This is a genomic window from Nocardia goodfellowii (genome assembly GCF_017875645.1).
GTDB lineage: Bacteria > Actinomycetota > Actinomycetes > Mycobacteriales > Mycobacteriaceae > Nocardia > Nocardia goodfellowii.
Genome location: NZ_JAGGMR010000001.1, coordinates 5,926,306 through 5,982,774 on the forward strand (window position 1 = coordinate 5,926,306; position 56,469 = coordinate 5,982,774).

Here is a 56,469-nt window from a genome sequence, read left to right on the forward strand (position 1 = left end):
GCACACCTTGACCTCGGCACTGCTGGGCGGGCAGAGCACCTCGACCATGGCCCGGGAGTGCGGCATCGAAATCGCCGAGCAGTATCACGTTGTGGCACTGGAACTTCCGCCGCATCCGGAGGAACTGGATTCCGCGCTGGACGCGAATGTGGTCGCGCGCCGGAAGTTGCGGCGGGTGCAGGCGGAGCTGGCGAACCGCTGCGACGGTAAGGTGTTGTCGCTTTTGAGCGTGGACGGCGGGACGCTGCTACTGCCCGCCCCCAAGTTTTCCGACGCGGATCTGGATCGCTTGATCGACCGATTGTCCGCGGCGGCCCAGGTGCCGGTCCGGGCCGTAGCGATGACGGCGGCGCCCCCGCAGATCCCCCAGGTCGCTGAGCAGGTTCACGAACTCGTCGACATCGTGCATCGGCTCGGCGGCGAGAGCAAGGTGTATCGGCCGCACGAATTGGCCTTCGAGTATCAGTTGACCCGCCCGGGCCCGGCCCGCGACCATCTCAGCGCCGTGCTCGACTCGCTGGAAGCCCACCCGGACCTGCTGTTGACCCTCGAAGTGCACATGGCCACGAATATGCAGCGCAACCGATCGGCGCGGAAGCTGCATGTGCATACGAACACCGTCGACTACCGGTTGAAACGGATCGGCCAGATCACCGGATTCGATCCCACCGACCTCACCGGCCTCTGCCATTTACGGGCCGCTCTCCTGATTCGAGCACACCGCGGCCGTAGCGCCGCACGCATCGCGAACCCTGATGCGGCGCAGGTCAGGGCCCACCCGGCGGAGTCCGAACCAGTGCCGTCACGACTTACCTGGTGAGCGCTACCACCGGCTCGGGTGGGCCGCGAAACTCGCATGGCGCGAAATCTCCGCTACTCTCGGTTAGGTAACCCTAATACGGAGGTATCCTTTGGCCCGCCCGCGCATCACCCTCGCCGTCCAGAGCACAGTCCGCCTGACCGATCATTTGATCAGAGTGAATCTGGGCGGCCCGAACTTCGCCTCGTTCCAGCCCAACGGCTTCACCGACACCTACGTCAAGCTGGTCTTCCCCCAGCCCGACGGCGAAGTCGTGCGCACCTACACCGTCCGGTCGATCGATCAGGCAGCGCAGGAAATCGCGATCGACTTCGTCTACCACGGTGACGAAGGCGTCGCGGGGCCATGGGCCGCCGCGGCCCAGCCCGGCGATGCCATCGAACTGATGGGGCCGGGCGGCGCCTACGCTCCGCGCGCCGACGCCGACTGGCATCTACTCGCCGGGGACGAGTCGGCGCTTCCCGCCATCGCCGCGGCGTGTTCGGCCCTGCCCGCCGACGCGGTCGGCCGCGTTTTCGTCGAAGTCGGCGGCCCCGCAGACGAACTGGTGATCGAGAAGCCGGAAAACGTCGAGCTCACCTGGGTCCATCGCGGCGACGCCGCGCCCGGCGAAAAGCTGTCTGCCGCCGTCCGCGCCGAGCCCTGGCTCGACGGGCAGGTCCACGTCTTCATCCACGGCGAAGCCAAGGCGGTCATGCACGAACTGCGTCCCTATATCCGGAAGGAACGCGGAGTTCCGGCCGAGTGGGCGTCCTCGATTTCGGGCTACTGGCGCCGCGGCCGCACCGAAGAGGGGTTCCGCCAGTGGAAATCCGAGCTCGCCGAACAAGAGAAGACTCGATCGGCGGTCTAGCCGACGCCGGATTCGCGGCCGCGCGGGATGGGTTGCGGCGCGCGGATACCGGGTGAGTTATCTCATGAACGCGCGATAGCGCGCGCCCTCGGCATCCGGCGGTCGAATGGTGTGGCCACCTGGGCGTTCGACCGCCGCGCCGGCGGAAGCCCGGTATTGCGCATTGCCTATTGTCGCCGGTGAACGCGCTGATCTGCGCGTTTACCTACTCGTTACCTGAGCTAACGTCTAACTCCAGCAGCTGTGCCCATCCATGAGCATCCGGGACTTTCGGGTCCCGCGGTGCACAGAGAAAGGCTGGAGTAGATGCGAATCGGCCCATCGCTGCGGACCGCGGCGCTGATCTTGGCGGCCGCGGTCGGCGTGGGACTCGTGGCAGCCACCCCGGCGGCCGCCACCGCCGACCTGGACCGCTACCTGGACTTGCCGCTGGTCAACCGCGACGCCGCGAGCGGCCCGGGCGGGGTGCACCCCGACCTGCCCTACGAGGCCGCCCGACTGCGCGAGTTGCTGGACAGCGCCCGGCGGCAGGGCGTCGAGCCCGCTCGCTACGCGGCGCTGTTGTCGCAGTACTGGCTGGTCGACGCGACCGGCAAAGCCGGTATAGACCTGCGGACCTGGAATCCCCGAGCGGGCGTGACCGCCAATCGGGACAACCTGATCAAGTCCTATCAGTACTACGAGAATCTTCAGCTCGACCATCGCGAATTGCGTTGGGCCGGAATGGGCGGCCAGGTCGGCGCCGATTTCGGCGGCGGCCTCGTCGATTTCGAATTGCTGGGCACCGGCTACGACCTGCCGGGTATCTCCGAGGCCGCGCGCACCGTGCTGGGGGCGGTACAGAACGCCGCCGGCCCATCGGCGGTGGCGATGCTGCCTGCCGGGCTCCGGGCACTGGCCGAGGCCGGACCGAACATCACGCCGGAGGATCTGCGCCACATCAACGGGATGATCCTGGTGATGCAGAAGAACATCTTCTCCGATCTCATGCCCATGCATGACGCCTATGTGTCGGAAGGACTTTCAGCGCTCGAGGAGTTCCAGGCCGCCGGGCTGTTCGGTCCGGACATCATGGCCGCGTGGCGCGATGTCGCTTCCGGTGACGAGGACCGGATCGCCGCCGGAAACCGCGCGCTGCTGCGCCGGGAACAGCAGTGGGCCGTGAGCGCGCAGTGGGACGAGGTGCGCGGTTACCAGGGCAGTGTGGGCGAGGCCATCACCTATCTCAGCGGCGCGGCCGGGTCGCCGTCGGTGGCCGGCGTCGTGCCGCCACGAGAATTCCATCCGGTCCAGCTGCCGGTCACCCTTGCCGACGGCCGCCCGGGCCGGCTCACCCTGCCGCTGCCGGACTGGAATTGGTCGGTGTTCGACGCGCGCTGGGACTACATCACCACCGAACTACTGCCCAAGTACCAGTTCCAGGTCCAATCCAATTGGCCCGCACTGGAAGCCGCCATGCGGGTGCCGTATCCGAGGCAGCTCGAGTCGCATCGGCCGCTGCTGAATATCCCGCAGCTGCTGACCTCCGCGGCGCGGCAGCTGACGGTCACACCGACGGGTCAGGAGAGCTGAGATGAGACGAATCACCCACCGGCTCGGGGTGATCGCCGCGGCATTGGCGCTGACCACCGCGACCGCGAGCGTCGCCACGGCCGACGAGGTGCCACCGTCCACACCGGGTCCGGAACGTATCTTCAACGGCTTCACCCTCGCCGCCCTGAACAGCGCGACCCAGCCCTCGGCGCAGGAGTCGTTCGAGGCCCTGCTGGCCGATGACCCGTTCTATGCCGAACCGCCGCTCACGGGATCCGAAAAGCCCGGCGACATACTGAAATCCAAGAAGGTCAAGGTGATCTTCAGTGGAGTCAGCCCCGGCAACGTCGAGGGTTACAAGCTCATGTACGTCACCACCGGCAACGACGGGAAGCCGTTCGTCAGCACCGGAGTCCTGCTCATGCCCGTTGACGGGCAACCGAATTCGCGGCGACATGTGATCGGCTACCAGGAGGCCAACGACAGCGTCGGCTGGAATTGCCACCCGAGCACCCAGTGGACCGGGGGCGCACCCCTGGACGGCGCGGCCTGGTCGGCGCTGGGACCGCTGGCGATGATGTTCGACAAGGGCTACGCCGTCATGATCTCCGATGTCGGCAACGACGCGGACAAGAAGCCGCACGGCGTGTTCGCGGGCAAGTTCGGCGCGCACGCCCTACTCGACGGCGTACGCGCGGCGCTGCGCCTGGGCGACGCCGGGCTGAATCCCGAGGCGCAGGTGGCGCTGTTCGGAATCGCCGGCGGCGGGGTGGGCGCCGGGTTCGCGACCGAGCTGGCCGCCGAGTACGCGCCGGAGCTCGATATCAAATCGACCGTGCTGGAGGGCATGGTGGTCAAGCCGCGTGAATTCATGCGCGTTGCCGACGGTTCCATCGGTTCCGGTTTCGCGCTGGCGACGCTGCTCGGGTTGGAACCTTGGTATCCCGAGATGGAGGTGAACGCCAAGCTCACCCCGGCCGGGCGCGGCCTGGCCGACTTCTTCCGCACCCAGTGCCAGGTGCCCGCCTACTTCGGTACGCCTTTCCTGCCGCTGCGTTCGCTGTTCGCTTCGGGCGTGAGTCCGGCCGATGAGCCGGCCTTCCAGCATGCCTTCGACGACAACGTGCTCGGGCGCTCGGGCACGCCGAAGGGCAAGGTCATCATCGCCTCCTGTGCCAAGGATGATTCGTTCATGTCGCTGGTCCCGGCGCGGGACGCGCGTGAACTGGCCGATACCTATCGTGCGCAGGGTGCCGATGTCAGCTACCAGCCGACCGACTGCGGGATGGAACGGTTCATCAGCGATCTCTACGGCTGGGGCACCGACCTTTTCGGCATGCAGACCATCGATCAGCTCGACAGCTACTTCAGCTGACACTCGAAAGGCACTCTCGCACATGGCGATTCTGTACGGCCTGGAATATCTGCTGACCTTCGGACCGCTCGCGGTCTTGAAGCTGCTGGGACAGGCATTCGGCTTTTAGACAGTCTTTCTCGATGGGGTCGGCGGCCGCAGCGGGTCGGCGGGTCGCCGCATCCGGCTCATTTCAGGGTTGCGGCGGCGGATTCCAGCTCGGCGATGCTGCCCGACATGATGGTCCGCACGTGTTCGGTGATATGCGCTGTGGGCCAATCCCACCAGGCCACCGCGAGCAACCGGGCGATGTCCTGGTCGCTGAAGCGGGTCCGGATGAGACGGGCGGGGTTGCCGCCGACGATGCCGTAGTCGGGCACGTCGGCGGTGACCACGGAGCCGGTGCTGATGATCGCGCCGTGGCCGATCCGCACGCCGGGCATGACCGTCGCGCCGTTGCCGAACCACACGTCGTTGCCGACGACGGTGTCGCCTCGGACCGGCAAACCGGTGAGCAGGTCGAAGTGGTTCGACCAGGAACCGCCCATGGTCGGAAACGGGAAGGTCGACGGGCCGTCCATGCGGTGATTGGCGCCGTTCATGATGAAGCGCACTCCCGTGCCCAGGGCACAGAACTTCCCGATGATCAGTTTTTCCGGCCCGTAGTGGTACAGCACATTGCGGGTTTCGAACGCGGTCGGGTCGTCCGGGTCGTCGTAGTAGGAGTACTCCCCCACCGCTATCAGCGGCGAGGTGATCAGCGGTTTCAGCAGCACCACGCGGGGCTGGCCGGGCATCGGGTGCAGGACGGTCGGGTCGGCGGGGATCGGATGGGGACCAGCGGTCACGGCGAAACTCCTTGGGAGCGGGGATGGTTCGACAGAGGGTCAGACGGATGCCGCGGTGCGCAGGTCCAGCCGGGCACCGCGCCACCGGCAGCGCAGCCGGCGGTCGTGGCTGACGATCACGAGAGCGCCCCGGTATCCGGCCAGTGCGGTTTCCAGTTCCTCGACCAGTCCCGGCGACAGATGGTTGGTGGGCTCGTCGAGCAACAGCACGTCGACGGACTCGGTGACCAACCGTGCCAGCGCGAGACGCTGCCGCTGGCCGGTGGACAGATTCTCGACGCGCGTCGCGAGCTGTTCCGGTGGAAACAGGCCCAGCGACAACAACTTTTCGGCGTGTTGCTCGCTTGTTCCGGCACGACCACGCGCGAAGGCGGCCAGCACCGTTTGCCTGGGTTCGGCGGGTGGCGGTTCCTGGGCGAGATAGCCGATCGTGCCGTGCCGGAGCACGACGCCGGTGTCCGGCACGACCCGGCCCGCCAGCACTCGCAACAGCGTCGTCTTGCCCGCGCCGTTCGGACCGGTGATCAGCAACCGCTCGCCCGCGGCGATCGTCACGCTGGTCCGGTCGAGGCGGCCCGAGACACCGATGTCGCTCGCCTCGAGCACGGTGCCGTGCGCGCTCCCGGTTCGCAAGGTGGGCGCGAACCGCAGCGGTGGCGGTGGCGGCGGCACCGGGTTCGCGAGGAGGCGGCGCAACCTCTCCTCGGCGTTGCGGACCCGGCCGGCCAGGGACTGCTGCACCCGCCCGCCGGCCCGGTCGTAGGCCATCTTGTTGTTGTCCTTCATCGCCCGGCCGGGCGCGACCTCGCAAGCCGTGGTGGCCGCGACTTCCCGGAGCCGAGCCGTGTCGGCCAGCCACTGCGTGTGCGCCTGCTCCCAGCGCCGCCGCGCCGCCGCCTTTTCGGTCAGGAATCCCGCATATCCGTTGCCGTAGCGGATGACCCGCCGCCGGTCCGCGTCGACCTCGAGCAGGCTGGTCGCGACCCGCTCGAGGAAAACCCGATCGTGCGAGACCGTCACCGTGGTGCCACGGCGGGTACGCAGGTGGTCTTCCAGCCAGGTCAGGGCGTCGTCGTCGAGGTGGTTGGTCGGCTCGTCCAGCAGCAGCACCTCGGTGCCCGCCGCGAGCACCGCGGCCAGCCGCAGCCGGACCTGCTCGCCGCCGGACAGCTCGCCCACCGCGCGGTCGCGGTCCACCAGAGCCAAGCCCAGACCGTGCAGGGCCCGTTCCACCCGCGCGTCGGCGTCGTAGCCGCCACGGAGTTCGAAAAGGCTTGCCAATTCGCCATATTCGGCCAGTACGGAGTCATCGCCCGCGGCCATCGCGGCCTCGAAACCGCGCATCCGGCCTTCGATCGCCCGGAGGTCGGTCAAGGCTCGGTCGATGATCTGCTGCACGGTGAGTCCCGGTGGGAGCGGATCCTCTTGCGCCAGGTATCCGATGCCGCCGTCGGCTCGGACGATGATCTCGCCGCTGTCCGGGGTGACGCGCCCGGCGAACAGGCGCAGCAACGTGGTCTTGCCGGAACCGTTCTCCCCGATGATCCCGGTGCGCTCGCCCGCGGCGAGCGAGCACGTCACCTCATCGAGAACCGGTGTGCCGCCGAAGGATTTGCTGACCGCGAGCGCGGTGATCTGGGTGGGCATGTGCACTCTCCGAAGTATTCGAGGACGACGCGGCCGGCCAAGACCGCAGGGCCGGGTGAACACTTTCGAAGAACATCGGCAACCTCACTTAATACGACGGCAGTCGCACTAAGGTATCGTCGAAGGCCCGTCCCGTCAAGCAATCGGATTACCGACGATGAGTTCCCAGCCCGCTCCCGCGGCCCGCCGCCCCGGTGGCCGAACCGCCCGCATCCGAGCCCAAGTACTGGAAGCGGCCAGCGCGGAGTTGACCGAACGCGGCTACGACGCGCTCAACATCGACGCCGTCGCCGCCCGCGCGGGCGTGCATCGCGCCACGGTCTACCGCCGCTGGCGCGACGTCGGCGGGCTGCTCGCCGACGTCTTCGACGCGGCCGCCCAGCAGTCGTGGCAGCCCCGCGAAACCGGCACGCTGCGTGGCGATCTGGCGGCACTCAATCACGAGATCCAGGACTCACTGAGCGAGGAGTCGTCGATCGCGGTGGCGCTGATCGCGGTCTCGTTCCGCTCCGAGGAAGCCGCGCGAGCCCTGCGGCGATTGTGGGAAGACCGATACGCCCAGTCCGAGATCATCGTGCAGCGTGCGATTCAGCGCGCGGAACTCGCGCCGAACGTCGACGCCCGCGCTCTGCTCATCGCCGCCACCGCCCCGCTCTATCACCAGTTGGTACTGCTCCGCACCCCGCCGGACCCGCGCCTGCCGGACCGCGCGGCCGTCAGCGCCGCGCTCGCGGCGGAGGCGGGAGCCTTCGAGTCCTCGGCGACCTCCCTCTCCGTTACCGAAATGTAGCCTGGCGTTGGAGAGATCAAGATGACTGCGTGGCAAGGAGTTCGCGACTGTGGAGGAAGTACTGCGACCCCTGATAGTTCTCGGCGGGACGGTCGGAGCGACCGTGCTGGCCGGGCTGTTGATCGATCGCATTCTCCGATATAGCTCGGAAAGACGTCCGGGTACCCGCCTGCCGAGTCTGCTGCGCCGGATCCAGCTGCCGCTCCAGGTGCTGCTGGGTTCGGCCGCGCTGCACGGCACTTTCCCCTTGGCGGAGTTGGACTTCGAGCAGGAGCAGGTGATCCGGAACCTGTTCGCCGCGGTGGCGATCATGTCCGCGGCGTGGCTCGCGGTCCGGGTGGCCGACGCGCTGGCCGAGAACACGCTGCACCGCTACGCCGTGCGGACGGCGGACACCTCACGGGTACGCCAGCTGAATACGCAACTCGCGCTGGTCCGCCGCATCGTGACCGCGATCCTGGCGCTGAGTACGGCGGCGGTGGCGATGCTGCTGTTGTTCCCCGATCTGCGCACGCTGGGCACCTCGCTGCTGGCGTCGGCGGGTGTCATCGGCGTCATCGCCGGTGTGGCGGCCCAGTCGACGCTGGGCAACCTCATCGCGGGTCTGCAGATCGCGTTCGGCGATTCGGTGAAGATCGGCGACACCGTGGTGGTCGAGGGGGAATGGGGGACGGTGGAGGAGATCACGCTCGCCTTCCTCACCGTGCGGATCTGGGATGACCGCCGGCTGACGATGCCGGTCTCCTACTTCAACAGCAAACCGTACGAGAACTGGTCCAGAGGTGGGCCGCAGATCACCGGCACGGTGTTCCTGCATCTCGATCACAGCGCGCCGGTGGCGGAACTGCGCGAGCACCTGCACGACTACCTGCGCGAACGCCCGGATTGGGACGGCCGCAGCTGGAATCTCCTGGTGACCGACAGCACGCCGACCAACATCATCGTGCGCGCCTCCATGTCGGCCCGCAATGCCGACGACGTGTGGACACTGCGGTGCGCGGTCCGCGAGGAACTCGTCGGCTGGCTCGGCCGTGAGCATCCGTACGCGCTGCCGAAGATTCCCACCGGCCTCGCGCCGACCGCGGACAACCTGATTCCGGCGATGTCCGGTTCCGCCTATGGATTCCGCGACTCCTCGGAATGAGGCAGGGCCGGCACCGCGCCGTGAGCCACTACCCTCGATCCGTGTCCACCTCGAAGATCGTTCTCGTCACCGGCGCCGGCAGTGGTCTCGGTCGCGCCATCGCCCTCGCCCTGGCCGCCGCCGGTCACCAGGTCGTCGCCAGCGGGCGCACCGCCGCGACGCTCGACGACACCGTTGCCGCCACCACCGGGCCGGGCACGGTGACGGCGGTGCCGTCCGATGTCACCGACCCCGATGCCGTCACCGCGCTGTTCGAGCGGATCACCGAGCAGTGGGGCCGGTTGGACGTGCTCGTCAACAACGCGGGCATTTTCGGTCCGTCCGCACCGATCGATGAAGTGGCGGTGCGGGATTGGCGGCAGGTGATCGACACCAATCTCACCGGCTCGTTCCTGTGTGCGCAGGCCGCGTTCCGGTTGATGAAGAATCAGCGGCCCCGGGGCGGCCGGATCATCAACAACGGATCGATCTCCGCGCACACCCCGCGGCCGCACACGGTGGGCTATGCCGCCAGCAAGCACGCGATCACCGGTCTCACCAAAGCGCTCGCCCTCGAGGGCCGTTCCTACGACATCGCGGCAGGTCAGATCGATATCGGCAACGCGGCGACCGAACTCACCGCCGGAATCGCCGCGGGCGCGCTGCAAGCCGACGGCTCCGTCCGGCCGGAACCGACCATGGCCGCCGATGACGTCGCGCGCCTTGTGGTGCAAACCGTCGACCTGCCGCTGACCACGAATGTCCCGTTCCTGACCGTCATGGCCACGGGTATGCCGTATCTCGGTCGCGGCTGACCGGACCCTCGTTCATTCGATGAGCTGCCTGGCGAATCGATCTGCGCGCGGGAGGCTTTCGAGCCCGGGCCAGCGGGTGCGCATGCGTTCGCCCATGCTCGCCACCAGGCGGCTCAGCTCCGGTAGTTCGCCGCTTTCCGCGGTCATCCGCCCGACCACCCGGAGCCGGTGCAGCAGCCGCTGCCGGGCGGTGGCGGTGCCCCACTCCCAGTCGCGTCGCGCGAGTTCGGCGAGGTGGTCGATGGTTCGCCGCCGCGCCCGCTCGACGAGGGCGTCGCCACGCAGCAGCCAACCGGCGCACGCGTCGGTGAGATCACCGGTGACCTCGGTGCCGGTGGTGTCGCGCCACGTCGTGCGATAGGCGTTCTCCGCCGCTGTCAGCAGCGCCGGAGCCGGTGCGGTGGCACACCAGCAGGTCGGGAAACCGATGTGCAGGTAGGCCAGTTCCATCAGGCCGTTGCCCAGGGCAGCCTGTTCGAAGTCGATGAACCGCACACCCGTTGCGGTGTGCAGGTCGTTGCCGGGACACGGATCACCGTGCAGCAGCGCCCGATGCTCATTCCGGGCCAGGCGTTCGACCAAACCCTCGAGTTCGGCGCGCACGCCCGGCGGGATCGTCGCCTCGAGCGTGTGCGCGAGCTGGAGGAACGAGTCGACGTCCTGGGCGGCCGGTCCGGACCAGACCGGAAGATCGGCCGCCACGCCGTCGCTCGCGGCGGCATGGAGCCGGGCCAGCGCAGTCGCGTATTCGATCAACCAATCACCTTGCGGCTCTTGGTGTTCCACGTACTCCAGCACGAGCATCCGCGCTCGCGGATCGGTGCCGAGCAGCGCGGGCACCACCGGTGGATCGACCCGGGCCGCGGTCCGCAACGCGGCGACCTCGCGGGCATACCCGTCGGCGGCGTCCCGGCCGCCGACCAGCTGCTTGATCACCACCGGCGTCCCGGCCAGTTCAGCCCGCCAAACCCGCGACCGCGGACTGCTGTCCACGCCGCGGATGTCCTCGGGCACACCCAGTGCAGCGCTCAGCTCCGACCCGAACTGCAATGGCGGCTCCATGGCGCGATCCTGCCACGCGCGCGAAATCGCCGCAGTCGACACTGGTCAGGCCGATTGGTCCTTGTCCGAGGCCAGCCAGACCTGCATGTTCCGCGGGTCGATCGGAATCGAGACGTGCTCGTGCGTGATCAGCCATCGCCCGTTCGCCCGGCGCAGGCAGGTGGTCTCCCGCACCCAGATCGACGCCTGCAGGCCGCCTTTCCGAACGCCGGAATCCAGATGCAGCATGTTCGCGAACGCCAGGTCGCCACTGTTCAGCAGGGTGCGGTCGTGCGTTTCCAGGCTGATCGAACCTTCGTAACCGTCGAACCAGCGCAGAAAATTCCGGCGCACTTCCTCGGTGCCCGAAAACCGTAGCGGGGGAACGACATCGTAGTAGACGACCTCGGGATCGTAGTGCGCCATGAGCCGGTCGATATCCTTCGACTGCTGCGCCTCGGCGCGGTGCTCCAGGAATTCCCGGAGTTCGGCATCGTGGGTAGTCATGTGTCCTCCATTCGGCGTGGTTCGGTAGTCCGACGACGCCGGCCGCCGGAATGTGAGGTGAGCGCGGGCACATCACAATTCGGTCGGCTGTTTCGTCGTATCGGTATGTGCGATGACGGAGGATCGGCGACATCATGACGACCGAACACGTGGTGCCGGACGGTGCGCTCGATCCGGGCCTGGACGCGATCATGAGCGAGCGCCGCCAGCTGATCAACCTGGCGTATCGGCTGCTCGGTTCCCTCGCCGACGCCGAGGACGTGGTGCAGGAGACCTACGCCCGCTGGTACGCCATGTCCCGGGAACAGCAACGGACCATAGCCACCCCCGGCGGCTGGCTGACGAAAGTCGCCAGCCGGATCTGCCTCGATCTGCTCGGCTCGGCGCGCGTGCGACGGGAACGCTATGTGGGCGAATGGGTTCCAGAACCGCTGCCCGAACGCGACGAGTGGGACGCGCGACCCGGCGCCGACCCCGCCGACCGGGTCACCCTGGACGAGTCGGTCAATATGGCGTTTCTCGTCGTGCTCGAATCGATGACTCCGGCCGAGCGCGTAGCATTCATCCTGCACGACATCTTCCGCTACCCGTTCCCGGAAGTGGCCGATATCGTCGGCCGCAGCCCGGCCGCCTGCCGCCAGCTCGCCACCTCCGCCCGCCGCCGGGTCGGCGCGGCCCGGCCGCCCGCGCCGCCGACGGCCCAGCAGGCGCGTGTCGTCCGGGATTTCAAACAGGCTTGGGAAGCCAACGACATCAACGCGCTCATCGAACTCCTCGATCCCGACGCCACCGGAATCGCCGACGGCGGCGGACTGGCCAACGCCGCGCCGCACCCGATCGAAGGCGGCGAACAGATCGCTCGCTACCTCGTCGCCTTCGCCGGCAAGCTGACCGGTGCGACGATCTTGGAGCGCATGGTCAACGGCCAGCCCGGCTTGATCGTCCAGCTGGCCGGGATCACCACGTCGGTCGTCGCGTTCGACATCGCGGGCGACCGGATCACTAGTATCTGGGCCGTCCGCAACCCCGAGAAGCTCCGCCGATGGACGCTCGGGTAGCGCGGCGCGATCCTCGGGTTTCACCCTCAGCAGAAGTAGCTGCCCAGCGCCGGCCGCAGCTCCTACCATCCGAGCATGAAACCGATCACCGGCACCGCCGCAGGCGTCCCTTACACCGCGCTACCGCCCGAGGGAGTCGATGGTGCCGCTCCCCTCTTGGTGGCGTGGCACATGCTCGACGCCCCGCGTTCGGACGCGGCGTTCGCGGCCGCGCTGCCGCTGGCCGGAATGCCGGTTTGGCGGGTGTACCTGGGGATGCCGCTCTGTGGTGCGCGAATGGTGAACGGCAGCATGGACGCCGGACTCGAGCTCGTCCGGCGTGATTCGCTGCGCGCCTACACCGAATGGATGATCACCGAGGCGGCCGACGAATTCCCAGCCGCTTTGGCGGCGCTGCGGGAGCAGTTGCCGCTTGTCGACGCACCGATCAGCATCCTCGGCGGATCGCTGGGTGGCGGGGTGGCGTTGCTGACGCTCGCGCGCGGGGAGGTGCCGGTGCGGAGCGCGGCGCTGGTGAATCCGGCGGTCCGGGCACGGTCGGTGGTCGGCCTCATCGAGGAGTTCACCGGTAGTCCTTACGCGTGGGACGCGGACGCGCACGCGGTCGCCGATCGTCTGGACTTCGTCGCCCGCGCCGGGGAAATCGGTGACCGCACAGCGTTGTTGGTGGTCAGCGGGGAGCTGGACCATCCGCGATTCCGGGCCGACGCCGAAGAACTGGTCGCGGCACTGCGCGCGCGGGGCGCCGACGCCGCCGTCACGACGGTGCCCGGGCTCGGACACCCGCTTGCCGAGGAGCCCGGTATCGAGCCTGCCCCGCAGTTGCCGATCGCCAAGACCGTGGACGACATCCTCACCTCGTGGTTCACCAAGTAGGCCGGCTCAGCGCGGGCGGCTGCCCCGGGCGCTGAGCGCGCGAATCGGTGCGATCAACGACCGATAGACCGGGCGCACCACCCGGCCGGGGAGGTGGCGGTGCCGTTCTTCCTCCCAGACTCGCGCCCGGGGATGCGACGCGAGGGGTGACCAGCGGTCGGTGATCGGGGGTTCGGTGGTGTGAAACCCGATGCGGCACAGGTGCTTTGTGTTGATGAAGCCGTACTGGCTGGGACTCACCAGTCGCACCGGGGCCCCGTGGTCGCCGTCGAGTGGTTGCCCGTCGAGGCGGTCGGCGAGGAGAACGTCGTCGGCCAAGGCATCCGCCAGCACGACGATCGATTGGAAGCCGTCGAGACCTTCGAAGGTCACATGACTGACCGGCGCGGTCAGCAGCGGTTCCACCCGGGTGCGGTAGAAAGTCGCGAAAGGCGTTCCCTCCCAGAGCAGTCCGGTGGCCGACCAGCCAGCGACACAGTGGAAGTCGGCTCGCAGCTCACGGCGCGGCAGCGCCGCGAGGTCGGCCACGGACAAGGTGCCGGGCTCGGTCAGCGCGCCGCCGATGTCGATGACCGGGTCGGCGGGAACGGCCGGGGGCGGGTGATGCAGGTGGGTGCCGAAGCGCGGAAATCCTTCGACAGCGCGTTGCCCGGGGGGAAGTGTCATGCCGATCCTCCTGTTATACGGTACCGTATAAGAAGGGACCCTACGCCGCGCCCGGCGGGTCCGGAAGAGTTCGAGACACGGTGTGGTGCAAGCCATCTCGCGGGTATCGAGCAGTTCAGTCCGTGCCGCGGCCGGGGTGGACGTGCGCACGCGTCCCGTGCAGTCCGAACAGAATGAGCAACTCGACCGCGCCGCCGTCGGCGCTGCCCAGCCAGTGCGGCAACGAGGTGTCGAATTCGGCCGCCTCACCCGCCGACAGGGTCAGGTCGCGTTCACCCAATACCAGGCGCAGACGGCCGTTGAGCACATACAGCCATTCCATACCCTCGTGGGTCTGCGGCGTGGGTTCGAGCGGTTCCGGCCGCGCCGGAATGATCATCTTGAAGGCCTGGGTACCGCCGGGGCGGCGGGACAGCGGAATGAAGACCATCCCGTACCGGTGGATCGGCTTCAGGTGAATCCGAGGGTCACCGGTGCGCGGCGCGCCCACCAGGTCGTCCAGCGGGACGTTATAGGTGCGCGCCAGCGGCAGCAGCAATTCCAGGCTGGCCCGGCGCTGCCCGCTCTCCAGACGCGACAGGGTGCTCTCCGACACCCCGGTCGTCGCCGCGAGGTCGGCGAGGGTGATGCCGCGTTCGCGGCGCAGGGCGCGCAAACGCGGGCCCACCGAGTCGAGCACGTTCTCCGTATCGGCGTCCATGCGCCCATCTTGCCGGAACCGCAAGATTTTGTGCCCGATGCCAGGGTGCTCGGCAAGGCTGGAGGCATGACGACCTCCCGTCACCACGACACCCCGCCGCCCCGCACCGGATCCAGCGAAATCCAAGTCCTCCGTGGCTTTCTCGACTATTTGCGAACCTCGATCGCCGCGAAAATCGACGGCGCTCCGGACCCCCAGGCCCGCACCGCCGCGGTCCCCTCCGGCACGAACCTGCTAGGCCTGCTCACGCACCTGACCCACGTCGAGCGCGCAATGTTCCTCGGAGACACCGTCACCGACTGGCAGGCAACGTTCCACGCCGCCCCCACAGCCACCGTGCCCGAAGTCGTCGCCCGCTACCGCGAAACAGTCAGCCACGCCAACAAAGTCCTCGACCGATACACCGACCCCTCCGCCCCACTCCCCCACCCCACCCGCCACACCCCCACGCTCCGCTGGGCCCTCACCCACATGATCGAGGAAACCGGCCGCCACGCCGGCCACGCCGACATCCTCCGCGAACTGATCGACGGGACAACCGGCCGCTGACTACTCGCAGGCGCCTCTAAGCCGTATCACCCGACGTAACCGAAGGATCGGGTGTGGCGTGCGCGGTGGTCCGGCGCGGCTCCAGCAGGGCGGCAACGAGATAGCCACCGCCGCCGATCAGGGCAAGCGCCCAATAGAGGGTTGCGCCGTCCAGAAATAAAGCGGCCGAGGACATTACGGCCAGCCAGGCACCGAGGGCGTACTGCAGCGAGTCGCGGTAGGCGAGTCCGCCGCCGAGATAGATCATTCCGACGACGAGGCCCGCTCCGGTCGGCCACAGCAGGGTTTGCACCTCGGGCTCGTTCAGTGCCGTGCTCAGCGCTTCGATGACGAGGGACAGCGCGCCGAAACCGATCAGCCACGCGGCGGCGAGCAGCTTGCCGGTCAGGGCCTCGCGGCCGCGGGCGCCGCGCTGGGCCCGGACCGCGCCGATGCCGGTGATGATCAGCGCGGCCAGCAGTCCACCGAACAACAGCACGGCCGCTACCGTGGCGGGCACCGGTGGATCATCGCCGTAGGTCAGCGCGAACGCGCCGTAGCCGAGCAGCCAGGCCAGGCCGAAACTGGAGTACGAGGGTCGATTGTTCTGGGTCATGGGTCCTCCTCGGTGATGAGAAAAGTAGAACCCGGACGACCCCCGGCCCTCCATGGGCGACCGTCTCGAACCCATGTCCCAGCGTCTCGGCAGCGGCTACTGCGCATCCACCGCCAGCATGCCGAAGCGGCTGACATTTGCGTGGTTGTGCCCGTCCTCGCTGGTGATCACGACCTCGGTCGGGTTGGTCAGTGCGATACAACAGTAGTTATCACCGTCTGGCTGCACACTCATCGACAGCAGCCGGCGGCCGTTGGCGTGCTGCCACTCCTCCATGCTGTCGTACAACCCTCGCATGGACGGGTTTTCGAAGTAGATCAGATTGCGCTTGTTCATCTCCGACATGAGACCGGTCTCCGTTCGTCTCGCAGGGATCTGCGAAATGCCCCGTGGGAGCCGCGGTAAACCGTTGCGAATACGGCACCGGAACACTGCGATTCGGCAGCGGCGGGTTTCGGATGCCGTTACGGCGACGATGATGCGTGCAGTGGGAAATTATGGTTTCCTGCACGAGGGGCGGATGCCTGGACGAATATGTTTGTGCGCGTTGATTTTACCTCGTGCGCGCGACTGCCGCGGTGGCACTGTGGTGGTATCGGTGGGGGGAACCACCGCAAGGAAGGTTGATGGGGCGATGATCGAGATTTCGCGGACTGTGCCGCGCAACGAAGAGGGGCCACGATGAACGCCACGGACGCCGCGGCCGTGTTCAAGCAGGACCTGCGCAGCCTGGTTGTCGAGGCCACCGCGGCCGGTGGGATCGATCAGGCACGTCTGGCCGAGAGCGCGCATGTCGACCCGAATGTCCTGACGCGCGCCATCACCGTCGGCTACCCCTTGCCTACCGTGGAATCGACTCGCGCGATCGTGACGGCGTGCCTGGCCCTCACTCGCCCCGGCCTGATGGGTGAGCAACTGGACGCCGAGCTGTCCGGCTGGGAACAGAGACTCCATCCAAGCCCGGACGGGCAACCCCCCGACCAGCAGCAGCCGCGCCCGTGGTGGGGCCCGGTCTGGGCCCGAATACGCCGGTATCCACGCGTGGGCGTCGCCATCGCGGTCACCGTCGCCGTCGCGCTGGCCGCAGTGGTCATCTTCTGGCCTGAACCCGAATCTCCCTGTGTCACCGCGGGATTGAGTCTGCAAGACGGTGAGTGCATCGGCGTCACCGACGGTGCGTTCACCGGTTTCGACGAAGCGTCCCAGCCGGTGGTGGAACAGATCGCCCGCCAGAACGCCGAAGTCGGCGAAAACTACGTCACCGTGGCGATTTTCGGCCCGCTGTCGCAACCACCCGCCCCCGAGCAGCCGGGCTTCCGGCCCGGACAGCTGGACAGCAACCAAGCCAAACAAATGCTCATCGGCGCCGCGACCGCCCAGGCGCGGCTCAATACCAGCCGGGTGATCGGCGACCCGCAACCGCGCATCCGGTTGCTGCTGGCCAATCCGGGCAGTTATCAGACCCGCTGGTCCGATCCGATCCAGGAGTTGATCGACACTCGCGGCGATTCCGACCAGCGGCGGCGCGTGGTGGCCGTGGTGGCGCTGGGCACCAGTGTCGTCCCCACCCGTGACGCGGCCAAGAAGCTCTCCGAGGCCAAGATTCCCATCGTCGGCGCGATCACCACCGCCGACGACCTGAACTACACCAATACCCCCGGCATGCTGCGGGCCACCCCGACCACCAGCGACTACGTCGCCGCGCTGGCCAGGCACTTGACCGCGCACCCACCGGCCGGACCCGCGATGGTGGTGTGGGATCAGAACTCCGAAGACCGCGGCGACCTCTACACCGGCGCACTGCAGAAAGCCTTCCGCGACCAACTCGGCGGCTGGATCGGCGATCTGCCCGACCAAGCCTTCGTCGGCGCCACCCTGCCCGGGGACACCTGGCCGCAGATATTCGACGCCGTCACGATCAATATCTGTCAGTCGGGGGCCGCGGTCATCCTCTACGCGGGCCGGGTCACCGACCTCCCGGCGTTCCTGGAATCCCTCAAGGCTCGGCGGGGCTGTCGTGATCGACCACTGACGATCATGAGCGGAGTCGCGGCCTTGACCGTCATCGACCGCGGCGATCACGAGGAACTGCGCAAGGCCGGGCTCTCCATCGTCTACGCCGGGGTCACCGACCCGCACACGTGGCCGCACGGCCAGGGCAATCCGCCCGAAGGCTGGCCGCCCTATGCCGAGGCGCTCACCGCCGGCGGCTACCGGGTCACCGAGGCCGATGGCTACACCTGCCTGACCCATGACGCCTTGCTCACCGCCACCCGGGCGATCCGCCTCGCCTCACCCAACCGCGTCCCCCAGTCCACCGATGTGATCAGCCAGTTGCGAAATATCAACGGGGCCTACACGATCCCCGGGTGCAGCGGCACCCTGTCATTCACCACGACGAGCAACGGAGCACCCCTGGGCACATCGATCCAGATCGTCTCCATTCCCCGTTAGCCAGGGCGAGCGATGTTCGGCAGGGTAGCCAAGACGGCGACTACGGCGCAGGGGCGAATCAGCAAGAGCAACAAGGTGATCCGGCGATGGGCGGAACGCTTCGGTCTGCTGCCGGCGGTCCTGTGCGCGCTGGTGGCGGGGATCTTCATCGCGTACGTGGCCTACCAGGTGGTGGCCCGGTACACCCCGACCAATCAGGCGGCGGCCGCGCCGATCGACATCACCAAGGTCGCGCTGACCATCGTCGCCGGAGTCGGCGGTGTGGTGGCGTTGGTGATCGCCTATCGCCGCCAGCGTGATGCCGAGCAGAGCCGGTTCGTCGAGCGCTTCGGCGCGGCGGCGGCCCAGCTCGGCGCCACCGACGCCGCGGTGCGCATCGCCGGGGTGTACGCGATGGCCGGCGCGGCCGACGAGGCCGACGGCTTACGCCGGCAGCAATGCATCGATGTGCTCTGCGGCTACCTGCGCCTGCCCTACAGTCCGGAACTCGGCGGCAACCATCAGACCAAGCACGTGCGCAAGCGGGCCACGGGTGCGGAGGCCGGCGAGGACGAGGACCATTTCGAATACCGGCAGAACGACCGCGAAGTCCGGGCGACCATCATTCGGGTGATCGCCGATCACCTGCGGCCGGAGGCCGAATACAGTTGGTCGGCAAGCCATTTCGACTTCCGCACGGCCTACCTGGAGGACGTCGACCTCAGCCGGGCGATATTCTCCGGCACCGCCCGATTCGACGCCGCGACATTCAACGGCGACGCGGGGTTCGACCGCGCCGCCTTCCATGGCGACGCCGGTTTCGACGGCACCACCTTCACCGGCGCGGCCTGGTTCCGGGAAGCGCACTTCCGCGCTGCCGCCGCGTTCGGCAAAGCCTTGTTCAGCGGCACCGCCGGCTTCGACAAGGCGACCTTCGGGGGCGCCGCCTGGTTCGGCAGGGCGACTTTCGGCGCCGACGCCTGGTTCGGCGAAGCGAGCTTCGGCGGCACCGCCCGGTTCGGCGGCGCGACCTTCGGCGGCGACGCGGGGTTCGGCGGCGCGACCATCAGCGGGGATACCTGGTTCGACAAAGCGGTGTTCCACGGCGACGCGGGGTTCGGCGGCGCGACCTTCGGCGGCGCCGCCCGGTTCGACGAAGCGACCTTCCGCGGGGACGCCGGGTTCGGCGGCGCGACCTTCGGGGGCGCCGCCCGGTTCGGCGAGGCGACCTTCCGCGGGGATGCCTGGTTCAACTCGGCGAAGTTCCGGGGCGCGGCCGTGTTCGCCGGGTTCGCCTTCCAGGGTCGAACCAGCTTCGTGGCGGCCGACTTCGGCTCGGAGCCGGTCGAATTCACCGAGCCGCGGCAGTGGGGCCCGCCGCCACCGGAGTTCGACTGGGGTGCGGACGGCACCGGGAAACCGGCCAACGTGGAACCGCGGCGCTGGCCGCCCGAGGTACGCCCCTAAGGACAGGAGCGAAGGTGCGGAAGAGATTCACATCACTACTGATCGCAGTGCTGACCCTCGGAATCGGCGGGTGCGCCACCATTCCGGGCCATCCCGTGGCGCAGCACCCGCCCGCACTGCTCACTTGGCCGTGGGACCCCTGCACCGAGCTCACCCCCGACGTCGTTCGCCGAATGGGTGTGGACCCGGACACCGAAACTCCCACTGCGACAGGGCGAGACGACTCACGATACTGCGCCTGGCGTGAATCGACGTCGGAGCAGTCGAACCGGTTGGGCGTCCAATCCACCACGTTCTCATTCCGGGAACTCGAGGGCCTCAACACCGGAACCATCGAGATCACCGTGGGAGATCGTCCGGCGCTCCAGGAAAAATTGACCGCTAGCGACTGCAAGATCATCCTCCCGGTCGGCGCCAGGACGGTGTTCGTGTCAGCTTTCGACGGCGTCGCGGACTCGCACCCGTCCGACGCGTGTACCCGCGCACTGACCGCCGCGAAGATCCTGACAACCGTTCTGCCGCGCTGAACCCACCAGAACGACAGCCCGCGGCGTCTGAATGATCAGTACGCTCCCTCCCCCTTCGCGACCGCGCCGATCGTCCGGGCGATGAGCAGCAGATCCAGCACCATCGACCAGTTCTCGACATAGGACAGGTCCAGCCGGATCGCGTCCGCCGGGCTCAGGTCGGACCGACCGCTGACCTGCCACAGTCCGGTGATGCCGGGCTTCACCAGTAATCTGCGGCGGATCTCCGCGTCGTAGGTGTCGACCTCACGCTGAACTTGCGGGCGCGGCCCGACGACGCTCATGTCCCCGCGCAGCACATTCAGGAACTGCGGCAGCTCGTCCAGACTGAACTTGCGGATCACCCGGCCGAGCGGGGTGATCCGTGGGTCTTCCTTCAGCTTCCAGGTCAGCGGGTTGCCGCCGTGCTGCTCGATGAGTGCCGCGGCCTCGCGCTCGGCTCCGACGTACATGCTGCGGAACTTGATCATCTGGAAGGGCTTGCCGCCCCGGCCGATTCGCTCCGACAGATAGAACACCGGACCCGCGCTGGTCAGCTTCACCAGCGAGGCGATGACGAGCAGCGCCGGGGCGATGGCCAGGAGCACGCCGCCCGCGAAGCAGAGGTCGAACACCGCCTTGCCGGTCGACTTGGCGCGGTCGTATTGCGGTTTGGCGATGTGCAGCATCGGCATGCCCGCGACGAGCCGGTTGGTGAGCCGGGTGCCGGCGATGTCGACGACGCCGGGGGTGACGATGAGTTCGACCCCGAGCGGATCGAGTTCCCATGCCATCCGCCGCAATTCGACGGGACCGAGGTAGTCGGTGGCGGTGACCGCTACGGTGTCGGCACGGCTGTGCCGCACCGCTTGCAGCACCGATCGGTCGTCCCCGACCACCGAGAAGTTCCGGCCGGAGGCCGCGAGTTCGTATTCGGTGGTGGAGGCCGGGCCGTCCGGGATGCACACGCCGACAACGCGATAGCCGGACGCTGGATCCTCGGAGAACGCGGCCGCCATGGCCTTCGCGGCTTCCGGCGAACCGACCACCAGCACGGAGGCGAGATACTCCCCGGATTCCCGCCGCCGCCGGCGTGCGTGCACCCGCCAGCCCAGCCGGCTGAGCATCAACCCGAACAAGCCGAGCGGCAGCGCGATTGCCAGATATCCGCGGGCGAATTCGACATGCATGATCAGCGACACGATCGCGATCAGCCCGAACAGCCGCAGCGTCGCCGACACCAACCGCCGGTATTCCTCGGTGCCGCTCCCGACCACCTGCGGCGATCGGGTGTTGCCGCTGGCCAGAAACACCATCCAGGCCAGCGCCAGCAGCACCGAAACCACGGTGTAGCCGACTTCGTAGGGCATCGACCAGGCCAGCGGCTCGGCGGCCGGACGACCGAAGCGGATGAGCTGCGCCAAGCCGACGGCCGCGGCGATCACGGCGAAATCCGTTGCGCCTAAGCGCCTTACATATTCGGCCTGCCAGCGCTCGCGTTCCGAGCGTGGCACGACCCGAGAGCGTCTCGACAGCTCGAGATCGTCGTTGTCGGTGAGCTCGAAGCTCATTGAACACACACCTCCCCCTGGGAGAGAGAATTGGTCACCCCCGATCCGCATCGATCGGTCCCCACGGCAAGCATCGACCGCCTGGGGTGTTCGGTCATTCGGCGGCCAACCGGTAATTGTTACAGAACACAATCGGGTTCACCTGCGGATTGAACTGGGGCGCAGAGTGTTCCATGGAATAGCGGAAATTCGGCCGGTCGGTTTCTCTCGTGCAGGGAAATCGATGAGCACCGGAGATATGGCCTGGTGGCAGATCTTCGACGGTGCGCGGCGCGTCGGCAATAGGGTCACGATCGGCGGGGATTGAGGTAGCGGTCGGTATGCTACCGACCAGAAGCACCCCCAACTCGTCCGGAATCCGCTACTGCTCAGTTGATTTCGCCCCCGACACGCAGGGCGTTCGTTGTAACGTCTCACTGGATCGGGTCGAACTAACGGGCGTGCCGGCGATGCGCCGGGCGTAGAAACTTCTCCGGCGATGGTGGGTGCTGCATGCGTTGTCGACTGTGCGATTCCGAGCGGTTGTCGAGCGTTCTCGATCTCGGAGCCACACCGCCGTGTGAAAAATTCTTGACGGCGGCGGAACTCGATCTCCCCGAGCAGACCTACCCACTACACCTGCGCCTCTGCGCGGATTGCCTGTTATTGCAGATCCCCGCGCTGATCACGCCCGAGGAAACATTTACCGAGTACGCCTATTTCGCGTCGTATTCGGAAAGCTGGGTGCGGCATGCCGAGTCTTTCGTCGCGCAAGCCATCACGAAACTCGGACTCGACGCCGACTCCTTCGTGGTCGAGGCCGCCAGCAACGACGGCTATCTGCTGCGGCATATGGTGGCGGCCGGCGTTCCGTGTTTGGGCATCGAGCCCTCGGTGAACGTGGGCGCAGCCGCCCGCGCGGCGGGCGTGCCCACCGAAACCGCCTTCCTGGACGAGGATTCGGCCGCCAAGGTGCGCTACGCGCACGGCCCGGCGAATCTGGTGGTCGCCAACAATGTCTACGCCCACGTGCCCGACCTGCGCGGATTCACCCGGTCACTGCGCCTGCTGATGGCCGACGACGGCTGGCTCTCGATCGAGGTGCACCACGCCTACAACCTGATCCGGCTCGGGCAGTTCGACACCATCTATCACGAGCATTTCCAGTACTACACGGTGCTAGCGGCGCAGCGCGCGCTGGCGACCGCCGGCCTGACCGTCGTGGACGTGGAACTGCTGGGCACCCATGGCGGTTCGATCCGGCTCTGGGCGCGACCGGAAGCGGTGGCGGAACCCGCTTCGTCCGTCGAGGAAGTGCTCGGGATGGAGCGCGCCGCCGGGTTGCACTCGCCCGCAGGATATTCCGGCTTGGCGCCGCACGCCGAGCAGGTCCGGCAGGATGTGCTGCGCTTTCTGCTCGACATGCGCGCCGCGGGCAAACGAGTCGTGGGTTACGGCGCGCCCGGCAAGGGCAACACTCTGCTCAACTATTGCGGCATCCGGCCCGATCTGCTGGACTACACAGTTGACCGAAACCCTTACAAGCACGGCAAATTCACGCCCGGCACGCGGATTCCGATCCACCCGCCGGAGCGAATCGAAGCGGACCGGCCCGATGTGGTGCTGGTGTTGCCGTGGAATCTGGAAGCCGAGATCACCGCGCAGCTGCGGCACATCGGTGACTGGGGCGGCGAGCTCGTCTATCCGCTGCCCACCGTGCATCACGCGGACCTGTCGGTCGATGCGGACCAATCCACCGGTGCGGGGTCCACCGGACACACCCGATTCCCGGGGAGGGAACAGCGATGAAGGTAGTACTTTTCTGCGGCGGCTACGGCATGCGGATGCGCGACGGCTCCGACCTGATGCCCAAGCCTATGCAACTGGTCGGTCCGCGGCCACTGCTGTGGCATGTGATGCGCTACTACGCGCACTACGGGCACAAGGAGTTCATCCTGTGCCTGGGATACGGCGCCACCCACATCAAGAACTTCTTCCGCACCTACGACGAGTCGGTGTCCAACGATTTCGTCATCCGCGACGGCCAGGTGGAACTGCTGCGCGAGGACATCAGCGACTGGTCGATCACCTTTGTCGACACCGGCGTGGAATCGGCTATCGGCGAACGACTCCGGCGCGTGCGCACCTACCTCGACGGCGACGAGAAGTTCCTGGCCAACTACGCCGACGTGCTCACCGACGCGCCGCTGGACACGATGATCGACGCGTTCGAGGCCTCCGGCGCGGCCGCCTCGATGATGGTGGTGCCGCCGCAGCAGTCGTTCCACTGCGTGGACGTCACCCCGGCCGGTGAGGTCAAGGACATCATGCCGGTATCGCGAATGCCGTTGTGGGAGAACGGCGGCTACTTCGTGCTCACCCAGGAGGTGTTCGACCTGCTTCCCCCCGGCGGTGATCTCGTCGCCGACGCGTGCGGCGCGCTCGCGGGCCAGGGCCGACTGTTCGGTTACCAGCATCTCGGGTTCTGGAAGCCGGCCGACACCTTCAAGGAACGCGCCGAACTCGACGACGCCTACCGCACCGGTAAGCGGCCGTGGATGGTGTGGGAGCAGCACAGGTGATCGAACTGTCCGCCGCGCCCGTGGCGGAAATCGCGATTCTCGGCGCGCATTGCGACGATATCGCGATCGGCATGGGCGCGACGCTGCTCATCCTGGCCCGGCGCACGCCGGGCCTGCGGGTGCGCGCACTGGTGCTCTCCGGTGCGGGCACGCCGCGCGCGGAGGAGGAGTTGTCGGCGCTGCGGGCGTTCTGCCCCCACGCCGACCTCGGCTTGACGGTACTCGACATTCCCGATGGTCGCGCGCCGGCGCATTGGGACCGAATCAAGAACGCCCTCAATACCTTTCGCGGTCACACCGCACCCGATCTGGTGTTCGCACCGCACCGCGGCGACGCACACCAGGATCATCGGCTGCTCGCCGAGTTGGCGCCGACGGAGTTCCGGGATCAGCTGATCCTGGGCTACGAGATCCTCAAGTGGGAGACCGATACACCGCGCCCGACCGTCTTTCATCCGGTGCCGACCGAAGTCGCCGAAGAGAAGGCGCGGCTGCTGCACAAGCACTACCCGTCCCAGGCCGGCCGGGACTGGTTCGACGAGCAGGCCTTCACCGGGTTGTCCCGGTTGCGCGGGGTGCAGTGCCGTGCTCAGCACGCCGAAGCGTTCGTCCTGGAGAAAGCCGTTATCGCCTTGGGAGGCAACTGAATGCGGGTATTGGTCACCGGACACCAGGGGTACCTCGGCACGGTCATGGTCCCGGTGCTGCGCGCCGCCGGCCACGATGTGGTCGGGCTGGACACCGGGTATTTCGCGGAATGCGTGCTGGGCGAGTTGCCGGGCGATCCGCCCGGCCTCGCGGTCGACCTCCGCGATGTCACCGCGGAACAGCTGGCGGGTTTCGACGCCGTGATCCATCTGGCGGCGCTGTCCAACGATCCGCTGGGCGCGCTCGCACCGCGGATCACCTACGACATCAATCATCACGCCTCGGTGCGGCTGGCCGAGCTCGCGAAAGTGGCTGGCGTGCGACGGTTTCTCTACGCGTCGACCTGCTCGGTGTACGGGGCGGGCGGCGCGGAGCTGGTGGCCGAGGACGCCCCGCTGCGACCGCTGACGCCCTACGCCGAGAGCAAGGTACGGGTGGAAGACGATGTCGCGGCCCTGGCCGATGACAGCTTCTCCCCCGTATTCCTGCGCAACGCGACGGCTTTCGGATTCTCCCCCCGCCTGCGCGCCGACATCGTGCTGAACAACTTGGTCGGCTACGCGGTACTCACCGGCGAGGTGAAAGTTCTCTCCGACGGCACACCGTGGCGGCCGCTGGTGCACGCCGGGGATATCGCCTGGGCGTTCGCGGGCTGCCTCACCGCGCCGATCGAGGCGATCCACTGCCGGGCCTACAACATCGGGACCGAGGAGAACAACCTGACCGTCGCCCAGATCGCGCAAGCCGTCGTCGAGGCGGTGCCGGGATCACGACTGCTGATCACGGGCGAAAGCGGGCCGGACCCGCGCTCGTACCGGGTCGACTTCTCGGCCGCGCGCCGCGAACTCGGGTTCAAAGCCTGGTGGAGCGTGCCCGCGGGCGCGGCGCAGCTGTATCAGGAGTACACCACGCGCGGGCTCACCAGCGACGCCTTCTTCCATCGGTTCACCCGGCTCGCACATCTGGAGCGGCTGCGCGACAGTGGCGTGCTGGACGAGTCGATGCGCAGACTCACCCCCTCCACACGGTCCTGAGCAGATGCTCCCAGCTGCCTGCCGCGGCGTCGCGGGCCGAGACGATGCTCACCGGCATCGGCCACTCGATACCGAGTTCGGGGTCGTCGTAGGCGACGCCCAGGTCCTCGGCCGGCTCGTGCGCACGATCGATCCGGTAGCAGACATCGGCGTAGGCCGACAGCGCCTGAAAGCCGTGCAGGAAGCCGGGCGGCACGTAGAGGGTGTGGAAGTCGATGTCGTCGAGCCGGAACGCCTGCTGCCGGCCGAAAGTCGGCGAATGCGGACGGATGTCGACCAGGACATCGTGCACCGCGCCGTTGGCGCAGCGGACCAGTTTCGCCTCGCCGCGCCCGGCGCGCCCGTGCATACCGCGGACAACCCCACGCGCGGAACGGGATTGGGAATCCTGCAGGAAGCTCGCGGCAGTGCCGGGGGCGTCGAGATAGTCGTCGAAGATCTCGGCGTCGAAGGTTCGGGTGAACAGGCCGCGGTCATCGCGGTGGGGCTGCGGGATCAGCAGCAGCACATCCGCCAGATCGCATCGCTCGATACGCACCGCGTCATCGTCGCATGAGGAAGGGTCGACCGTGGTGATTGTGTGCCGGGGATGCGGGGGCAGCGTGCTGCGACCGGTGCTGGACTTGGGGAAAGTACCTGCGGCGGACCACTTTCCGCCCGCCGAGACCCCCGTCGAAGCGAGCGAGACAGCACACCCGCTGCGCATGGATGCGTGCGCGGATTGCGGGCTGGCGCAGCTGGCGGAGGACGACACCAGGGCCGAGGAACCGCGCGGGGTGGAGCCACTGGCGTTGCGGGAGCAGGCCGCGGACGCCGTGCGGCGGGTCGCCGGGCTGCTGCGCGGAAATACGGTGCGCGAGTTCGGAAGTCCGCACGGCGGAACCTGGGTGCCGCTCTTGCGCGCGCACCGGTTCAGCGAAGTGAGCGGAGTCGCGGACGTGGTGCTCGACTGCTTCGGCATCATGCATGAACCAGACCAGCGAGCGGCCTTCGCCGAACGGGCAGCCGCCACCGCTCCCGACGGCGTGCTGCTGCTCCAATACCACTCACTGGCCACAATCGTCGCGGCCGGACAGTGGAACGCGTTGCGGCACGGTCACTTCGCGTATTACTCGCTCGCGGTGCTGCGCCGGTTGCTGGCCGCGGCCGGGATGAGCGTGATCGCGGCTTGGCAGTTCGACCTGTACGGCGGAACCGTGCTGCTGGCCGCCGTACACGGCGACGCCGAACCCGATGCCGGCGTGCACACCGTCCTAGCCGCCGAGGCGCGGCACCTGGATATCGCCGCCGTGCGACGCCTGCAGCAGGTCACCGACGCGCATGCCGCGGCACTGCGCGGCTGGCTGGAAGCACAGTGCGTGCAAGGCCGCCGGGTCTACGCCTACGGCGCGGCTTCGCGCGCCGTAGCGCTGTTCAGCTTGGCGGGTGTGCACCACGGGCTGCTCACCGCGGTGGCCGACGCGTCCCCCGCCAAGCATGGCCGCCGCATGCCGGGCACCGATGTCCCGATCGTCGCACCGGCCGAACTGCTGTCGGCGCAACCGGATTCGATCCTGCTGACGCTACCCGACCTGCTACCGGAGGTCCGCGAGCGCTTTCCCGAACTCGCGGGCCGGTGGTACCTGGACGACCCGGACGGACCTCGGAAAGGAGGATGAACACCTCGAATTCGCTGCGCGGCAGCGGATTCGTCGCTCGCTCGGCTCAGATCTGTTGATATGACACCAACTATTTACTGCCACCCTGATGAAGCTGGATGATGGAATGTCGCCTCGCGCGCTCTACCGTCAGGCGTCATCGGGGCGCGGGGATACCAAGGGGATTCAGATGAGGGAAACCAAGCTCCGAGCTCGGAGTGTGCGTATGTTCACGTTGGCTTCGGTCCTGGTCACAGGATTGGCGCTCGGAACCGGATCGGCCACCGCGGCGATCGACAGCAGCAACAGTATCGTCGACCACAGTTCGCGTACGGTCGAGGCGATCCAATCCGATACTCGCATAGAGTTCGTGCCGCCGCTGGACGGAAACCCGTTGACCCGGGAGTGGTTCCACGACGGGGTGGCGGCCTACCGCATCACCGGGCCGGACGCCGACAAGTGGCGCGGCAAGATCACCATCGGCTATCAGGTCGGATTTCCGGCCACGCTGAACGGCAGGCTCCGGTTCGAGTACCGGACACCGGGCCTCGGCGTCGACCTCGGCAATGATTCGGTCCTCAAACTCGACGGCTTGATCCCGCGCGCGGGCATCGAGCTGGAGGTCGGATTCGGGCCCGGCATCAAGACCGTCGAGGTGGCCAGCGGCGAGGCGTCCGGGTCGGAGGGATTCCTGCGGCTCGGCTCGTTCCACGGCACGGTCACCGGTGTACTGGGCACGACCAATATCCGCCCGTTCGTGGCGGTGGTCAGCTCCAGCGGCGACACCGTGATCACCTACGGGCGGCTCTGGACCCTCTGATCCCGGCCGAAGCGCGCCGTCGCCCGGATCTCAGCGGAGGTCCGGGCGATTTCGTGTCGTCGCGGCGCTCAATCACCGGGCCGAGCGCCGCCGGCCCCGAGGGTGCGGACCCGCAAACGGTGCAGGGCCTGACGGGCCAGCCGGGCATCGCCGGTCAGGACGTCACCGCGGGACACGAGTTCGGGATAGTCACCCGCCAGCCGGTGATGGAACCGCAGCATGTCGGTCAGCTTGCTCACCGTCGACGTCTGGCTGCACAGATTGAACGACGAATTGCGCCACGCGGCAAGGATTTCGGTCATTCCGAAGAAGACACCGAAGGAGGCGACGCGGGCGAACAGATCCACGTCCATCGGGAAGACCAGATCACCGCGCAGACCACCGACCTTGTCGAAATGCGAGCGGTAGAACATGCCCGCGGCGGTGGGACCGAAATCGGCGGGCCCCCGGCGCACGATGGCACGGGCCAGCGCCCGCGGCGATTGCCGGCCCAGCAGTCCGGGCAGCCCGAGCTCGGTTTCCAAGAGCTCCCCCGCCTCGTCGATCACCTCGAAGCGACTGGAGCAGATGGCGATCGACGGGTCGGACATGACTTCGAGTTGAGCGGCCAGGGCGCCGGGGCGCAAAACGTCGTCGGCGCAGACCACCTTGACCAGCTCACCGCGGGACGCCCGGATCGCGGTGTTCCAGTTGTCCCCGATCGGCAGCACGGTCTCGTTGCGCAGCACCCGGATTCGGGGATCGTCGAACGAGTGCGCCAGCTCACCGGTCTCATCGGTACTGGCATTGTCGAGCACCAGCAATTCGAAATCGGCATCCTGGTCGAGCACGGTGCGCAGTGTCGTCGCCAAGGTGCGCCCGGCGTTGTAGGCCGGGACGACCACGGACAGCGTTGACATTTCAGCCCCCTAACCGTTGCACCGGTCGCAGCGGTCCGTCCTCCACCAACCCGAAGACACGCTCCAAACCGGCTCTGCTGGCATCTATCTGGTCCATCGCCCGCTGTTGCAGCGGATCGCGCAGCGCGGGCGCCCCGTCCCAGAGTTCGGTGATCGCGCCGGTGAGCTGCTCGGACAGGTCCGAGTCGTCGAGGTGGACGACGCGCAGGCCCGCGCCGAACATCCCGGCCAGACCGTGGAATTTGTCGTCGTAGTACTCCGAGGCTGTGATCGCGACGGCCGGAATGCCCTGGGACAGGGCGAAAACCGCGAGATGATAGGCGCTGGTGACCAGTACCCGGCAGCGCGCGACCTGGCGGGCCACGTCGTGAGCGTCGGCGCCCCGCCCCACCGGCGGTCGCACGCGCTCGGCGCCGGACAGCAGCGGAAGCGTGGAAAGCCGGTCTTCCGAGGCATATTCGGAGATGATCAGCGGGATCAGCCCCGCGTCGAGTGCGGCGGAGCGGGCGCGCACCACCTTGCCGAGGGTCTCCTGCGCGGCGGCGGTGACTTTCGAGTAGTCGGCGACGCGCAGGCACACCCCGATATCGGTGCCGATCCTGGGATCGCGCAGCCGGTAGGCGAATTCGACGGCGTCGTCACCGGTGACCAGGAACTGTTCGCGGGCGACACCCAATTGTGCGAGCAGTTCGGGACCACGGCGGGCCTCGCGCAGGCCGATGAAATCGACGCCTGGCAATACCTCACCGGCCCGGCGCCACAGCTCCTTGTCGTGCATCGGGCCCAGGCCCTGGCCGACAAGGGCCGCCGGAATCCCCAGTCCGCGAGCATGTTCCAGCAGATCCAAGGTGCGATGGGCCTGATAGCGGTCGACATCGGTGAGATAGCCGCCGCCGAGGGCGAGCACCAGCGAGGCCTCGCGCACCGCGTCAGGGATTTGCACCGGGAACTCCTCTGGGATCTCCTCGGTGTCATCGCCCGAATCCGGTGCGGCATTACGGTTGACAGCTCGCATGGCCCGCAGCCGATCTTTGGGGCCGTCGGTGGCGGCGCGCCACCGGAGGGCGGCGGGACCGACCAGTTTCGTTGCGGCCGTGCGGGTCAGCCAGCTGCCGGACCGCCAGCTCCAGTCCGGCCCGCAGATCGGTTCGACCTCCGGCAACAGACCACGCACGATGGCGGGCTGGTGCGTGAGCAACCCGATGCGCGCGTGCGGCCAGCGCGCGCGCAGCCGTTCGACGGTGACGGACATCATCGCGATGTCGCCACGATTACGCAGCCAGTACTCCCCGTTCTCGACGAGTACGCGAATTTCACGCTCGGCGACGTCGGTTCGCTGTGCCACTGACGTTCCAGTCCCCACAGTTTTGATCCTCCCGCTGGCCCCCCGCGGGTCGGCTCGTCGGCGAGCTCGAACTCGCTGTGCAATTTACACCTGCGCAGCTATCGCGGGCCAGGGTACTCGGACTCCCTTGTTGTGGACCTCAGCGCGCCGCGTTCACCTAGACTGTTGCGCGGGAAGCTGGTTCGGCATTGCGCTGCGGAAACCTTTCATACGCAGGGACGATCGAGGCTAGGAATTAGGGGGCTGGGGTGTCGGCAGAGCCCGAGTTTGTTTCTGTCCATATGACCGGTTCGGAATGGTTCAGCTCGGCGCCCGGTGGACTCAACCGGTATTTCACCGATCTGTTTCTCGCGCTCGCTCGCCATCCCGAGGCGTCGGTCTCCGCGGCGGCTTTCGGCGACGCACCGCCCGCACCAGGGGCGAAATCCTGGGGGCCGGTGGGGCGTTCGACCGCGCGCAGGACGCGCACCGCCTTCCGCGCTCGATCCGACTTGCGTCCCGGCACGGTGCTCGACCGGCATTTCTGTCTGTACGGGCCGGCGGCCGTGGACCGGCGCGGCGGCATGCCGCTGGTCGTGCACTTCCATGGGCCCTGGGCCGCCGAGAGCAGGCTCACCGGGCAGCGCGAATTCGCCACGCGCGCCAAGTATCTGGTCGAGCGGCTGCGGTATCTGCGGGCGGATCGGTTCGTGGTGCTCTCGCCCTACTTCCGAGATGTGCTGAGTAATGACTATCGCGTGCCGGCCGATCGAATCGAGGTGATCCCTCCCGGCGTGGACCTGACTCGCTTCACCGCGGCACCGGTGCCGAACGACTCCGACGTCCGAACCATCCTGTGCGTGCGCCGGCTGGAACGGCGCATGGGCATCGACAACCTGCTGCGGTGCTGGCCCGAGGTGCTCGCCGCGCATCGGGACGCGCGGCTGGTGATCGTCGGCACGGGCACGGCCGAGAGTGAATTGCGTTCGCAGGCAGCACCGCTCGGCGAATCGGTGCGCTTCGCGGGGCATATCGGCGATGACGAGTTGACCGCGTTGTACGCGGCGGCGGAGTTGACTGTCGTGCCCACCATCGCGCTGGAAGGCTTCGGCCTGATCGCCCTGGAATCGCTGGCGGCGGGCCGGGCTCCCATCGTGACCGACTGCGGTGGGCTGCCGGATTCGGTTCGCGGACTGGATCCTTCGCTGATCGTCCCGGCCGGCGACGCCGAGGCACTGGGTTCGCGAATCGTCAGTGCGCTCAACGGTGACCTGCCGGAATCCGCGAAATGCCGTGCGCACGCGGAAAGTTTTTCGTGGGATGTCACAGCGGAGCGACATCTGACGATGTACCGGGATATCAGACGAATCAAGCATCGCGAAGCGACCTCGTGAGGGGTAGCGGTCGGGCGGCGGAGCGCACTCGGGTTCTTTTCCTGGCGCATACCGCCGCCCCCTCCGGTGCCGAACTGGCCACCATGCGGCTGGTATCGGCGCTGGCGACAGTGCCCGGGTTCGAACCGAGTGTTGTCTATACCGAGGACGGGCCGATGGTCGAGCGCATGCGAGCACGCGGGGTCGAAACCCGAGTGCTGCGTGGCACTTTCGACAGTCGCGCGATGACGATCGGGGCGGGCCCGCTGCGGTTGGCGGCCGGATTCGTGGCGCTGCTGCGGCTCGGCTGGTCGATCGGCGGCGCCGCGCGCGAGGCGGATGTGCTGGTCGCGGAGAGCACCAAGGCGCTGGTGATGGGGCTGCTCGCGTCCCGGCGGGCCGGAATTCCGCTGGTGTGGCAGGTGCATGACCGGATCGCGGCCGACTACTTCGGGCGGCTGCCGACCGTGGTGATCCGCGTGCTCGGACGGCTGGCAGCGCACGGGTATCTCGCCAACAGCACGGCGACGCTCACCACGCTGTCCACCGGTCGTAAGCCCGCCGCGGTCGCCTATCCCGGTGTCGAACTAGGCGACGATCTCCAACGGCCCGCCCAGCGCGCGCCGGCGGACGCCGTGGTCGCGGTCGTCGGCCGGTTGAGCCCTTGGAAGGGCCAGGATCTACTCTTGCGGGCGCTCGCCGAAACCAAAGTCCCACCGCGTCAAGTATTTTTGATCGGCGGCACATTCTTCGACGAAGAGCCGTACCGGGCCGAGCTGGAGCGGCTCGCCGCGGACCTCGCGCTGCCGGTGACGTTCACCGGCCATGTCGAGGATCCCGGTCCGTACCTGCGCGACGCCGATGTGCTCGTGCACTGTTCGGTGCTGCCCGAGCCCTTCGGGCAGGTGGTGGTCGAAGGCATGCACGCGGGCTGCGCGGTCATCGCGTCCGGCCCCGGCGGGCCCGCGGAAATCGTGCACGACGGAGTCGACGGACTGCTGGTAGCGGGCGGGGATCAGCGGCAACTCGTCGCTGCCCTGGACACGCTGCTGGGCGATCCGCAGCTGCGGACCCGGCTCGCCGAAGCCGGCCGGATCCGCGCCGTGGACTTCGCGATCGACGCGACCGCGCGCACGGTCGCCGCCTTGCTGGAGCGCGTGCGCCGTGGCTGAATCCAAGCATCGCAAAGCCGACGAAGTCCGCGGCCCGGCCGGGGGCGGCGCGCATCGTTCTCAGGGTGCGGTCGGACTGCTCCGCGATATCGGATACGTCATGTTCGGCAAGTACGGCCAGTATCTGATCACCATCGTGACGGTGCCGCTGATCGCCCGGGTGCTCGGCGCGCACGGCATGGGCCTGGTCGCCATCGGCATGTCGGCGTATTTCCTCGGGTCGTTGCTCGTCGACCTGGGCATCACGCAGTTCCTCGCGGCACGGGTGCACGAGGAGGCCGACCAGCGCACCGAAGCGGAACGGCATGCGCAGATCAACCAGTTGCGCGGCGACTACCTCGCCATTCGCACCAGCATCCTCGCCGTACTCGGCGTGGCTCTGCTGTTCAGCCTGGTGATCCGGCTGCCGGAAGCGGTCGACATGATCCTGCTCGGCCTGTTCGCCGGCGGGTTCTGGTCGGTCTCGGAGGACTGGTTGCTGATCGGCCAGGGCCGGTTCGGCACCTCCACCGCCTACCAGGCGGTCGGGCGCGTCGGCTATCTGATTTTGCTGGTCGCCCTGTTGCCACGGCTGCCGAGCGCCCAGCTGGCGCTGCTGTGCCTGCTCGTTTCCTCGATCCCGACCGTGGCCTTGACCTGGTGGGATTCGATTCGCAAGTACGGCAGGCCGGCCCGGCCGCACCTTTTCGCCGGTGTCTTGCGCACGGGCGCACCGATTCTCACCTCGCGGCTCCTGGTCACCCTGTACGGCCAGGGCGCCGCCGCGGTGTATTCCGCGGTGCTGAACACGGTGTCGCTGGGCCTCTATTCGGCCAGCGACCGTCTGGTCCGCGCCATCCAATCCACCTTGGACCCCATCGGTTTCGCACTGCTGCCCCGGATGGCCCGGCGCAGCGCCGACCATCGGTTCTGGCGGCACGCCCTGCAGGCGCTCGCGCTGTGCGTGGGTGCGGCGACAATCGCGGCCTGCGCGGTGTGGCTGGCCGCGCCGATACTGATCACGCTGGTCTTCGGCGACGAATTCGATGCGGCTATCGCGCTGTTGCGGGTGGAGATCTTCATCCTGCCCGCCACCACCGTGACGTCGTTCGTCACCACCGCGCTGCTGCCGGTCCGCCAGGACACCACCGGCGTGCTGATCGGCGCGATACTCGGCACCTGCGTCGCGGCGGTCGCGCTGGGCATCGCGTTCCGGACCCATTCGGTATGGACGCTGATCTACGGGACCGTCGTCATCGAATTCACCGTGGCCGCTTGGTATCTCACGCGCGTGCGGTGGCTCATCAGGCGCGAGCGCACCGCGCCGGTACGGGAGGGATCGGCGTGAGAATCCTGTATATCGGCGACGACTGGGTCGGCAGTAACGCGCGTTCGCTCGCGGACGGCTTCCGGCAGGCGGGGCACGAGGTGGTGGTGCTCGACTCCACGCCGGTGACGCTGCCGGCGCGGGGTTCGGCGCCGTGGGTCTATTCCAAGCTCGCCGACCGGCGCGCACCCTGGCGGGTGGAACGGCTGCACAGCGAGATCAATCAGGCGGCAACGGCATTCCGGCCGGACCTGCTCTTCGTGTTCAAAGGCGTCCACCTGGATCAACGGCGACTGCTGGACACGCCCGCGCGGCTGCGCGTCCACTACAGCCCGGATGACGTGGCCAATCCCGAGAACACCAGCCCGGAATATCTTGCGCACGAATCCGAATGGGACCTGGTGGTGACCACGAAACGGCACAACGTGCCCGAACTCGAGCAGCGTGGCGCGCGGCGGGTGCTGTTCGTGCGCAGCGCCTACGATCCGGCCTGGCATCACCGCACCGCGCGGCGCGCCACCCGGACCTTCCTGGCCGGTTTCATCGGCGTCTGCCGTCCCGACCGGCGCGACCAATTGGTCGATCTGGCACGGCATTACGGCGACCGGATGATCGTGCGCGGCCCCGGCTGGCGGCGGATACCCGAGTTGCGCGGTACGGGGGCGGCCGTCGGTGGACCGGTCTACGGACAGCAGTACTCGGCCGTGGTCGCGGGCATCACGGCGAATCTGGTGCTGCTCAACTCCGGCAACCGCGATACCCACACCTGCCGCACCTTCGAAGTACCGGCCGCCGGTGGACTTTTCGTCGGTGAGCGCACCGACGAACACGCGGAACTGTTGCGCGACACCGTCGAATGCTTCCTGTTCACCGGCCCCGACGAGCTGCGCGGCATCCTCGACTGGTGCGCCGCGCACCCGGACCAGGCCGCCGCCGTCGCCGCGGCCGGACACCTCCGGATCACCGGAGCCGGGCACCGGTATGTGGACCGGGCCCGGGAGATCGCCACCGCGCTCGAGACGAGCGCGTCATGAGCGCGGGCGCCGATATCGTCCTGATCGCCCTCGCGCTGGTCACCATAGTCATCGCCGCGCTCCAAATCCCGGGCGTCGCACGGGTATTCCTGATCGCTCAGGCCGCGTTCTGGTCGCTGTCGTATGTGGCGCGGCCGGTGGTGCTGCTGCTCGTGCAGCCGCGGACCCATTACGGCGACAACGTCCCCGACCCGCGCCTGGCCGATCTCGGTTACGACCGCGTGATGGCGCTGGTGCTGGATCACGTGGTGTTCGGGCTGTGGGTGTACGCCGGGCTCGTGGTGGCCTACGCGCTCTGGGCACGCCGGCGACCGGCACCCGCCGAACCCGCGCTCAGCACCGACGCCGACTTCGTTCCCGCGCTCGTCACCATGTACGTCGTGGGCCTGCTCGGCCGCGGCGCGACGATCGCGACCGGGTCGGCCGGCCAGGCCGGTGATGTCGGCGCCGCCAATCCGATCCTCAGCTTCGTCACCATTCTCGCGACGGTCGCCGCCATGGGCCTGATCATCTTCCTGCGTCCCGAGCGGCAACAGACCACCGTGCTGGTGCTGGGCGCACTGCTCGCGGTCGAGCTGCTGTGGACGGTCGCGGTCGAATCCAAGACCCCGATCCTGGGCGCCGCCATGGCGGTCGCCGTCCGGTTCGCCATCCTCGGCTGGAACCGCGCCAAGGCCTACGGTGTCGGCGCGATCGGCGTCGTCGGGATCGGGGGCTTCGGCTGGCTACAGTCTTTCAAGACCACCGAATTCGCCAAAGCCGAAGCTGCCCTCACCGATTCGCAATATCCGGCGCTGGTGCGGCCGTTCCTGTCGATCCTGCGCCGCTTCGATCTGCTCGAAGCCGCCACCGACGCCTACTATCACGGCCCCGACTATTGGCTGACCACGACCGAGGTAGTGCGCCACGGGCTGCGCAGCCTGATTCCGGGTCAACTGCTGGGTACCGAGAAGTTCCAGTCCGGCGTGGCCTGGGCCAATGAGGTCCGCGGCGCGTCGGTGGACATGAGCCAGGTGTCGGTGTCGCTGGCCGAGGGCAATGTCAACGAAGGCTATGTGATCGGCGGCTACGCCGGCGTGGCGCTCGGGGTCGCCTTCACCTTCCTGCTGTTGCTGGCCTGGGCGAAATCGCTGTACGCGCGCCACTTCCCGCTCGTCGTCCTCGCACTGGCGATGACCGGGTCCTCGGCGCTGTTCGAGCGCGGCTTCCTCGGCAGCATGGAGAACCTGGGCAAATTCTTGCAGGCGGCGGTGCTGGCGTGGCTGATCTATCTGGCGGTCAAAGAATTCCGGCGGCGCGCCAAACCGCAGCGGAAGCCCGCCGACGTTCCAGCTCTACCCGTAGGGAAATGAGGTTCCGCGCAATGGGATTGACCGACTATCTGAGAATCGCGCGACGGCGCTGGCTGATCATCGTCACCGTGCTGGCGCTGTGCCTACTGGCGGCGGGAGCGTACCTGCGCAGCCAGCCCACCACGTACGTGGCCTCCACCAGCACCTACGTCTCCATGGCGACCGGAACCTCGGTCAACGACTCCTATCAGGGCGTGCTGGCCGCGCAGGGTCGGGTGCGCTCGTATCTAGGGCTGGCCACCAGTGCCACCGTCGCGCAGCGCGTCATCGATGACCTGAGCATCAAGATGTCGGTGGCCGAACTCCGGAGCAAGATCACCGCGTCCTCGCCGCCGGCCACCGCCACCATCATCGTCTCGGTCACCGACGAGAACCCCCAACTGGCCCGCGACCTGGCCAATACCGTGGTCGCGCACTTCCGGCGATTGGTCGGAGAATTGGAGACGATCGAGAAGACCGCCGCACCCGCCGCGCGGGTCGAGGTGATCGACAAGGCCGAGCTCCCCACCACACCGTCCGGACCCCAGGGCACCCGGATCTATCTGATCGGGCTGCTGGCCGGTCTGGCGCTCGGCGGGCTGGCGGCGTTCCTGCGGGATCGCACCGACCGGACGCTGCGCACCTCCAACGACCTCGAAGGCGTCCTGGGTGACCGGATTCCGATTCTCGCCATCCTCGACGAGGGGATGCCCGGCGCGGTCGGCGAAACCCGTCGGCTTCGCACCCGGCTGCTGCGCGACGGCGAGGCGGGCACCATCATGCTGACGAGTCTGTCACCGCACTCGCGGCCGGAGGTCGCCGAGGCGCTGGCGAAGTCGTTCGCCGATACCGGGCGCAATGTGGTGCTCGTGGACGCCGACACCTCGGGTGCTGGAAGTTCGCGGGCGGATTCCGGTCCGGGGCTGGCAGCAGTGCTGCGTGGCTCGACACCGATCCCCGACGCGCTCACCGCGTGGCCGGAAACCGGGCTCACGGTCTTGCCGCTGGGCGCGGTGGACGGGCAGACCGCCGACCTGCTCGCCTCCGACCGGTTCGCCGGCACCCTGGCCAAACTCAGCACCGACTTCGACCACGTGCTGGTAGAGGTGGCGCCGGTGGCCCACGCCGCCGACGCGATCGCCGTCAGCCCGCTGTGCGAGCAGAGTCTGGGCATTGTCGAACTGGGTGCCACCAATATCCCCCAATTGCGCGGCGCGGTGGCGACATTCGGCGCCGATCGGCTTTCCGGCGCGGTAGCGTACAGCAAACCAGGCAACGGCCTGAAACAGTTGATGGGGAAGACAACACGGAGATGACAGACGATGGTGTCGGCCGCCGCAGAATGCTCGCCACCGCGCTGGGTGCTGCCGCCGCACTACCCCTGGCGGCCTGCGCCGCCTCCGATTCCCCCGGCCTGGAATTCCGGTCCCCGCACGTGACCGACGCGCCGTCGGCACGCAACGTCAAGGATTTCGGCGCGATCGGTGACGGTCTCGCCGACGACACCGCCGCGATCGCGCGCGCCGCCGAGGTCGGAGACGCGCCGCTGGTGCTGTACCTGCCCGCGGGCAGGTACAAGGTGACCTCGTTCCCGAAGTTGCCCGATTACGCGACCGTGCTCGGCGACGGCGGCGATGTCTCGCTGATCACCTGCGCGGCCGATGTCGTGCTCATCGAGTTGCGTAAACAGAATCGGGTGCGGTTCTCCCGGCTCGGCGTCTTCATGTCGGGACCGGCCTCGACGGCCGTGCTGCTGGACAACTGTTTCCGGTGCTCCTTCGACGCCGTGGTGCTGCGCGGCAACCATCTCAGCGACAACCATCCGAAATTCGTGCAGCAGCGCGGGGTGGTGCTGGAGGGCGACACCGGGGGCACCGCGTTCATCAACTGCGACATCAATAATTTCGGCACCGGGATCGTCACCTCCTGCATCCAGAATTATGTGACCGCCTCCAAGTTGACCAGCAATTACGTGGGTGTTCTCGGCACGGGCAACAACCACAACGCCGGGTTGGCCCTGACCAACGTGGAATTCGTGTCCGACCGAGATCCACGCACCACGGTCCATCACATTCGAGTCGACGGCGCGTCCAATGATTGGTGGCTGACCAATGTGTGGTTCGAGGGGGCCGAGACAGCCCTGTCCATCGGTGATGCCAAGCGCGGCGGGCCGTCGCAGTTCGGCATGGTCAATTGCAAAGTGGCGGCCCGGACGGTCGGGGTGGACCTGATCTATTGCCGGCAACCGTATTTGGCGAACGTCATCTTCGACAAAGATCTGGACAAGGCCCCCACCGATATCCGGGTCGACCACACGGGATGTCCCGAGGGCACCGCGATCAACTTGATCTCCACCAACACCGACGATCTGGAACCGGCCATTTTCCCGGACGGCTGGACCGTCATCAGCCGTGACAGCATGCGCACACCGTTCTTCGCCGGGACCATGGTCGGGCGAGCCGGGGCCAGCGACACCGATATCTTCCAAGCTCAGGGCCCGGACCGCGCGGTGCGGGCGGCCGTATTGGCCAGTGGCGCTTGGCTTTCCGACCGGCCCGACGCCGGAGTCGTGCTCAAGGACACAGCCGGGAGTTATTGGCGGCTGACCGTGTCCACCGACGGTGCGCTGGGCACCACGCCGCTAGGCCGCCAACGACCCAGGGAGTGAACCGTGCCCCACGGTGCCGTGTCCCTGTCCCGGATCCGCTTGGGTCCGGCGCGGTTGCACAACGTGACGGTCGTGTTGCGGCCGCCGAGGTTCGACGACTACGCCCAGTGGCGACGGATCCGGTTGCGTGACCAACGCCATATCGAACCGTTCTGGACGTCTTCGCCGCTGGACTGGTCCGCGCGCCATACCGGAAAGCTCTGGGTCCGTGAGGTGCTCGACAGTCGCGCCGACGCGCGGGCCGGGCGTCGGCTCGGCACGGTGATCGAGGTGGACGGCCGGTTCGCCGGTCAGATCGAGCTCGGGTCTCTCTGCGCCGGTACCGGAGAACTGGGCATCTGGGTGGACGCGCGGCTGGCCCGGCACGGCATCGGCGGGCTCGCCGTGGCGATGATGCTGGACTTCGGGTTCCGGCGGGCCGGGCTGCACCGGATCACCGCCCCGATCTCGCCCGCCAACAAGGGAACTGCCGCCGGAGCGGCGGCCCTCGGCATGCGCCGGGAAGCGTCGATGACGGGCTACTTCGACGTCGGAGGCGCGCGGCGCGACCACGACCTCTGGGCGGTCCTGGCGTCGGACATGCCACCGGAAGGCGCGACGGCGAACTGGATCGCCCGGCACGCGGGCAGCGATCCGGTGCCGGAGGTGGCCGAGCAGGACGTGGCCGCGCTGAGCCGGGCTACGGTGGCCCGCGCGACCGTGCGCTACTTCGCGGGCCGGGCCTTGCACTCCGCCGATCCGCTGCGCGCGCGCACCGAGCTGCGATTGCGCGACCCCGAGCATCCGGAGGTGGTCGTTCGTACTCGCCGATTCTCGGACTGGTCCCGATGGCGCGACAGCCGCCTCCGGGCCCGGGACCGGCTGGCCCCGGCCACAGCCGAGTCGGACTGGACTGCGCGGCATGGTTATTCGCACTGGATCCGCGAGTACTTCAGGACCCGCGCCGGATTGCGCTCGCCCGGCGGGTTGGTGCTGGCGGTGGAGGTGGACGGGGTGTACACCGGTGAGGCGCGTCTGTTCGAGCTGGACATGTTCGACCGGAATGCGCGGATGTTCGTGTGGATCGAGCCGCCGCGGGACGAGATCTGGGAAACCGTGCTGCGCCTGCTGATTTCGCAAGGCTTCCAGACGCTGGGGTTGTGCCGGATCGCCACCGCGATCGAACCGGAGGACACTGTCGCGGCCGAGATAGCCGGGCGCGTCGGGATGATCCGGGAAGGACGGATGCGTGAATTCGTGGCGCCCACCGGACGCCGGGCGGATCACGACCTGTGGGCGATTACGGCACCCGGGTGAACCGGCGGCGGCCCGCGTGCGTTCCTCCGGGTATGTCGCAGGGTTCCGGTAACGAAACATCACCGCCACCCGACGGGTTTACAGTGGTCCGTAGATCCCTCGCGCGCAGCAATTTCCACCCCGTCGGCATTCGCCTTCCAACCATTTCCGAGCGCGATCGGTGCGACGGGCATTCGAGTGCGCGTGTGTGTTACCCACCGTCGGAGGAGCCTGTCATGCCCGCGCCCAGCGAAGAACCACCCGTCCGACATCGCCGATTCACGCGCAGCAACGAAATACAGGCCCGGCTGCACGATCTGGTACCCGGCGGCGCACATACCTACGCGCGCGGTTCCGACCAGTATCCCGAGCGGATGGCGCCGATTCTGGTGCGCGGCAATGGCGCCCGCGTATGGGACGTCGACGGTAACAGCTATGTCGAGTACGGGATGGGGTTGCGCGCGGTCACCCTGGGGCACGGGTTTCAACCGGTGCTGGAGGCGGTTGGCCGGGCCATCGCCGACGGTGTCGGTTTCAGCCGGCCTTCCGAGCTGGAACTGCTTGCCGCGCAGGATTTTCTGAGGCTGGTACCCGGCGCCGACATGGTGAAGTTCGCCAAGAACGGCTCCGACGCCACCACCGCGGCGGTGCGGTTGGCGCGCGCGGCCACCGGGCGCACCACGGTCGCGATCTGCGATCAGCCGTTCTTCTCCGTCGACGACTGGTTCATCGGGACCACCGCTATGAACAGCGGGATTCCGCCGTCGGAGAGCACCGTGCGGTTCCGGTACAACGATCTGCCGGCACTGGCGGCGGTACTGGAATCCGGTCCGGTCGCCGCGGTGCTGCTCGAAGCCGCCACCGCGCTCGCCGAACCGGAACCCGGTTTCCTGCAAGGGGTTCGGTCGCTGTGTGACGCGCACGGCGCACTGCTGGTCTTCGACGAGATGATCACCGGGTTCCGCTGGTCGGCGAGCGGGGCGCAGACGGTGTATGGGGTGCGGCCGGATCTGTCGTGCTGGGGCAAGGCGATGGGCAATGGATTTCCGCTGTCCGCGCTCGCGGGCAAACGGGAATTCATGGAACTCGGTGGTCTGCGCACCGACCGGGAGCGGGTGTTCCTGCTGTCCACCACGCATGGACCGGAGACGGCGTCGCTGGCGGCTTTCCGCGCGGTGGTGCGGGAATACGAGACCGGAGACCCGATCGCGCGCATGGAGCATGCCGGGCGGTTGCTCGCCGAGGGCGTCAACGCCGTCGCGGCCGAGTTGGGCATCGGCGATTACCTGCGGGTGCTCGGCCGCCCGTCATGTTTGATCTACCGCACCTGCGACGCACAAGGGCAACCGTCCCAGGCCTTCCGGACACTGTTCCTCCAGGAATTGCTGGAGCGCGGCGTGCTCGGCCAATCCTTCGTCACCTCGGCCGCGCACACCGAGGCCGATATCGCCGAGACGGTCGGCGCTTGCCGGGAAGCCGCCATCGTCTACCGCAAAGCACTTGAGCAGGGCAGCGTCGAGGGGTTGCTGATCGGCCGCCCGGTGGCGCCGGCCATCCGCCGCCACGCGGCGCCGCGAAGATTGGAATCCTGATGAGTTTTCCGCGCATGGCGCTCGTGCACGAGCGGTTCACCGAACTCGGCGGCTCGGAAACCTGCGTCGCCGAATTCTTCGAGAACTGGCCGCGTGCGGAAGTCTTCGCGCCGATCGTCGAATCCGACAGTGTGCGTCCGCCCCTGCACACAGTGCACGACACCTGGCTGAGCAAGGCGCATGCCGCGGTCGGATCGCACGCGCCCCTCATGCCCCTGCTTCCGCGCGCCTTCCGGAAACTGCCGCTGCGCGACCGATTCGACGCGGTGCTCATCAGCCATTTCGCCTTCGCCACCCAAGCGGTGTTCGCCACCGATGCCCCGACCATCGCCTACGTGCACTCACCGGCCCGCTGGGCGTGGGATCCCGCTTTCCGAGCCCAGGAAGCGGGCGGGCGCCTCGGGCAGTCCGCCCTCTCGGTGCTGGGCGAATTCACCCGCCGCAACGAACTGCGCGCCGCTCTGCACCTCACCCACGTGATCGCGAATTCCCGGGCCGTCGCCGAACGCGTCCACGACTGGTGGGGACTGCCCGCCTCCGTCGTCAACCCGCCGGTGCACGTCGACCGTTTCACCCCCGACGCCACCATCGCCCGCGACGATTTCTTCCTCTGCGCGGGCCGCCTGGTCCCCTACAAGCGCGCCGATCTCGCCATTCGCGCCGCTCAGCGGGCAGGCGTGCGCCTCGTCGTCCTCGGTGAAGGCCGCTTCCGCCCCTATCTGGAGTCCATCGCGGGCCCGGAAACCACCTTCCTCGGCGCCGCCTCCTTCGAAGTCCTGCTCGACACCTACCGCCGCGCCCGCGCCGTGCTGATGCCCGGCGTGGAAGACTTCGGCATCGTGCCGGTCGAGGCCATGGCCTGCGGCACCCCCGTGCTCGCCGCCGCGGCAGGCGGCGCGCTCGACACCGTCCTCCCCGGTGTCAGCGGCGAACACGTGCCGCACGGCTCCGACGAGACCGTCATCGAGGGCTTCGCCAAGGCCATGGCTGCATTCAGTGCGGCCGACTACGACTCGGACACCATCCGCGAGCACGCATTGTCCTTCTCCCCCAATATCTTCCGGGACCGGATCGCGCGCACTGTCGACGAGGTCATCGCCGGCTAGGCACGGACTACCTGGCGATCGTCACTGTCGGGCAGTAGTGCCGGATGGTGGTGAGGATGGTTTCCGGGGTGGCGCCGAGGTCGGTGGTGGGGATGGAGTGGAGGTCGCGCAGGCCGGGGAGGATGGTGAGCCGGGCCCCGGTGGCTTGGATGAGGGCGATTTCGGGCCAGGCGAAGGTGGTGGCGGTGCCGTCGTGCACGTGCGTGAGTCCGGCCGGGGTGATGATCAAACGGGTTGTGGTGCGAAGGATTTCGCGGGCCAGCCAGAGGCTGCCGCAGCCCAGGGCGGTCCAGAGCAGGCCGAGCCCGAGGCCGAAGGCGGCGCCGAACTGGTCGTAGGAGGGGTTGGTCCGGTCGGCGATCGCGGCCAGCGCGGACAGGACGACAACGGTTCCGCCGCCCGCGAAGACCAGCCCGACGAGCAGGCAGAACCAGTAATCGAGCAGCGTCGCTTGCGACTGCCGATACGTCGTAGACGCCCCGTACACCACCGCCACCACCGAAGTATCCGAAGCGGCCGGACCACCCGTCCACCGATCGCCCAGTCTACGGCGGGCCGGTGCCGAGTTCCCCGCACATGAGGTAACTGGAAAGCGTTGTCACACATACCCTCTGACCTGGGCGGAGAGGGTGACCAGTTCCACACCGTGTCGTTTTGCCGCCACCTGCACCGAGCTATTACAGTTTCTAATCAGTCGGGCCGCAGGTGTTCCCCGGCTTCTCTTATCCGCATCCATTGCTGCATGTCGGATCGGCGTTGTGCCACAAGACGATCAAGACAACAGCAGGAGGAGCGATGGTTTCCTACATCGTTACAGGCGGTACCGGTTTCCTCGGGCGACGAGTTGTGCAGGAGTTGCTCGACGCCGAACCCGAAGCGATCGTGCACGTCCTGGTGCGCGAGGCGTCGCTGGCCAAATTCGGTGAGCTGGCCGCGAGCCGGCCCGGCGGCGAGCGGCTGTTCGCGCTGCTCGGCGACTTGACGGCGGAGAACCTCGGCCTGCAGGACAATCCGCCCGCGGCCGATCACATCATTCATCTGGGCGCTGTCTACGACATGGGCGCGGACGAGGCGACGGCGCACGCGGCCAATGTGGCGGGCACCGAAGCGGTCATCGCGCTGGCTCGCCGGCTCGGCGCGGTGCTGCATCACGTGTCGTCGGTAGCCGTCGCGGGTGACCACAAGGGCAAATTCTTCGAAGAGGACTTCGATCTCGGTCAGCAGCTGACCTCGCCCTATCACCGCACCAAGTTCGCGGCCGAGAAGCTGGTCCGCGACGCCGAGGGATTGCGCTGGCGGGTGTACCGGCCCGCGATCGTCGTCGGCGATTCACGCACCGGCGAGATGGACAAGATCGACGGCCCCTACTACTTCTTCCCCGCGATCGCGAAGCTGGCCGGGCTGCCCGCCGAGCTGCCGATGCCGCTGCCGGATCTCGGGGCCACCAATATCGTCCCGGTCGACTACGTTTCGGCCGCGATGGTCGAATTGGTCCGCCGCCCGGGTCTGGACGGGCGCACATTCCACCTGGTCAACCCGGAGCCGCAGCCGTTCGATGAGATCTATCGCGCGCTCGCCACGGCAGCGGGCGGCCCGACCGGAGTCGGCGTCGTGCCCGGCAGCGGGTTCGCGCTGAGCGGTCTGGCGCAACTACCCGGCGTCCCGGCCGTCCGCGACTTCCTTTTCGAACAGGCCGGCATTCCCGCCGCCGTCGCCCCGCATGTCGGCTTCACCGCCGAGTTCGTCTCCGACTCCACCCGGGCACACCTGCGCGAGGCCGGCCTGACCGTGCCGTCGTTCGACAGCTATGCCGAACGCCTGTGGCAGTACTGGCGGGCGAACCTCGATCCCGACCGGGACCGTCCCGGCTCCGGGGACTCCTTCGCCGGCCGCATCGTGCTGATCACCGGTGCCTCCTCCGGTATCGGACTGGCCAGCGCGCACGCCGTCGCGCGCCGCGGCGCCACCGTGCTCATGGTCGCCCGCGGCCGCGAAGACCTCGACGCCGCAGTGGAATCCGTGCGCGCGGACGGCGGGTCGGCATTCGGCTATCCCTGCGACATCACCGATCCCGAAGCGGTCGAGTTGCTGGTCAAGACGGTGCTGCACGACCACCGGCACGTCGACTACCTGGTCAACAACGCGGGCCGCTCGATCCGGCGCTCGGTGGTCAACTCCACCGACCGCATGCACGACTTCGAGCGCACCATGGCGGTCAACTACTTCGGTGCGGTCCGGCTGATCCTGGCCCTGCTGCCGTCCATGCGGGCGCGGCGCTTCGGCCACATCGTCAACATCTCCTCTATCGCCGTGCAGACCAAGGTGCCTCGTTTCGCCGCCTACGTCGCGAGCAAGTCCGCCCTGGACAATTTCTCCGAGATCGCCGCCGTCGAAAACCGCGACGCCGGAATCACTTTCACCTCCGTGCGGATGCCGCTGGTCCGTACCCCGATGATCGCCCCCACCGATCTCTACCGCAGCCTGCCGGTGCACGACCTGGACCAGGCCGCCGCCATCGTGCTGCGCGCGCTGCGCGAGCGCCCGCATCGCATCGACACCCCCGTCGGCACCTTCGCCCAGGCGGTGGACCTGCTGATGCCGTCGGTGAAACGCTCCATCCTGCACCAGGGTTACCGCATGTTCGGGGAATCCCGGGCGGCACAGGGGGTCGAGCCGAAGCCGGACAGCAAGCCGAGCGCCACCCGTAGTCCACTGACGACGCTGGCCCCGGTGCTGCTGCCACTGATGGCGCTCCCCACTCCCGCTGCTCGCGTCACCAGGATGATCCCCGGGCTGCACTGGTAACGCGGCACAGTGGGGTCGGCAGCCGCCGACCCCACTGCCCGGATTTCCCGGTCCGGTTCTATATCCGGCCGGCGGCGAAGTCCGCGGCCGGCCACATCGCCCACCCGTAGTGCGAATGCGCGGCCCAATCGAGGCCGCCGCCGCACACCGGATCGCCTGCGGTGCAGTAGTTTCCGGTGCGCCAGCCATAGGCGCCGGGCACACCCCAGCCGAGCAGGCGGTTGGGGTCACCGAACAGCAGCACCGCGGCCACTCTGGGCTCGATCCAGCCGGGCAGGTGGTGTACACCGCCCAGCGAAGTCACGTTGCCCGTGCCGAGCACACCGTGCACCACGAGGGCGCCCTGCGAATATCCGACGAGGACGAAGCGCTGATCCGGGCACCGCGCGGCCTGCTGCTCGAGGTGTGCGGTCAGATCGCGGGTGCCGTCGCTGACGGACCAGGGCACGGCCAGGTTCGCGGGATAGTCGACCGAGTACGCCGTGGTATCCACCGGAAGCGCCTGCCGCAGCGTCTCATACAGCGGATCGCCGACGGCGCTGCCGAGCCATCCGGGCTCGCCCGTGCCCCTGGCGGCCACCACATCCACTGCGGCACAGGGGTTCGCCCAGGCCGTCGTCGTGCCCAGGCTCGCCGCCGCGACGGCGGCGGTGCAGATCAGCAACGCGAATGCCCTTGCCGCCCGCCACCTTTCGAAACGAATAGTCTTCCGGTTTACCATCGTGATCACCCAACTCACGCCGTTGTGAGCGGCCGAGTGTGACGATAGTCAGTGACTATCACTCGGCCGTATATCCGCGAAGGTAAGAATCGCCGGGGTGACCGTCAAGCAATCGGAGTCAAGCGAGACCCGCTCGGCACGCAATCGTTGCACGCGGCGGCCTCGCCAGCACCGAATGTCGGGCGCGCCCAGGTGGTCTCGGCAGTCGTGGAGTGAATCGCGCACGCGCCGAACGGTTGTCCGTCCGCTCCAGCGTGCCCACCGCGCCGTCGCCAGGAGCAACCTCATGCTCAGCTATCCATTCGGGCGCGCATCCCGCACCCATCTGATACATTTCTGTATTGAATACAGTTCTGTATCGAACTGTCGCACGGTGAGGAGGTTCGGTTGGCGTCGGCAACAGGCGCGCCGCGGGTCACCCGCAGGCGCGTGGAAACCAGGAATCGCCTGCTCACGGCCGCCTACGAGGTGTTCGCCGAGGAAGGATTCGGGCGGGCCTCGGTCGAGCGCGTCTGCGAGCGGGCCGGGTTCACCCGGGGCGCGTTCTACTCGAACTTCAGCTCACTGGACGAGCTGTTCCTCGCCATGTGGGAACAACGATCCGCGGACATGCTGGCCGATGTGCGCGCCACACTCGACGACATCTCCGTCGACGGCGTCGAGGACATCGCCGCCGCGGTGGACCGCCTGGTGCGTGCGGTGCCGCTCGACGAAGCCTGGTTTCGCATCACCGCCGAGTTCACCGCGCACGCGCTGCGCACTCCGGCGCTGCGCCGGGTGGTGGCCGCCCGCGAGGAGTCGATCGTCGCCGCGCTCATTCCGACGATCGTGGCCGCCCTGGCCCGGGTCGGGCGCGCCGTGCCCGACCCCATCGCACTCGGCCAAGCGCTCGTCGCCGTGCACGACGGGACCGCCGTCCAAGTCCTGATGGAACCGCGCAGCCGCCAGGTCCGGCGACGGCGCGCCGACCTTTTCTGCCACGTGGTGCTGGCCTACAGCATCCCCTCCACCGAAGGATCGCTATGAAGAACTGCACCCCCGAATTCGCCGACGCGGCCGAGGTCATCGTCGTCGGCGCGGGCCTGGCCGGACTGGTGGCCGCCTACGAACTGAGCAAGGCCGGCCGCAAGGTGCACCTGCTGGACCAGGAGAACAGCAACAACCTGGGCGGACAGGCGTTCTGGTCGCTGGGCGGATTGTTCTTCGTCGACAGCCCGGAGCAGCGCCGCCTGGGCATCCACGATTCCTATGAACTGGCGCTGCAGGATTGGCTCGGCTCAGCCGGTTTCGACCGCGACGACGAGGACCACTGGGCCCGGCAGTGGGCCGAGGCCTACGTCCGGTTCGCCGCCACCGAGAAGCGAGATTACCTGCACGACTTGGGATTGCGCGTGACGCCGCTGGTCGGCTGGGCCGAACGCGGCGGGGGTTTCGCCGACGGGCACGGCAATTCGGTGCCCCGGTTCCACCTCACCTGGGGCACCGGACCGGAGGTCGTGCGCGTCTTCGCCGAGCCGGTCCTGGAAGCCGAGCGAAAGGGCCTGGTGGGCTTCAGCTTCCGGCATCGCGTGGATGAGCTGATCGTGGAAGACGGCGCGGTCGTCGGCGTGCGCGGCAGCGTGCTGGCGGACACCGATCTGGAGCGCGGTAAGGCATCCTCGCGAGACCTGGTGGGCGACTTCGAATTCCGCGCGCAGGCTGTGATCGTCACCTCCGGCGGCATCGGCCACAACCATGAGCTGATCCGGCGCAACTGGCCGGTGGATCGTCTGGGTCCCTGCCCCCGGACCATGATCTCGGGCGTTCCCGCGCACGTGGACGGACGCATGCTGGCCATCTCGGAGTCGGCGGGCGGCGCGATCGTCAACCGGGACCGCATGTGGCATTACACCGAGGGCATCATGAACTGGGATCCGATCTGGCCCGACCATGCCATCCGGATCATCCCGGGCCCGTCCTCGCTGTGGTTCGACGCGCACGGAAAGCGTTTGCCCGCACCGTGTTTCCCGGGTTTCGACACCAACACCACCATGAAGGCGATCCTGGCGACCGGCGAGGACTACTCGTGGTTCGTGCTCACCCAGTCGATCATCGAGAAGGAATTCGCCCTGTCGGGTTCCGAACAGAACCCCGACATCACCGGCAAGGATCTCAAACTCACCCTGAAGAGCCGCGTCGCGAAAGGCGCACCCGGGCCGGTCGAAGCTTTCAAACAGCACGGCGCGGACTTCGTGGTCGCCGACAACCTGCGCGATCTGGTCGAGGGGATGAACAAGATCGCCCGCGGCCCGCAATTGGACTACGACACCCTGGAACGCCAGATCGTGGCACGCGACCGCGAGATCGGCAACAAGTACAGCAAAGACAGCCAGCTGATGGCGATGACCAACGCGCGCCAGTATTTCGGCGACAAGGCCGGCCGGGTAGCCAAACCCCATCGCATTCTCGATCCGGCGGCGGGCCCGCTGATCGCGGTCCGGCTCAACATCCTGACCCGCAAGACCCTGGGTGGCCTGCAAACGAACCTCGAATCCCAGGTCATCCGCGCCGACGGCGCACCGCTCCCCGGCTTGTACGCCGCAGGTGAAGTCGCGGGCTTCGGCGGCGGCGGCGTGCACGGCTACAACGCCCTGGAGGGCACCTTCCTCGGCGGCTGCATCTTCTCCGGCCGCGCGGCGGGCCGGGCACTGGCCGCGCGGCTCAGCGCCCGCTGACTATCCCCGCTTTGCATTCCGCCAATGCCCGCGCGGTTTCCAGCCGCACCGGAGTGGAGGGCAGTGTGGTCGGTGCGGACGACGGCGCTGGTGTCGTCGGATCGGCGATCGCCGGTTCCGGTGCGGGTTCGGTGGTGTAGAGGCGGGCGCCGGTCCGGTGCGGGCCCGGATCGAGGGTGAGGCCGTAAATTTCGGTGGCGTTGTCGTAGAGATCGGTGACGCGGACCGCGAACGGGCCCTCGCCCGCGCCGGAAATGGTCCAGTGGTTGTCGGTGCCGCGGGTCAGCTCCTGCCAGTCATCGCCGTCGGCCGGACGGATCGCCACCCGCCGCAACGGATTTCCGGTATTGCTGAACAGGATGGCCAACCAGCTCGCCGAGGAGTCGGACTTCACCTGGTAGCCCACTTCGGGCGCCGGATCCGGATCGCGCACGACGCTGTAGCGGATGTCCGCAACACCCTGTGCGGGGTCGGCGATCCGCTCGAAGGCGGCGATACTCAGATCCAGTTGCCCCGGTGCGCATCCCGGGCAGCGGTCGGCGATGAGGACGCGCACGTCGCCCTGGGGTCCGTGCACGTCGAGGTAGGCGCCGCAGAGGTCGGCGGTGCTGTACTCGTGGGTGGAGATGCCGACGTAGAACCCGTCCACCGGAAGATCCTGATACGAGCAGGCGACATCGGAACCGAACGAGTAGTAGCGCGCTTCTCCCGGGACTGCGGCGGACGACTCCGCCGGCGGCGCCGCCACCGGAGTCGTCCGCTTGGTGGCGACGCCGGAACTGCCGGGCGGCACCGCGTTCTGCGTGGTGGCCATGATGTCGGTGGCGGTGGGAGCCGCCTCGCAGACGATCGGTTCGGGGCGTGCCACCCAGACGACGACACCCACGACCGCGATCAGCCCGCCGAGCGCCGACCACGCCCAGCTCGAACGAAATTGATCTTGCCGCAGAGGTATTCGGTGCACCGCTGTCCCCGGCTTCCGACTCACCAACCGACGGACTCTCCGCCTGACCTCATCAGGAAACCAGCAGCGCACGGCACGTCGGCCGCGAACGTAAATACTCCATAGTGAAACGCGCACGATTCGGCAATCCTGGGGCAAATCGCCCGGATGCCCCGGTGCCGACTACGCCGAGAACCGGAAAAGCTTCACCAAGCCGCACCGCGCCGGGCACCGTAGCGACACCGCGCACGGTCCGGCCGCGGCATTCCAGCTACCGATTCCGCGTGACTACCTCACGAGGTGGCCCGCTGCGGTGCCGCGTCGATTTCGGCGAGTTGATGATTCATCCGGTCGCGTTTGGCCCGCAGGTAGCGGATGTTGTGTTCGGTGGGCACAGCCTGCAGGGGCAACCGCTGCAGCACGGCGATGCCATGCGCCTCGAGACCCGACTGCTTGGCGGGATTGTTGCTCAGCAACCGCACCGAGCGAACGCCCAGATCGGCGAGGGCCTGCGCACCGGCGGTGTACTCCCGAGCGTCGACCGGCAGGCCCAGCGCCAGGTTGGCTTCGACCGTGTCGGCACCGCGATCCTGGAGTTCGTAGGCGCGCAACTTGTTCAGCAAACCGATGCCCCGGCCCTCCTGTCCGCGCAGGTACACCACCACCCCGCTGCCCGCCTCCGCCACCAGGCGCAGCGCCGCGTCCAGCTGGTCGCCGCAATCGCAGCGCAGCGAGCCGAACGCGTCGCCGGTGAGACATTCCGAGTGCAAACGGGCCAGCACGCCGTCGGTGCCCAGCTGACCGAAAACCAGTGCGAGCGTTTCGGTTCCGGTGACCTCGTCGCGATACCCGAGGACCCGGAAATTCCCGAACCGCGTGGGCAGCCTGGTCTGCACCACCCGGCGCAGGGTGCGTTCGGTGCGCCTGCGGTAAGCGATGAGGTCGGCGATGGAGATGATCGGCAAGCCGTGCGTACGGGCGAAGGCGATGAGCTCCGGAAGCCGGGCCATGGAGCCGTCGTCCCGCACGATCTCGGCGATCACGCCGGCGGGCGGCAAACCCGCCAATCGGGACAGATCGACGGCTGCCTCGGTGTGCCCGGCCCGGCCGAGCACACCATCCGGGTCGGCGCGCAACGGGAAGACATGCCCGGGGCGCGTGAGTTCCCTTGCCTGCGTGCGAGAGTCGGCCAGGACCCGCACGGTACGCGCACGGTCGGCGGCGGAGATTCCGGTGCCGACACCCTCGGCCGCATCCACCGAGACCGTGTACGCGGTGCCTTTGGGATCCTCGTTGACCGAAGCCATCGGCGGCAGCCGCAACCGATCCAGCTCTGCCCCGGTCATCGGCGCGCACAGCACCCCGCTGGTGTGCCGCACCATGAATCCGATGGTCTCCGGCGTGGCCATCGACGCGGCCAGCACCAGATCGCCCTCGTTCTCCCGGTTCTCATCATCGACGACCACCACCAGCCCGCCCGAGGCGACAGCGGCGATCCCCGCCTCGATCGGATCCAGCGAGCGCTGTTGCGCGAATTCGGTCCGCATGACCACCTCCTATATGCCTAGTAGAAATATTCCTAGACAGTATGGGAAGGGGGAATCTCGGTGAGCGGGCGCGCGGCGGGCAACCGGATGCGGTCAGGAAACGCGACGGCCCTTGGGTTTCGGCGGGCGCTTCGGGGCGTCGGCGGAAAGTCTGGCGACGTCGGCGAGCAGTTCCTTGGCGAAGTCGCGTTCGGCTTCGTAATGCCGGACGCACCAGCGCAGCACCGCACCGGGATAGGCCCAGTCGGGGTTTTCGTCCGCGCCTTCGGCATCGATTTCGGCCAGTTTGCGCATGCGTTCGGCGTAATCGATGTGCTCGGTGAGGATGCCGCGCAGGCGGTCGGGCTCGGCGAGGTGACCGAGCCAGGCCCGGAGCATGACGCTGTGCTTGAGCACGGGCGCTTCCACGGGAGCGTGATTGACCCATTGGGCGGCCGCGGCCCGGCCGGCCTCGGTGATGGCGTACATGCGCTTGCCGCGCACGCCGTCGTCCTGCAGCACGGTGCGCGAGGTCGCGTAGCCGTGCTTCTCCAGGCGTTTGAGTTCGGCGTAGATCTGACTGAAGGACGGACTCCAGTAGAAGAACTGGAGGCTCCAGTCGGCCCACTTCTTCAGGTCGTAGCCCGACAATTCCTCTGCGTGCGAGAGCATTCCGAGTACGGCCCAGCTGGTGGTCGGCAGCTCCGGCACTGTCGCGTCGGTCATCGGCCACGCCCGGTTCGATCAGTCACGAATCGGACTATATCGGCCAGGCATATTCCTGACCAGGAAAATCCTGCTACCGCCACCGCGCATGCCTCGGGAACAGGCTGCGGCCCGCCTCGTGCGCCACTTCGACCAGGACCCGGGCCAGCCGCGCGGTGTCGAGAGCCGTTCGCTCACCGCTGATCTGAGCGGTCAGCGAGAGGGCGGCCACGGCGGCGCCCCGGCCTCGCACGGGCACGGCGACACAGGCGATGCCCGCCACCGCCTCCTCGTTGTCGACGGCTACGCCTTGGCGATGCCGGATGCGAGCCAGTTCGCGATGCAATTCGGCTCGGTCGCAGATGGTTCGGGACGTGAGCTGGGGTAGCGGATCCCGGAACGACGCCTCGATGATGCTCGGCTCCAGCGACGCGAGCAGCGCCTTACCCAAAGCCGTGCTGTGCGCGGGCATTCGGCCCCCGAGGCGGGTCGGCACATTCGCGCTGCCGCGCCCGCCCGCCTTGTCCAGATAGAGCACCTCGCGACCGTCGAGCACCCCGAGGTGCCCGACCATCCCGGTGCGTTGCGCCAGATCGTGCAGCAGCGGGCTGACCACGTCACGAATCTCGTTGTGGTCGGCGGCGAGTCCGCCGAGTTCGAGGGTGCGCATGCCGAGCCGGTAGCCGCCGGGGGCGTGCGCGAGCCAGCGCAGGCGGATCATCTGGTCCAGGATGCGGTGCACCGTGGAGCGCGGCAGTCCCGTGCGCTCGGCCAGGCCGAGCAGGGTGAGCGTCGGCGTGGAGCCGTCGAAAGCGTCGAGTATCAACGTCATTCGCTCGATCATGGATACCGGCGGTTGCGCCGGCTTGGCGGCCGCTCGACCCGATCCCGTCCACGCTTCGCCGGACTCGGGATGGGTCAGCATCTCGACCGTCATGGTTACCTCCAGTGGTGTAGCGCGTCCAAGCTTAGGAGTATTTCGACTAGGCATGTGCGGTTTCGGCACGCCTACTTGTGTTCCCCATCACAGTGCCGACCCGGCCGAGCGGGCGAATCCCGGAAACTACGTAGATCGCTACGGATCTTCTCGGTAGCCGGAATTCGTCCTTGACACCCCCGCGCGGCCCCAGCTTACTTTCATGGCGAAACGGAATATGTCTAGTCGAAACTTCGTCGTGAAAGGATGGCAGCCGATATGGCCGTCGACCTCGACTTCAAGGCCGTCCTGGGCCGGTTCTGCACCGGCGTCACCGCCGTCACCGCATTGGACGCGGAGCAGCCGCTCGGATTCGCCTGCCAGTCGTTCTCCGCACTCTCGCTGGACCCGCTCGCGGTCGCGATCTTCCCCGCCCGGACCTCCACCACCTGGCCGCGCATCCGCGAGATCGGCCGCTTCTGCGTGAACATCCTGGCGGCGGACCAGGAGGCGGCGTGCCGGCAGCTGAGCCGAACCGGCACAGACAAATTCGCGGAGCTGAAGTGGACGCGCTCCCCCAACGGCGCGCCACTGCTGACCGGAGCGCTCGCCTGGATCGACTGCACGCTGGCCCAGGAGGTCGACGGCGGTGACCACACCATCGTGGTCGGCCACGTCACCGCGCTGGGCGAACTGCGGGACGCGCCGCCGCTGCTGTTCTACCGCTCGGCGTTCGAACGGCTGGAGCAACGCCCGATGAGTGGGACCACACCTACCGGTCCCCGGCCCGCGGTCGCAGCATCGAAATAACCCAGCCAGTCATAGACCTGACCGAAATACCTTCGGAGGAAACACATTATGACCGACGATCAGGTACGCGTGATCGACACCGGGGCCCCGCCCGCGCGGTACGCCCGCGGCTGGCACTGCCTCGGCCTCGCGGACGCCTTCCGGGACGGAAAGCCGCACACTGTCGCGGCGTTCGGCACCGAGCTCGTCGTCTTCACGGGCGGCGACGGCACCCTGCACGTGCTCGACGCCTACTGCAGGCACATGGGCGGCAACCTCGGCGACGGCACCATCAAGGGCGACACTCTCGCCTGCCCGTTCCACGACTGGCGCTGGAAAGGGAACGGCCGCTGCGCCGGCATCCCGTACGCCCGCCGGGTGCCGCCGCTGGCGCGCACCAAATCCTGGCCCACGCTGGAGCAGAACCGGCAGTTGTTCGTCTGGCATGACCCGGAGGGCAACCCACCCGGCGACGAGGTCACCATCCCGCGGATCGACGGCGCGTTCAGCGACGAGTGGAGCGACTGGACCTGGAACCAGATCGTCATCGAGGGCGCGAACTGCCGCGAGGTGATCGACAACGTGGTCGACATGGCGCACTTCTTCTACGTGCACTTCGCGTTTCCCACCTACTTCAAGAACGTCTTCGAAGGCCACATCGCCAGCCAGTACATGACCTCGCTCGGCCGCGAGGATGTGCAGGGCGAACTGGCCAAAGAGGCCGGCGGGCAGGCTGTGCTGCGCTCGGCGGCGCACTACTACGGCCCCTCCTACATGATCGACAACCTGGTCAGCGAAACCGGCGGCGTGACAGTCGAATCGGTGCTGATCAATTGCCACTACCCGGTGACGCCGACGAAATTCGTCCTGCAGTACGGCGCGATCGTGAAGAAGCTGCCCGGCCTCGCGCCGGAAGAGGCAGATGCCATGGCGGTGCGGTTCGCCGGCGGTCTCGGCCGGGGCTTCGAGCAGGACGTCGCGATCTGGGAGCGCAAGACCCGCATCGACAATCCGCTGCTGTGCGAGGAGGACGGGCCGGTCTACCAGCTGCGGCGCTGGTATGAGCAGTTCTACCGGGATGTCGGCGAAATCGACGAGAAGATGACCGCCCGTTTCGAGTTCGAGGTCGACACCACCCGCGCGGTGAGCGCGTGGGAAGCCGAGGTCGCCGAGAATCTCGCCGCGCGGCGCGGCAGCTGAGACATGGTCGCCGTCTGCTGTCAGGCCTGCGGAAACCAGGTCAGCGTAGTCAAATTCAGCCCCGCGCACACCAGTGTGCAGTGGACCGGAGCCGCGGCACGCACCTGCCCCGAAGCGGGCGACGGCCCGTTCCGCGGCTGTCCGGCTCTGCGGCGCAGCATCGAAGACGCCGTCGACGCAGGCACGCTCGCCTTACACACTCGCGAGCAAGACCTGCTGTAACCACTTCCCCCGCCCACAGCATCGAAAGCCAAAGGAACTCGGCAATGACAATCAGCTCGCTCGGCTATGTGCGGGTCGCGGTCAGCGATCCGCAGGCGTGGCGCACCTTCGCCTTCGACGTCCTCGGCTTCGCGGAGGGCACCGGCCCCGACCCCGACGCTCTCTATCTGCGGATGGACGAGCGGGCGGCCCGACTGGTGCTGGTGCCCGGCGCGGCCGACAAGGTGCTCGCCATCGGCTGGGAAGTGCGCGACTATCGCGCCCTGGCGCAGGTGCGAGACGCCGTGCGGCAGTTCGGGATCGAGGTCACGCAACTGCCGGTGGCGGAAGCCGACGCCCGCCGGGTCGAAGAGGTGATCAGTTTCCTCGACCCGGCGGGCACCACCGTCGAGGTAT

At 67.9% G+C, this 56,469-nt stretch carries 54 protein-coding genes (2 of these 54 cut by a window edge); 36 read left to right on the plus strand and 18 right to left on the minus strand.

All coding sequences use genetic code 11. The annotated features are described in order from the left end of the window. The 4 genes from BJ987_RS27330 to BJ987_RS27345 all read left to right on the plus strand — a co-directional run. Nucleotides 1–820, plus strand: the 3' portion of a protein-coding gene (locus tag BJ987_RS27330; protein ID WP_209895575.1) for a PucR family transcriptional regulator. It extends 488 nt beyond the left edge of the window; only the last 820 of its 1,308 coding nucleotides appear in the window; the start codon falls outside the window, past its left edge; the stop codon is at nucleotides 818–820. Between the two features lie 91 nt (nucleotides 821–911). After that, entirely contained in the window at nucleotides 912–1,673 is a 762-nt protein-coding gene (locus tag BJ987_RS27335; RefSeq protein WP_209895577.1) for a siderophore-interacting protein, read from the plus strand. A gap of 306 nt (nucleotides 1,674–1,979) precedes the next feature. Beyond that, nucleotides 1,980–3,245 (plus strand): hypothetical protein, encoded by a 1,266-nt coding sequence (locus BJ987_RS27340; protein WP_209895579.1) that lies wholly within the window; start codon nucleotides 1,980–1,982, stop codon nucleotides 3,243–3,245. Between the two features lies 1 nt (nucleotide 3,246). Continuing rightward, nucleotides 3,247–4,581 carry a lipase family protein gene (locus tag BJ987_RS27345; RefSeq protein WP_209895581.1) on the plus strand — a complete coding sequence of 445 codons (1,335 nt, stop codon included), beginning with the start codon at nucleotides 3,247–3,249 and terminating at the stop codon, nucleotides 4,579–4,581. 167 nt (nucleotides 4,582–4,748) lie between these two features. On the opposite strand, the gene BJ987_RS27350 is transcribed toward BJ987_RS27345, so the two are convergent. Together BJ987_RS27350 and abc-f are read right to left on the minus strand one after the other, a co-directional pair. After that, entirely contained in the window at nucleotides 4,749–5,357 is a 609-nt protein-coding gene (locus BJ987_RS27350) for a CatB-related O-acetyltransferase (RefSeq protein ID WP_209899161.1), read from the minus strand. 90 nt (nucleotides 5,358–5,447) lie between these two features. Further along, the gene (gene abc-f, locus BJ987_RS27355; protein WP_209895584.1) at nucleotides 5,448–7,055 is read right to left on the minus strand and encodes a ribosomal protection-like ABC-F family protein; all 1,608 of its coding nucleotides are present in this window, start codon (nucleotides 7,053–7,055) and stop codon (nucleotides 5,448–5,450) included. A 157-nt stretch (nucleotides 7,056–7,212) separates the two neighbouring features. Between abc-f and BJ987_RS27360 the strand changes: the two genes are divergently transcribed. From BJ987_RS27360 to BJ987_RS27370, 3 genes are read left to right on the plus strand one after another with little or no spacing between them, the layout of a single operon-like run. After that, entirely contained in the window at nucleotides 7,213–7,845 is a 633-nt protein-coding gene (locus BJ987_RS27360; RefSeq protein ID WP_209895586.1) for a TetR/AcrR family transcriptional regulator, read from the plus strand. 49 nt (nucleotides 7,846–7,894) lie between these two features. Further along, the gene (locus BJ987_RS27365; RefSeq protein ID WP_209895588.1) at nucleotides 7,895–8,989 is read left to right on the plus strand and encodes a mechanosensitive ion channel family protein; all 1,095 of its coding nucleotides are present in this window, start codon (nucleotides 7,895–7,897) and stop codon (nucleotides 8,987–8,989) included. Continuing rightward, nucleotides 8,986–9,783, plus strand: coding sequence for an SDR family oxidoreductase (locus BJ987_RS27370; RefSeq protein WP_209895589.1), 798 nt, complete (start codon nucleotides 8,986–8,988; stop codon nucleotides 9,781–9,783). Before BJ987_RS27365 ends, BJ987_RS27370 begins: the two co-directional genes overlap by 4 nt. Nucleotides 9,784–9,795: 12 nt before the next feature. On the opposite strand, the gene BJ987_RS27375 is transcribed toward BJ987_RS27370, so the two are convergent. Together BJ987_RS27375 and BJ987_RS27380 are read right to left on the minus strand one after the other, a co-directional pair. Further along, complete coding sequence (locus BJ987_RS27375) at nucleotides 9,796–10,845, minus strand: protein kinase family protein (RefSeq protein ID WP_209895591.1); 1,050 nt, start codon at nucleotides 10,843–10,845, stop codon at nucleotides 9,796–9,798. 45 nt (nucleotides 10,846–10,890) lie between these two features. Then, nucleotides 10,891–11,331 carry a YybH family protein gene (locus BJ987_RS27380; RefSeq protein ID WP_209895593.1) on the minus strand — a complete coding sequence of 147 codons (441 nt, stop codon included), beginning with the start codon at nucleotides 11,329–11,331 and terminating at the stop codon, nucleotides 10,891–10,893. Between the two features lie 134 nt (nucleotides 11,332–11,465). Here BJ987_RS27380 and sigJ point away from each other — a divergent pair, with 134 nt between their 5' ends. Together sigJ and BJ987_RS27390 are read left to right on the plus strand one after the other, a co-directional pair. After that, complete coding sequence (gene sigJ, locus BJ987_RS27385) at nucleotides 11,466–12,389, plus strand: RNA polymerase sigma factor SigJ (protein WP_209895595.1); 924 nt, start codon at nucleotides 11,466–11,468, stop codon at nucleotides 12,387–12,389. A 75-nt stretch (nucleotides 12,390–12,464) separates the two neighbouring features. Continuing rightward, the gene (locus tag BJ987_RS27390; protein WP_209895597.1) at nucleotides 12,465–13,265 is read left to right on the plus strand and encodes an alpha/beta hydrolase family protein; all 801 of its coding nucleotides are present in this window, start codon (nucleotides 12,465–12,467) and stop codon (nucleotides 13,263–13,265) included. A gap of 6 nt (nucleotides 13,266–13,271) precedes the next feature. Here BJ987_RS27390 and BJ987_RS27395 read toward each other — a convergent pair whose 3' ends face one another. Next, nucleotides 13,272–13,931, minus strand: coding sequence for a molybdopterin-dependent oxidoreductase (locus BJ987_RS27395; protein ID WP_209895599.1), 660 nt, complete (start codon nucleotides 13,929–13,931; stop codon nucleotides 13,272–13,274). A 115-nt stretch (nucleotides 13,932–14,046) separates the two neighbouring features. Next, nucleotides 14,047–14,631, minus strand: coding sequence for a helix-turn-helix domain-containing protein (locus tag BJ987_RS27400; RefSeq protein ID WP_209895601.1), 585 nt, complete (start codon nucleotides 14,629–14,631; stop codon nucleotides 14,047–14,049). 66 nt (nucleotides 14,632–14,697) lie between these two features. On the opposite strand from BJ987_RS27400, the gene BJ987_RS27405 reads away from it, so the two are divergent. Continuing rightward, nucleotides 14,698–15,180 (plus strand): DinB family protein, encoded by a 483-nt coding sequence (locus BJ987_RS27405; RefSeq protein ID WP_209895603.1) that lies wholly within the window; start codon nucleotides 14,698–14,700, stop codon nucleotides 15,178–15,180. Nucleotides 15,181–15,196: 16 nt separating this feature from the next. Here the strand turns inward: BJ987_RS27405 and BJ987_RS27410 are convergent, their stop codons facing one another. Together BJ987_RS27410 and BJ987_RS27415 are read right to left on the minus strand one after the other, a co-directional pair. Beyond that, the gene (locus BJ987_RS27410; RefSeq protein ID WP_209895605.1) at nucleotides 15,197–15,775 is read right to left on the minus strand and encodes an ABC transporter permease; all 579 of its coding nucleotides are present in this window, start codon (nucleotides 15,773–15,775) and stop codon (nucleotides 15,197–15,199) included. A gap of 96 nt (nucleotides 15,776–15,871) precedes the next feature. Next, nucleotides 15,872–16,111: a hypothetical protein gene (locus BJ987_RS27415; protein WP_245366152.1), complete on the minus strand. Its 240-nt coding sequence runs from the start codon at nucleotides 16,109–16,111 to the stop codon at nucleotides 15,872–15,874. A gap of 345 nt (nucleotides 16,112–16,456) precedes the next feature. Between BJ987_RS27415 and BJ987_RS27420 the strand changes: the two genes are divergently transcribed. The 3 genes from BJ987_RS27420 to BJ987_RS27430 are packed head-to-tail and all read left to right on the plus strand — an operon-like array spanning nucleotide 16,457 to nucleotide 20,202. Beyond that, a complete protein-coding gene (locus tag BJ987_RS27420; protein WP_209895609.1) occupies nucleotides 16,457–18,229 on the plus strand; it encodes an ABC transporter substrate-binding protein in 1,773 nt (590 codons plus the stop codon). 12 nt (nucleotides 18,230–18,241) lie between these two features. Then, on the plus strand, nucleotides 18,242–19,675 hold the full coding sequence (locus tag BJ987_RS27425; protein WP_209895611.1) for a pentapeptide repeat-containing protein: 1,434 nt from the start codon (nucleotides 18,242–18,244) through the stop codon (nucleotides 19,673–19,675). A 14-nt stretch (nucleotides 19,676–19,689) separates the two neighbouring features. Then, the gene (locus tag BJ987_RS27430) at nucleotides 19,690–20,202 is read left to right on the plus strand and encodes a DUF3558 family protein (protein WP_209895613.1); all 513 of its coding nucleotides are present in this window, start codon (nucleotides 19,690–19,692) and stop codon (nucleotides 20,200–20,202) included. A gap of 35 nt (nucleotides 20,203–20,237) precedes the next feature. Here BJ987_RS27430 and BJ987_RS27435 read toward each other — a convergent pair whose 3' ends face one another. Then, nucleotides 20,238–21,752 (minus strand): sugar transferase, encoded by a 1,515-nt coding sequence (locus BJ987_RS27435; RefSeq protein ID WP_209895615.1) that lies wholly within the window; start codon nucleotides 21,750–21,752, stop codon nucleotides 20,238–20,240. Between the two features lie 492 nt (nucleotides 21,753–22,244). Between BJ987_RS27435 and BJ987_RS27440 the strand changes: the two genes are divergently transcribed. From BJ987_RS27440 to BJ987_RS27455, 4 genes are read left to right on the plus strand one after another with little or no spacing between them, the layout of a single operon-like run. Then, nucleotides 22,245–23,540, plus strand: a complete 1,296-nt coding sequence (locus BJ987_RS27440) for a class I SAM-dependent methyltransferase (protein ID WP_209895617.1) — start codon at nucleotides 22,245–22,247, stop codon at nucleotides 23,538–23,540. Beyond that, complete coding sequence (locus BJ987_RS27445; RefSeq protein WP_209895619.1) at nucleotides 23,537–24,313, plus strand: glycosyltransferase family protein; 777 nt, start codon at nucleotides 23,537–23,539, stop codon at nucleotides 24,311–24,313. The genes BJ987_RS27440 and BJ987_RS27445 overlap by 4 nt, the downstream gene beginning before the upstream one ends. Continuing rightward, on the plus strand, nucleotides 24,310–24,960 hold the full coding sequence (locus tag BJ987_RS27450; RefSeq protein WP_209895626.1) for a PIG-L deacetylase family protein: 651 nt from the start codon (nucleotides 24,310–24,312) through the stop codon (nucleotides 24,958–24,960). The genes BJ987_RS27445 and BJ987_RS27450 overlap by 4 nt, the downstream gene beginning before the upstream one ends. Next, nucleotides 24,961–25,995 (plus strand): NAD-dependent epimerase/dehydratase family protein, encoded by a 1,035-nt coding sequence (locus tag BJ987_RS27455; protein ID WP_209895627.1) that lies wholly within the window; start codon nucleotides 24,961–24,963, stop codon nucleotides 25,993–25,995. On the opposite strand, the gene BJ987_RS27460 is transcribed toward BJ987_RS27455, so the two are convergent. Further along, a complete protein-coding gene (locus tag BJ987_RS27460) occupies nucleotides 25,973–26,533 on the minus strand; it encodes a dTDP-4-dehydrorhamnose 3,5-epimerase family protein (RefSeq protein ID WP_209895628.1) in 561 nt (186 codons plus the stop codon). The two genes, BJ987_RS27455 and BJ987_RS27460, sit on opposite strands and share 23 nt — an antisense overlap. A 34-nt stretch (nucleotides 26,534–26,567) precedes the next feature. Between BJ987_RS27460 and BJ987_RS27465 the strand changes: the two genes are divergently transcribed. Together BJ987_RS27465 and BJ987_RS27470 are read left to right on the plus strand one after the other, a co-directional pair. Beyond that, the gene (locus BJ987_RS27465) at nucleotides 26,568–27,653 is read left to right on the plus strand and encodes a class I SAM-dependent methyltransferase (RefSeq protein ID WP_209899164.1); all 1,086 of its coding nucleotides are present in this window, start codon (nucleotides 26,568–26,570) and stop codon (nucleotides 27,651–27,653) included. A gap of 205 nt (nucleotides 27,654–27,858) precedes the next feature. Then, on the plus strand, nucleotides 27,859–28,452 hold the full coding sequence (locus BJ987_RS27470) for an MspA family porin (RefSeq protein ID WP_245366154.1): 594 nt from the start codon (nucleotides 27,859–27,861) through the stop codon (nucleotides 28,450–28,452). Between the two features lie 68 nt (nucleotides 28,453–28,520). On the opposite strand, the gene BJ987_RS27475 is transcribed toward BJ987_RS27470, so the two are convergent. After that, nucleotides 28,521–29,351, minus strand: coding sequence for a glycosyltransferase family 2 protein (locus tag BJ987_RS27475; RefSeq protein ID WP_209895630.1), 831 nt, complete (start codon nucleotides 29,349–29,351; stop codon nucleotides 28,521–28,523). A gap of 1 nt (nucleotide 29,352) precedes the next feature. After that, complete coding sequence (locus BJ987_RS27480; RefSeq protein ID WP_307869774.1) at nucleotides 29,353–30,696, minus strand: polysaccharide pyruvyl transferase family protein; 1,344 nt, start codon at nucleotides 30,694–30,696, stop codon at nucleotides 29,353–29,355. Nucleotides 30,697–30,977: 281 nt separating this feature from the next. Between BJ987_RS27480 and BJ987_RS27485 the strand changes: the two genes are divergently transcribed. The 10 genes from BJ987_RS27485 (at nucleotide 30,978) to BJ987_RS27530 (ending at nucleotide 43,532) form a co-directional block, all read left to right on the plus strand. Then, nucleotides 30,978–32,069, plus strand: a complete 1,092-nt coding sequence (locus BJ987_RS27485) for a glycosyltransferase family 4 protein (RefSeq protein ID WP_209895633.1) — start codon at nucleotides 30,978–30,980, stop codon at nucleotides 32,067–32,069. Next, nucleotides 32,066–33,220, plus strand: coding sequence for a glycosyltransferase family 4 protein (locus tag BJ987_RS27490; RefSeq protein WP_307869775.1), 1,155 nt, complete (start codon nucleotides 32,066–32,068; stop codon nucleotides 33,218–33,220). Before BJ987_RS27485 ends, BJ987_RS27490 begins: the two co-directional genes overlap by 4 nt. A gap of 76 nt (nucleotides 33,221–33,296) precedes the next feature. Further along, nucleotides 33,297–34,547, plus strand: a complete 1,251-nt coding sequence (locus tag BJ987_RS27495; RefSeq protein ID WP_281070533.1) for a lipopolysaccharide biosynthesis protein — start codon at nucleotides 33,297–33,299, stop codon at nucleotides 34,545–34,547. After that, the gene (locus BJ987_RS27500) at nucleotides 34,544–35,560 is read left to right on the plus strand and encodes a CgeB family protein (RefSeq protein ID WP_209895637.1); all 1,017 of its coding nucleotides are present in this window, start codon (nucleotides 34,544–34,546) and stop codon (nucleotides 35,558–35,560) included. The genes BJ987_RS27495 and BJ987_RS27500 overlap by 4 nt, the downstream gene beginning before the upstream one ends. Beyond that, on the plus strand, nucleotides 35,557–36,912 hold the full coding sequence (locus BJ987_RS27505; RefSeq protein WP_209895640.1) for a hypothetical protein: 1,356 nt from the start codon (nucleotides 35,557–35,559) through the stop codon (nucleotides 36,910–36,912). The genes BJ987_RS27500 and BJ987_RS27505 overlap by 4 nt, the downstream gene beginning before the upstream one ends. Nucleotides 36,913–36,923: 11 nt before the next feature. Further along, on the plus strand, nucleotides 36,924–38,207 hold the full coding sequence (locus BJ987_RS27510; protein ID WP_209895642.1) for a YveK family protein: 1,284 nt from the start codon (nucleotides 36,924–36,926) through the stop codon (nucleotides 38,205–38,207). Next, complete coding sequence (locus BJ987_RS27515; protein ID WP_209895644.1) at nucleotides 38,204–39,559, plus strand: glycosyl hydrolase family 28-related protein; 1,356 nt, start codon at nucleotides 38,204–38,206, stop codon at nucleotides 39,557–39,559. Before BJ987_RS27510 ends, BJ987_RS27515 begins: the two co-directional genes overlap by 4 nt. 3 nt (nucleotides 39,560–39,562) lie before the next feature. Beyond that, entirely contained in the window at nucleotides 39,563–40,855 is a 1,293-nt protein-coding gene (locus BJ987_RS27520; protein ID WP_209895646.1) for a GNAT family N-acetyltransferase, read from the plus strand. Nucleotides 40,856–41,070: 215 nt separating this feature from the next. Then, a complete protein-coding gene (locus BJ987_RS27525) occupies nucleotides 41,071–42,426 on the plus strand; it encodes a glutamate-1-semialdehyde 2,1-aminomutase (protein ID WP_209895648.1) in 1,356 nt (451 codons plus the stop codon). Then, the gene (locus BJ987_RS27530; protein WP_209895650.1) at nucleotides 42,426–43,532 is read left to right on the plus strand and encodes a glycosyltransferase; all 1,107 of its coding nucleotides are present in this window, start codon (nucleotides 42,426–42,428) and stop codon (nucleotides 43,530–43,532) included. The genes BJ987_RS27525 and BJ987_RS27530 overlap by 1 nt, the downstream gene beginning before the upstream one ends. Nucleotides 43,533–43,539: 7 nt before the next feature. On the opposite strand, the gene BJ987_RS27535 is transcribed toward BJ987_RS27530, so the two are convergent. Then, nucleotides 43,540–44,028, minus strand: coding sequence for a hypothetical protein (locus BJ987_RS27535; protein WP_209895653.1), 489 nt, complete (start codon nucleotides 44,026–44,028; stop codon nucleotides 43,540–43,542). A gap of 299 nt (nucleotides 44,029–44,327) precedes the next feature. Between BJ987_RS27535 and BJ987_RS27540 the strand changes: the two genes are divergently transcribed. Further along, nucleotides 44,328–46,337, plus strand: coding sequence for an SDR family oxidoreductase (locus BJ987_RS27540; RefSeq protein ID WP_209895654.1), 2,010 nt, complete (start codon nucleotides 44,328–44,330; stop codon nucleotides 46,335–46,337). Between the two features lie 58 nt (nucleotides 46,338–46,395). On the opposite strand, the gene BJ987_RS27545 is transcribed toward BJ987_RS27540, so the two are convergent. Continuing rightward, a complete protein-coding gene (locus BJ987_RS27545; RefSeq protein ID WP_209895656.1) occupies nucleotides 46,396–47,058 on the minus strand; it encodes a cutinase family protein in 663 nt (220 codons plus the stop codon). A gap of 387 nt (nucleotides 47,059–47,445) precedes the next feature. Between BJ987_RS27545 and BJ987_RS27550 the strand changes: the two genes are divergently transcribed. Then, a complete protein-coding gene (locus BJ987_RS27550) occupies nucleotides 47,446–48,084 on the plus strand; it encodes a TetR/AcrR family transcriptional regulator (RefSeq protein ID WP_209895658.1) in 639 nt (212 codons plus the stop codon). Next, complete coding sequence (locus tag BJ987_RS27555) at nucleotides 48,081–49,772, plus strand: FAD-binding dehydrogenase (RefSeq protein WP_209895660.1); 1,692 nt, start codon at nucleotides 48,081–48,083, stop codon at nucleotides 49,770–49,772. Before BJ987_RS27550 ends, BJ987_RS27555 begins: the two co-directional genes overlap by 4 nt. On the opposite strand, the gene BJ987_RS27560 is transcribed toward BJ987_RS27555, so the two are convergent. The 4 genes from BJ987_RS27560 to BJ987_RS27575 form a co-directional block, all read right to left on the minus strand. Next, a complete protein-coding gene (locus BJ987_RS27560) occupies nucleotides 49,759–50,736 on the minus strand; it encodes an expansin EXLX1 family cellulose-binding protein (RefSeq protein WP_209895662.1) in 978 nt (325 codons plus the stop codon). The genes BJ987_RS27555 and BJ987_RS27560 overlap by 14 nt on opposite strands. 272 nt (nucleotides 50,737–51,008) lie before the next feature. Continuing rightward, on the minus strand, nucleotides 51,009–52,262 hold the full coding sequence (locus tag BJ987_RS27565; protein ID WP_209895664.1) for a bifunctional 3,4-dihydroxy-2-butanone-4-phosphate synthase/GTP cyclohydrolase II: 1,254 nt from the start codon (nucleotides 52,260–52,262) through the stop codon (nucleotides 51,009–51,011). A gap of 93 nt (nucleotides 52,263–52,355) precedes the next feature. Then, nucleotides 52,356–52,967, minus strand: coding sequence for a PadR family transcriptional regulator (locus BJ987_RS27570; RefSeq protein WP_209895666.1), 612 nt, complete (start codon nucleotides 52,965–52,967; stop codon nucleotides 52,356–52,358). A gap of 73 nt (nucleotides 52,968–53,040) precedes the next feature. After that, nucleotides 53,041–53,883: an IclR family transcriptional regulator gene (locus tag BJ987_RS27575; protein ID WP_209895668.1), complete on the minus strand. Its 843-nt coding sequence runs from the start codon at nucleotides 53,881–53,883 to the stop codon at nucleotides 53,041–53,043. Between the two features lie 258 nt (nucleotides 53,884–54,141). Here BJ987_RS27575 and BJ987_RS27580 point away from each other — a divergent pair, with 258 nt between their 5' ends. The 4 genes in view from BJ987_RS27580 to BJ987_RS27595 are tightly spaced (at most 48 nt apart) and all read left to right on the plus strand, a layout consistent with a single transcriptional unit that may run on beyond the window. Beyond that, nucleotides 54,142–54,672, plus strand: coding sequence for a flavin reductase family protein (locus BJ987_RS27580; RefSeq protein WP_245366155.1), 531 nt, complete (start codon nucleotides 54,142–54,144; stop codon nucleotides 54,670–54,672). Nucleotides 54,673–54,720: 48 nt separating this feature from the next. Further along, nucleotides 54,721–55,851: a 3-ketosteroid-9-alpha-monooxygenase, oxygenase component gene (locus tag BJ987_RS27585; protein ID WP_209895672.1), complete on the plus strand. Its 1,131-nt coding sequence runs from the start codon at nucleotides 54,721–54,723 to the stop codon at nucleotides 55,849–55,851. Between the two features lie 3 nt (nucleotides 55,852–55,854). After that, nucleotides 55,855–56,073, plus strand: coding sequence for a hypothetical protein (locus BJ987_RS27590; protein WP_209895674.1), 219 nt, complete (start codon nucleotides 55,855–55,857; stop codon nucleotides 56,071–56,073). 44 nt (nucleotides 56,074–56,117) lie between these two features. Beyond that, nucleotides 56,118–56,469, plus strand: the start of a protein-coding gene (locus BJ987_RS27595) for a VOC family protein (RefSeq protein WP_209895675.1). The gene runs 530 nt beyond the window's last position; 352 of the gene's 882 nt are visible here — the first part of the coding sequence; it begins with the start codon at nucleotides 56,118–56,120; its stop codon lies off the right edge, out of view.

Coding starts and splice junctions, on each gene's coding strand:
- BJ987_RS27390 (WP_209895597.1), top strand. CDS start 12,465: ATGAAACCGATCACCGGCACCGCCGCAGGCGTCCCTTACACCGCGCTA.
- BJ987_RS27555 (WP_209895660.1), top strand. CDS start 48,081: ATGAAGAACTGCACCCCCGAATTCGCCGACGCGGCCGAGGTCATCGTC.
- abc-f (WP_209895584.1), bottom strand. CDS start 7,055: ATGCCCACCCAGATCACCGCGCTCGCGGTCAGCAAATCCTTCGGCGGC.
- BJ987_RS27455 (WP_209895627.1), top strand. CDS start 24,961: ATGCGGGTATTGGTCACCGGACACCAGGGGTACCTCGGCACGGTCATG.
- BJ987_RS27485 (WP_209895633.1), top strand. CDS start 30,978: ATGACCGGTTCGGAATGGTTCAGCTCGGCGCCCGGTGGACTCAACCGG.
- BJ987_RS27345 (WP_209895581.1), top strand. CDS start 3,247: ATGAGACGAATCACCCACCGGCTCGGGGTGATCGCCGCGGCATTGGCG.
- BJ987_RS27510 (WP_209895642.1), top strand. CDS start 36,924: ATGGGATTGACCGACTATCTGAGAATCGCGCGACGGCGCTGGCTGATC.
- BJ987_RS27425 (WP_209895611.1), top strand. CDS start 18,242: ATGTTCGGCAGGGTAGCCAAGACGGCGACTACGGCGCAGGGGCGAATC.
- BJ987_RS27590 (WP_209895674.1), top strand. CDS start 55,855: ATGGTCGCCGTCTGCTGTCAGGCCTGCGGAAACCAGGTCAGCGTAGTC.
- BJ987_RS27380 (WP_209895593.1), bottom strand. CDS start 11,331: ATGACTACCCACGATGCCGAACTCCGGGAATTCCTGGAGCACCGCGCC.
- BJ987_RS27420 (WP_209895609.1), top strand. CDS start 16,457: ATGAACGCCACGGACGCCGCGGCCGTGTTCAAGCAGGACCTGCGCAGC.
- BJ987_RS27405 (WP_209895603.1), top strand. CDS start 14,698: ATGACGACCTCCCGTCACCACGACACCCCGCCGCCCCGCACCGGATCC.
- BJ987_RS27340 (WP_209895579.1), top strand. CDS start 1,980: ATGCGAATCGGCCCATCGCTGCGGACCGCGGCGCTGATCTTGGCGGCC.
- BJ987_RS27440 (WP_209895617.1), top strand. CDS start 22,245: ATGCGTTGTCGACTGTGCGATTCCGAGCGGTTGTCGAGCGTTCTCGAT.
- BJ987_RS27585 (WP_209895672.1), top strand. CDS start 54,721: ATGACCGACGATCAGGTACGCGTGATCGACACCGGGGCCCCGCCCGCG.
- BJ987_RS27545 (WP_209895656.1), bottom strand. CDS start 47,058: ATGGTAAACCGGAAGACTATTCGTTTCGAAAGGTGGCGGGCGGCAAGG.
- BJ987_RS27445 (WP_209895619.1), top strand. CDS start 23,537: ATGAAGGTAGTACTTTTCTGCGGCGGCTACGGCATGCGGATGCGCGAC.
- BJ987_RS27580 (WP_245366155.1), top strand. CDS start 54,142: ATGGCCGTCGACCTCGACTTCAAGGCCGTCCTGGGCCGGTTCTGCACC.
- BJ987_RS27570 (WP_209895666.1), bottom strand. CDS start 52,967: ATGACCGACGCGACAGTGCCGGAGCTGCCGACCACCAGCTGGGCCGTA.
- BJ987_RS27415 (WP_245366152.1), bottom strand. CDS start 16,111: ATGAACAAGCGCAATCTGATCTACTTCGAAAACCCGTCCATGCGAGGG.
- BJ987_RS27435 (WP_209895615.1), bottom strand. CDS start 21,752: ATGAGCTTCGAGCTCACCGACAACGACGATCTCGAGCTGTCGAGACGC.
- BJ987_RS27525 (WP_209895648.1), top strand. CDS start 41,071: ATGCCCGCGCCCAGCGAAGAACCACCCGTCCGACATCGCCGATTCACG.
- BJ987_RS27540 (WP_209895654.1), top strand. CDS start 44,328: ATGGTTTCCTACATCGTTACAGGCGGTACCGGTTTCCTCGGGCGACGA.
- BJ987_RS27370 (WP_209895589.1), top strand. CDS start 8,986: ATGAGGCAGGGCCGGCACCGCGCCGTGAGCCACTACCCTCGATCCGTG.
- BJ987_RS27350 (WP_209899161.1), bottom strand. CDS start 5,357: ATGCCCGGCCAGCCCCGCGTGGTGCTGCTGAAACCGCTGATCACCTCG.
- BJ987_RS27395 (WP_209895599.1), bottom strand. CDS start 13,931: ATGACACTTCCCCCCGGGCAACGCGCTGTCGAAGGATTTCCGCGCTTC.
- BJ987_RS27515 (WP_209895644.1), top strand. CDS start 38,204: ATGACAGACGATGGTGTCGGCCGCCGCAGAATGCTCGCCACCGCGCTG.
- BJ987_RS27360 (WP_209895586.1), top strand. CDS start 7,213: ATGAGTTCCCAGCCCGCTCCCGCGGCCCGCCGCCCCGGTGGCCGAACC.
- BJ987_RS27530 (WP_209895650.1), top strand. CDS start 42,426: ATGAGTTTTCCGCGCATGGCGCTCGTGCACGAGCGGTTCACCGAACTC.
- BJ987_RS27400 (WP_209895601.1), bottom strand. CDS start 14,631: ATGGACGCCGATACGGAGAACGTGCTCGACTCGGTGGGCCCGCGTTTG.
- sigJ (WP_209895595.1), top strand. CDS start 11,466: ATGACGACCGAACACGTGGTGCCGGACGGTGCGCTCGATCCGGGCCTG.
- BJ987_RS27475 (WP_209895630.1), bottom strand. CDS start 29,351: ATGTCAACGCTGTCCGTGGTCGTCCCGGCCTACAACGCCGGGCGCACC.
- BJ987_RS27410 (WP_209895605.1), bottom strand. CDS start 15,775: ATGACCCAGAACAATCGACCCTCGTACTCCAGTTTCGGCCTGGCCTGG.
- BJ987_RS27505 (WP_209895640.1), top strand. CDS start 35,557: ATGAGCGCGGGCGCCGATATCGTCCTGATCGCCCTCGCGCTGGTCACC.
- BJ987_RS27470 (WP_245366154.1), top strand. CDS start 27,859: ATGTTCACGTTGGCTTCGGTCCTGGTCACAGGATTGGCGCTCGGAACC.
- BJ987_RS27565 (WP_209895664.1), bottom strand. CDS start 52,262: ATGCGGACCGAATTCGCGCAACAGCGCTCGCTGGATCCGATCGAGGCG.
- BJ987_RS27575 (WP_209895668.1), bottom strand. CDS start 53,883: ATGACGGTCGAGATGCTGACCCATCCCGAGTCCGGCGAAGCGTGGACG.
- BJ987_RS27375 (WP_209895591.1), bottom strand. CDS start 10,845: ATGGAGCCGCCATTGCAGTTCGGGTCGGAGCTGAGCGCTGCACTGGGT.